Raw genomic sequence first — 55,868 nt, forward strand, 5'->3', positions numbered from 1 at the left:
CCGGACATGCCATGCCGGCTGATCCGCATGCCGGACATGCCATGCCGGCTGATCCGCATGCCGGACATGCCATGCCGGCTGATCCGCATGCCGGACATGCCATGCCGGCTGATCCGCATGCCGGACATGCCATGCCGGCCAGCGGGGCGGGATCGGCGCTGGCCGCGCCGCGGACACCGGTGCCGGTGCCCACGGCCGCTGACCTGGCAGCGGCCTTCCCGCCGGTGCAGCACCACGCGATGGAACATGCCCCGACCATCAACCGCTACCTGCTGGTGGACCAGTTCGAGGGCTGGAACAACGCGCACGGCAGTGGCCAGGCCTGGGCCGTGAAGGGCTGGTGGGGCAGCGATACCCACCGCCTGTGGCTGCGTGCCGAGGGCCAACGCGAAAACAGCCGCAGCGAAGGCAGCATCGACCTGCTCTACGGCCAGGCCACCGGGCCCTGGTGGGAGGCGGTGGCCGGCATCCGCCATGAGCACGGCCCACAGCCGCGCAGTCGTGCCGCTTTCGGCCTGCAGGGGCTGAGCCCGTACAGGCTGGAAACCCGGCTCAACGCGCTGGTCGGCGGCACGCCAAGGCTGGCGCTGGAAGCGGAGGTTGAGTACAGCCTGCTGCTGAGCAACCGGCTGATCCTGCAACCCAGCCTGCACGCCACTGCGCTGCTGCGCGACGACACCGTCCACGGCCAGGGCCGTGGCCTGGCCAGCGTCGAGGGCGGGCTGCGCCTGCGCTACGAGATCAGCCGCCGCTTTGCCCCGTACCTGGGCGTGGTGCACGAACGCCAGTTCGGCCGCAGCGCCGACCTGGCCCGTGACGCCGGCCAGGCGCCGCAACACACCCGCTGGGTCGCCGGCCTGCGGTTCTGGTTCTGACCCTCACCGGCCGGCCCGTACAGGCCGGCCCTGCCAAGGAGACCCCCATGCGTCTTGCCTGTCTGGGCCTTGCCCTGATCTTCAGCGCCCCGCTGGCCATCCCGGCCGGCGCCAGTGACAACCGCCCTGTCGATACCCCGGCCAACGTCAACGCCGGCCTGCCGATGCTGACCGTGCACCGTCATCCATCCTGCGGCTGCTGCGGTGGCTGGGTGCAACACATGCGCCAGGCCGGTTTCCCGGTCAACGTGGTCAATGTCGATGATGTGATGACGCCGAAGCGGCGCCTGGGCGTACCCGATACCCAGGCCTCCTGCCACACCACCGAGGTCGCCGGCTATGTGGTGGAAGGCCATGTGCCGGCCGGGGACATCCAGCGCCTGCTGCGCGAACGCCCGGCCGCCCGCGGGCTGGTACTGCCGGGCATGCCGCTCGGCTCGCCGGGTATGGAAGTAGCCGATGGCCGCCGGCAGGCCTACACCGTGCAGCTGCTCGGCCACGATGGCCGGCTGTCCACCTTCCAGCACCACCCGGCCAGCGCCGGCAAGCGCAGCCCGGCGCGATAAACTGCGCGCACGCCTGTTGGCCCCCATTCCACGCAATCAGGATTTCCCATGAACCACCCGATCCCCGCCGGCGTTGCCGCGCAGGTGCCGGCCGAAACCGCCGGCTTTGTCTTCAACCACACCATGCTGCGGGTCAAGGACCCAACCGCCTCGCTGGATTTCTACACCCGCGTGCTCGGCTTTTCGCTGGTCGACCAGCGTCATTTCGACGAGGCGCAGTTCAGCCTGTACTTCCTGGCCTACCTGCCGGCCGGTACGCAGATCCCGGAAGATGCGGCCGAGCGCGCAGTGTGGATGGCCAAACTGCCGGCCCTGCTCGAACTGACCCATAACCATGGCAGCGAAACCCAGGACGGCCCGGTCTACCACAACGGCAACAGCGAACCGCGCGGCTTTGGCCATATCTGCGTTTCGGTGCCGGACATCGAGGCCGCCTGTGCCCGTTTTGAAGACCTGGGCGTGGCCTTCCAGAAGCGGCTGAGCGATGGCCGGATGAAGAACATCGCCTTCATCCGTGACCCGGACGACTACTGGGTGGAAATCATCTCCAACACCCCGTACCAGCCGTGATTACTGCCGGCGCCAGCCGCTTCGGCCGCTGGCGCCGGCGTAGCTTCAGGCCGGCGCCGATGCGTTGGCCGCTTCCGCCAGCATCGCATCGACGGCGCGGAAGACATGCTGCATCTCCAATGGCTTGCGCAGGCAGTGCAGCGGGCCACTGTCTGCAAGCGCGGCCGGGTCCACCGGCTGCGCCGGATCTTCCAGTAGCAACGCCGGCCCGCTGAAGCCCAGGGCACGCAGCTCACGCAGCAACTGGCTGGCCGGCATCAGCGGCAGCGCGGTATCGATCACCACCGCTTCGGGCAGGCCGTGCTGCTGCACGTGATGCAGTGCGCCGGCACCGTCGCTGGCCATCGACAGCCGGTAGCCCTGGCTGGACAGTGCGTTGCCGAGCAACGACAGGCGGGTGGCAATATTGTCCACCACCAGCACCGCCTGGCCGTTGCCCACCGGCAGATCGCCGATCGACTCGCTGCGTACCGCGCCGCCACCGCTGATTGGCAGAAGCAGGTCAAACTGGCTGCCCTCGCCCACCTGGCTGGTGACCTGGATCGAGCCCTGCAGGCCTTCGATGATGCGCTTGCACGACATCAGGCCCAGCCCGGTGCCGGTGGCCTTCGTGGTGAAGAACGGGCTGAACAGCCGCTCCATCACGTCACTGGGCATGCCGATGCCGGTATCGATCACGCGGATGCACAGCTGGGCGCAGCCATCGACATCGGTCACCGGTTCGGCCAGCAACTGCAGCCGCCCGCCCTCGGGCATGGCCTGGATGGCATTGAGCGCCAGGTTGAGCAGCACCTGCTGCAGTTCGGTGAAGTTGCCGTCCAGCGCCAGGCCGCTGCCCTTGAGTTCGGTATGCAGCTCCACCTTTGACGGCAGGCTGCCGCGCAGCAGCAGGTCCACCGCATTGAACAGGCGTTCGACCTCGATCCGCTCACTGCTGCGGCGCGAGCCGCGCACGAAGGACAGCATCGACTCGGCCATCTCGCTGCCACGCAGCCCACATTCACTGATCACATCGGCCAGTTGATGGATGCGCGGGTCATCGCTGCGGGTCTTCAACAGGTCCGGCACGATCAGCAACGGCTGCAGGATGTTGCGCAGGTCATGGCTCAGGCCGGCGGCAATCAGCGACATGCTTTCCAGCCGCTGCGCACGCATCAGCTCGGCCTCGACCCGCGCCCGCTCGGCCTCGCTGCGGGCCTCACGCACCGCCCGCGCCACCGCCGAGGGCAGGCGACCGGGCGAGTGTTTCAGGATGTAGTCGGCAGCGCCCTGCTGCAGCGCCTGCACCGCCATCTCCTCGCCGATGGTGCCGGAGACGAACACGAACGGCATGCGCGGATGCAGCTCGCGCACCAGTTCCAGCGCACGCATGCCGCAAAAACCGGGCATCGACAGGTCCGACAGCACGATGTCGCAGCGGCCACTGCTCAACACCTCCACCAGGCCATCTTCGTCGTCGACACGCTGGAAGCTGGCGGCCACCCCCGCCTGCTCCAGCATGTCGCAGATCAGCTCGGCATCCTCGGCCGAGTCTTCAACCAGCAGGATCTGCAGGTGCCCCAGGGCTGGTCCGTTGAGCGGCATGTCAGTCCTCGGCAGGAGGCTGGTTGATCACGGCCCAGAACGTCCCCAGGGTCTTGATCGCGTTGAAGAACTGGTCCACGTCGACCGGTTTGACCACATAGGCGTTCACGCCCAGGTCCCAGCTGCGGGCCAGGTCACTTTCCTCGCGCGAGGAGGACAGGATCACGATCGGCAGGCGCTGGAACTGCTCATCGGCACGGATTTTCTGCAGCACTTCCAGGCCATCCATGCGCGGCATCTTGATGTCCAGCAGCAGCACCGAGGGCATGCCGTCCCGGCGACCGGCCCATGGCCCGCGCGCGTACAGGTAATCGAGCACCTCCACGCCGTCTTCCACATGCACGATCGGGTTGGCCAGGTGCGCCTCGCGCAGGGCATCGATGGCCATCTCGGCATCGGCCGGGCTGTCTTCTGCCAGAAGGATGGTACGGATCGCACTCATGGGTTGTGTTCCTGGTGGGTGGCGTCTAGAGCCTGGGGAAGAATGAAATGGAACTGGGCACCGCGATCGACCTCGGCATGGGCCCAGACCCGGCCGCCGTGCCGGCTGAGCACGCGGCGCACACTGGCCAGGCCGATGCCGGTGCCGCTGTACTGGCTGGGCTTGTGCAGCCGCTGGAACACCCCGAACAGCTTGCCGGCGTAGGCCATGTCGAAACCGGCGCCATTGTCGACCACGCTGAACTGGTGTGAGCCATCATCCAGCCGCTGCACGCTGACCTCGATCACCGCCGGATCGCGACCGGCACTGTACTTGAGTGCGTTGCCGAGCAGGTTGAGCCAGACCTGGCGCATCATGTTTTCATCGGCCAGCACGATCGGCAGCGGCGCAATATTCCAGACCACATTGCGCGGCGCCTCGCCAGCCGCCTCGGCATCACTGCGCAGGCCGGCATCGAGGATGGCCCGGGTCTCGGCCACCAGCGACTGCATGTCCACTGCCTGCAGCCGCAGCGCGCCACGTCCCAGCCGCGAATAGACCAGCAGGTCGTCGATCAGGGTCGACATCCGCCGGGCCGAATTGCCGATCACCTGCAGGTAGTGCTGGCTCTTTTCATCGGCCTGCTCGCCCAGATGCTGGCCAAGCTTGTCGGCGAAGCCGGCGATATGCCGCAGCGGCGCGCGCAGGTCATGCGAGACCGAATAACTGAAGGCCTCCAGCTCATGATTGACCTCGGTCACCTGGTTGACCTTGCCTTCCAGCTGGCGGTTGAGCTCCTCGACCTGCTTGAGCGCGGTGCGCTGCACGGTGACATCGGACAGGGTCATCAGCACCGAGGCACGCTGGCTGTCGGGCATCTGCAGACGACGCGCATTGAGCAGCAGGATGCGCTGCTTGCCATCGGCATCGGTCTGCTCCAGCTCGTAATCCCACAGTTCACGGCCACGGCTGAGCACGTCCTGCAGGCGCTGCAGCACGACCGGATCGTTCCAGGCCTGGCCATCGCCCAGTGCCGTCAATGGCATCGGTACCAGCGCCGCAGCCGCATCACCCGCATCACCTTTTTCACCGGCTTCACTGCGGGCATACAGCTGGACAAAGGCCGGGTTGCACAGGGTCAGGACCAGCTCGCGGTCCAGCACCGCAATCGGTTCGCGCACACTGTTGAAGACCGCCGTGGTGTGGCTGGCGGCAGTGGCCACCGCCTGCTCGGCACTCAGCTGCTGCTGCATCTGCCGGTACAGCCGCCACAACACCACCACCATCAGCGCGATCTGCAGTGCCAGCGCTACCCAGCTCACCAGTTCCTGCTGGGCATCACGCCGGCGCGCCTCGCCGATGCGCTCGGCCAGGAAGCGGCTTTCATCGGCCTGCAGGTCGCTGACCAGCCCGCGGATGGAAGCGCCGTAGACCAGCTCCTCGGCCAGCCCGACCTGGTCCTGCCCGCCTTCGACCTGGGCCAGGGCACGCGCCAGCTCCACCCGTCGCTGCAACCGGGCCTTGATCTGGCCAATGCGCACCAATTGCGCCGGCTTGTCGTGCAACTGCTCGGCCAGCAGCTCCAGGGTGGCTGGAAAGGTGTCGGCCAGAGCCATCCGCTGCAGCAGATCCGGGTTGCTCACGCCTTTGGACAGGGTCAGCGCCGCCGACTCGAAATCACGGATGTCAGCCTGCAGCCGGTACAGCAGCGTACCCACCGACTGGGTGTGCTCAACCCGTGCGGTAGCGTCCTGGGCGCGGTCCCACAAGCCGCGCATCAGCAGCCAGGGCAGCACGATGATCAACGCCGCTGTCAGCGCCAGCATCCACAACCGCGCCTGCCCGCTACGCAGGGTCGAAAGCCAGCTCATCGTCCACCACACATTCGCATCGTCCCCCTGGATGGAACTGCAAGTCGTTGTCCTGCCGACAATACCTGCTGACCGCGCAATCGTCACCGGGCAAGCACCAACCCAGTTCGCAATTCAGCCATGGACACGGTCCTGACACAGCAACGCCCGGCAGAACCGGGCGTTGCTGTGTCAGCGCACGGCGGTCAGTGCGACCAGCGGCCGGAACCGCCTGCCGCCCGCGGCAATACCCGGGCCGACAGCTGACGGTCATTCTGCAGCATGCCGATGGCATCGGACAAAATCGCGGCCGACTCGCGCAGCAAAGGGTCCGGGCGCTTCTCGGCGGCCTTCTCGCGCGCGGCATCGGCAACGATGTCACGCTCGTTGCCGGTCAGGCCGTCATCGCTTTCCTCGGCCAGCGGGTCCAGCTGCAGGCCCAGCTCACGGCGCATTTCCTGGCGCTGCTTGCGCTGCGCTTCCAGGCGCTCACGCTCGGCCTGGCGCTCGGCCTCGTTGAGCGAGATGCTCTTGCGCTCGGCCTCGCTGCGGTAGTGCTCGACATCCTCCTTCCACCAGCCAAATTCCAGATCCTGGCTGACGCGCTGCTGGTGGCGCTGGCCCAACTGCGCCAGCAACGGCTGGAAGTCGCCGTACTGCTCATGCGGTACCTCGGCAATGCGGGTCCACGGCAGCGCGTTCTTGTAGGTGCTCTCGCCAAACTCGCTGGCATCGACACTGGCCGGGAAAGCGATATCAGGTACCACGCCCTTGTGCTGGGTCGAGGAGCCGCTGATACGGAAGAACTGGGCGATGGTCAGCTTGAGCTGGCCATACTGCACCGCTTCCTCACGCTGCCAGCGGTCCAGGTCGATGATGTTCTGCACCGTGCCCTTGCCGAAGGTGGTTTCGCCGATCACCAGGCCGCGGCCATAGTCCTGCATTGCGCCGGCAAAAATTTCCGAGGCCGAGGCCGAGCCACGGTTGATCAGCACCGCCAACGGCCCGTCCCAGGCCACGCCGGACTTGCGGTCGCTGTTGACCACCACGCGGCCACCGGACTCACGTACCTGCACCACCGGCCCCTGGTCGATGAACAGGCCGGTCAGCTCAATGGCTTCATCCAGCGAGCCGCCGCCGTTGTTGCGCAGGTCCAGCACCACCCCGTCGATGCCCTCGCTCTTGAACTGGGTCAACAGCCGGGCCACATCGCGGGTGGCCGAGGCGTAGTCTGCCGCGTTGCGACGACGGCCTTCGAAGTCCTGGTAGAAGGCCGGCAGCTTGATCACGCCGATGCGGCGCTCGGCCTCACCGTCAGCGCCAGGAATCAGCAGGGTTTCGCTCTTGGCCCCCTGCTCGGACAGACGCACCTTGGCACGGTCCAGCACCACCGTACGGTGCTTGCCATTGATGCCATCGGCAGCGGGAATGTATTCCAGCTTGACCTGGGTATCGGGCTTGCCACGGATCTTGGCCACCACATCGTCGATGCGCCAGCCGATCACATCCTCGACCGCGCCACCGCGCCCCTGGCCGACGCCGACGATGCGGTCGCCCGGCTGCAGGGTGCCATCCAGCGCGGCCGGGCCACCGGGGATGATCTCGCGGATCACCACCACATCGTCCTGACGCTGCAGCTGGGCACCGATGCCTTCCAGCGACAGCGACATGGCCTGGTTGAAGTTCTCCGCACTGCGCGGTGTCATGTATTCGGTATGCGGGTCGATCGAGTCGGTATAGGCATTGAGAAACAACGCGAACACGTCATCGCCCTTGAGCTCGTTGATCGACTTGAGCAAGGTGGCGTAGCGCTTGTCCAGGGTGCTGCGGATGTCCTCGGCCGGCTTGCCGGCCAGACGCAGCCGCAGCCAGTCGTTTTTCACCGACTTGCGCCAGATTTCATCCAGATCGGCGCGGTCGGCCGCCCAGGCCGCCTCCTCGCGGTCGTAGTCATAACGCTCGGCCAGGGTGAAGTCCGGCTCGCCCTTGAGCAGCTCGCGGGCATGGGCAATGCGTTCGGCGGCACGCTGCTTGTACAGCGTGAACATCTGCTCGGCCATGTCGGTACGGCCGGCACGGATGGCGTTGGCCACGTCAGCGCGCAGCGGCGCAAACGAATCAATATCGGCCTGCAGGAAGAACTGACGGTTGCCGTCCAGCGTCTTGAGATATTTATCAAACACCTGGTTGGCCGCCTCGACATCCAGCGCGCGCGGACGATAGGCATAACGGCTGTCCGAGAGCAGGCCGTAGACCAGGCGCGAAGCGGTGGTGCGGTCCAGGCTGCTGGCCGTCGGCACTGCCGGGGCATCAGCCTGTGCGATCAGGGCAACCGGCGCGGTCAGCGCCAATGCCAGCAACAAGGGGATCGCTTTGGTCTTCATTGAAACTCGCTCTGCTCTGAAGTGCGGTAGGAAGGACACTGCGCCCAGTGTCTACAGGCAGGACAGTGCCGTAAGTTGCACACGCTGTCACCTGGCAAGCCTAGCCGTTAACGGCAGCGCCCAAGTGAACTGCAGATAGCCATTATCAAAATGTAAAAGGCCCGGCATCTGCCGGGCCTCACCGGGTCAAGCAACGCCAGCGCCGGCGGCTTGAATATCGGCATGGTAGGACGAGCGCACCATCGGCCCGGAGGCGACGTGGGCAAAGCCCAGCTCGTAGCCGTACAGCTCCAGCTGCTTGTATTCCTCCGGCGTCCAGTAACGCAGCACCGGATGGTGGTGGGCCGACGGCTGCAGGTACTGGCCGATGGTGATCATGTCCACATCATGCGCGCGCAGGTCACGCAGGGTGGCCTTGATCTGTTCGAAATCCTCGCCAAGGCCGAGCATGATGCCGCTCTTGGTGGATACATCCGGATGCTGGGCCTTGAACTTCTTCAACAAGGTCAGCGACCACTGGTAATCGGCACCCGGGCGGACGTTGCGGTACAGATCGGGAACGGTCTCGATGTTGTGGTTGAACACGTCCGGCGGGCTGTTGGCCAGGATTTCCAGCGCACGTTCCATCCGCCCCTTGCCGCGGAAGTCCGGGGTCAGCACCTCGATCCGGGTCGCCGGCGACTTTTCGCGGATGGCGCGGATGCAGTCGACAAAGTGCTGGGCACCGCCATCGCGCAGGTCATCGCGGTCGACGCTGGTCACCACCACATACTTCAGGCCCATGTCGGCCACGGTGTTGGCCAGGTTGGTCGGCTCGTTGGCATCGGGCGGCTTGGGCCGGCCGTGGGCGACATCGCAGAACGAGCAACGGCGGGTGCAGACCTCGCCCAGGATCATGAAGGTGGCCGTGCCGTGACCGAAGCATTCGTGGATGTTCGGGCAGCTGGCTTCCTCGCAGACCGTCACCAGGCGGTTCTCACGCAGCTTGGCCTTCAGGTTGGCCACCGCGTTGCCCGAAGGGATGCGCACGCGGATCCACGACGGCTTGCGCAGCACCGGGGCATCGGCGAACTGCACCGGCGAGCGGGCGATCTTGTCGCCGGCAACCTGCTTGACACCTTCCTGCAGCGTGGGCGTGGCCGGCGCAGCGGAGGCGACAACCTGCAGCGGAATGGAACGCGTGGTGGTTTCAGACATGGTCAAGTCTCAGACAGCCGAAGCGAGATCGGGAAGGGTGGCGGTGGGCTGCAGTGCCAAACCGAACTGCCGGGCCAGATGCTCCAGCAGCACGGCGGTGACATCGGCCATCGACGACGGCCCGCCCAGGTCCATCACCGTAGTGACCTGCAGGCCGGCATAACCGCAGGGGTTGATGCGGTGGAACGGCTCCAGGTCCATCGCCACATTGAAGGACAGGCCATGGAAAGTGCAGCCACGGCGGACGCGGATGCCGAGGGCGGCGATCTTGGCACCGGCCACATAGACGCCCGGCGCGCCCTCCTGGCGCTGGGCCTGGATGTTCCACACATCCAGCGTATCGATGATCGCCTGCTCGATACGGCAGACGTAGTCACGCACGCCGATGCCGAGCCGGCGCAGGTCCAGCAGCGGATAGACCACCAGCTGGCCGGGACCGTGGTAGGTCACCTGGCCGCCGCGATCGACCTGTACCACCGGGATGTCCCCGGGAGCGAGCAGGTGCTCGGGCTTGCCGGCCTGACCGAGGGTGAACACCGACTCGTGCTCGACCACCCACAGTTCATCGCTGCTGGCCTCGTTGCGTGCGTCGGTGAAGGCTGACATCGCCTTCCAGACCGGCACATAGGACTGGCGGCCGAGCTGGCGCACCAGCGCCGGCTGCCGCACCGTCGTGGGTGCTGGCGTCACAGGGTCCACTTGACGTGCGGATGGCGGCGCAGCGCTGCGTGCACGGTGTCGTAATGCTCGCGGCTTTCGGACTGGAAACTGATCCGCACCGACACATACTTGCCGTTGGACGAATGCTTCCAGCTTACTTTTTCACGGTGCACGACCACACCACCACGTTCGAGCAGGATGGGAAGTTCGCTTTCCAGGCCGATGCCGGCGGTGCCCATGACGCTGAGCTCGAACACACCGGGGAACTGGAAGCCGTGATCAGGGTTGTCAGACTTGATTTCCATGGCCCCATTATCGGGGCAGTAGCCATCAAACCCAAGGGAGCGACGCCGTGACCAATGGCACACGGCGTGCTGCCAGTCAGATTACTGCGCGTTGATCACATCGGCGATCGTATCGGCAGCGATCCAGCCGATGCTGCCCCGCGAGTCACGCACCTGCAGCATGTCACCGCCGGCCGAAAAAGCCAGCCGCGCCAGGGTTTCGCCCGGCTGCAGCACACGCAGGACGTTGCCACCGCCAGCCTCGGCCATGAAGTTGGCCGGCACCTTCAGGATCAACACCCCACTGGCCAGCTGGGCCACATTGCCCCCCTGCGGTACCAGTGCCTGGGCGGCCAGCTGGGTGGCCATCTGGCCCAGATTGCCCTGCTGCAGACCATCGGCCACCGCGCCGACCAGCTGTGCGCTGCCGGTTGGCAGGACCTGACCGGCGACCTGCTGGGCCAGCATCTGGGTCATATTGCCCTGCTGCAGACCGTTGGCAGCCGCTGCAATCAGCTGGGCGCTGCCGGCCGGCAGGACCTGACCGGCGACCTGCTGGGCCAGCACCTGGGTCATATTGCCCTGCTGCAGGCCATTGACCACTGCCCCCACCAGCTGTGCGCCCCCTTCCGACAGCATCTGCCCGGCGGGCTGTTGCGGCATGGCCTGGGCAAAATTGATGGGGGCAGCCGTGTTGGGGATCATCCCGACGCCCGGCTGCTGCATCTGCGGTTGTTGCTGCATTTGCATCTGTTGCATCTGGATCTGCTGCTGCATCTGCTGCAGTTGCTGCAACTGCAGCTGGATCTGCTGTTGCGAGACCGGCTGCTGCATTGGATGAGGCTGTGGGCCATGCGACGGCTGACGCATCTGCTGCAACTGCTGCAACTGCTGCAGCTGGATCTGTGCATGAGCAGCATGCTGGTCAATTTCCATCTGCGCCGGAGCCGCCGAAGTGGTCATCGTGGCCGTGCCACCCGTGCTATAGGCGGTCACCTGGGCCGGCTGCTCCTGCACGGTTGCACGCGGAGCCGCCTGTACCCGGGCCAGCAGGTCAACCGGTTCCAGATCGAACAGCATCTGGTGGAAAGCCTGGTGATAGGCCGCACGGATGACGGTGCCGATCTCGGTGTTCTCGTAGGCACCTGCCGAAATACTGCCCTGACCGGAGGCCAGGCCATTTTGACCGGAACCGGCCGCCATCAGTTGCCACTGTTTGTCACTGACCTCGGCCGCACCGGTCGAGGTCGCCAGCACCTCGGACGTGCGCGAATCGACCAGCGTCAGCATCACCGATACGGTTTTCTGCCGGCTCTGGCCACCACCGCCAAACATCAAGCGCCCCAGGCCACCAGCAGAGCCACCGCCGCGGGCGCCGAAGTTGCGGCCACCGGCATCGGTGTTCTGGGAGAGGATGTCCGGGATCAGGATGAAGTCGGCCGCCAGCATCTGGCCACCACCCAAGTTGGCGCCACGCTGCAAATGACCGCCGGCAGCCAGTTCACGCTCTGCCTGGGCTGCGGCAAAACCCACCCCACGGTCGAGCACCGTCCAGCAGCTGGATTCGGTCACGAACGATCGCAGCATCCGGGTCGGCATGGGCAAACCATAGCTGGCCCACAGCGCCTGGCCATCATCGGGCTCGACGATGCGCATGCTGCCTTCGGCGCGGGTACATTTGGGCAACTCGACCCGACCTTTATTGATCGCCTCAACCTGCTTTTCACTCAAGGTCTTGGGTTCTGGCCGCTCTTGCGCCCGGCTCGTTACCCCTTGGGGCAACGAGGGCAACAGGTAGGACATCGCTCCGGCACCAAGCCGGTCCTTGCGTACAAATTCCAGCGCGTACGCTGGCGATGCCAGCAAGGTGGCCATGACGCTGCAAAGCAGCGTCGCAGTCATGTGCTTGTTCATTCCGATCCCCTGTCTGAATGGCTGACACTGTCAATCCGGCAAGCGCCCGCCAACCCGCGAAGCGACTTCACATACCTGCATTTTATGTGAATGCGTATTGATTTATCGACATCCATCACAAATTATTGACGGCAGAGGTGTTGCAGGAATCCGCCATGCCTTGCCTCGGACACCCCGAACCACCGGAAAAACAGCCGCATCGAGCCCACGCTGAAGAAGCCGCCGGGTGCTGCCTGGCAGAACCCGGACAGGGGACCGGACTGGCGCAGGTTGGCCGGACCAGGCCAGAAGCTGCCAGCTTTGCCGGCCCAGGCAGCACGCGGCCAAGGACACCGTCTGGACAGGCTCAGCGCGCGAGCTCGACCGATTCGCTGCTGATCCAGCCACGGTTGCCCAGCTCGTCTTCCACTTCGATGAGCAGGCCTTCACGCCCCCCGAGCGGATACAACAGCATCCCCGCCTCCAGCGAGCGTACCTGGCCACTGCCGCGGGCATCGCTGAGCAGGCGGCCTGCACGCAGCATCCGCATCGCCTGCTGCGCATTGGCTGACGAGGCCTCTGCCGGCAGGCCACCGAGCTGGGCAACAATGCCGCTGTAGGCATTGAGGTAGGCCATTGCGATCACCTGGCCCATCTCGGTATTGGCATAGCCGCCGACACCGGCACTGCTCCAGTTGCTGCCCCAACTGCTGCCGCGGCCACTGAAGCTGATGTCGTTCTTGCGTGCCGAGCCCTCGGCGATGGCTACCTGCTCGGAGGAACGCACATCGGTGACCGACAACAGGACATCGGCTGTCTTGCTGCGCAGGTTCATGCCAGCGACGAGCTGCCCGGCGCGGCCGCCGACCAGCCCACTGAGCAGGCCGCCAATGGCATTGCCACCGGCATCGGCGTTCTGCGAAACCAGATCCGGCACCATCACGTAATCGGCTGCGCGCACCTGGCCCTGGCCGATATTGGAGCGGTTGCGCAGCTGGCCCTGCGCACCCAGCTCACGCTCGTACTGGCTGGCCGCCATGCCACTGCCCCGATCGACCAGGGTGAAACAGCGGGAACGGCTGACGTAGGCCTTGATCAAGCGCGAGGGCTCGGGCAGCTGATAGCCCGTCCACCAATGTGTGCCGTTGGCCGGCTCCACCACCGACAGGGTACCCAGTGGTTTTTCGCAGACGGGTAATTGCGCGGTGGCTGCCTGGCGCTGCTGCTGCGCGCGACTGCCCTTGTTGGAAAACGAGGCCTGCGCCGGCTGCCAACTGCTGATTGCCAGCATGCCCAAAACGCCAGCCATGACCACTGCCCTGTGCATCGTGCCCATCCACCCACCTCCTGAAAGCCCCGGTGGTCACACCGGGGGCGACATTGAGTGCGCACAGCCGCAGCCGGCAAGGTGCGGAGCCGGGCTGTGTGCAGACAAGGCAAGGGCGGCCAATGCGCCGCTGCCACACGCAGCACCACTGCGTGCAGCACAAGGCTAGAAGCGGAGCCTGCCGGGCGGCAGTCCGGAAGCTGCGTACGTCGGTGTCAGTGAGCACGCAAGCGGCGGATCGGTAGCGGCACGCCGTCCCGCCGCCAATCCCTGACCGCCGGCCAGAAAAATCAGGGGTGGTCCAGCGGCAGCTTCTGACGGGCCCGCTGGATCCGTTCGCGATGCAGCAGATACAGGCCACTGGCAACGATGATTGCCGCACCAGCCCAGGTCCAGCGGTCAGGCAGCTTGTCCCACAGCAGCAGATCCCAGCCAATCACCCAGACCAGGCCGGTGTATTCCAGTGGTGCGATCATCGAGGCCTGGCCCAGCTGGAAGGCGCGGGTCAGGGCAATCTGGCCGAGCGCGCCGGCCAGCCCCATGCCGGCAATCAGCCCGGCGTGCTGCCATTGCAATGGCTGCCATTGCGGCCAGGCCAGCACGCCGGCGCCCAGGGCCATCAGCAGCAGAAACCACACCACCATGGATTGTGGGGTGTCGGTGCGGGTCAACAGGCTGACGGTGATGGCTGCCACTGCATAGGCGGTTGCGGCCAGCAGCACCATCAGCCCGGGAAACGAAATCAGCCCGTTGACCCCGGGCCGCAGCACCACCAGCACGCCGACCAGGCCGATGCCGATGGCGACCCAGCGGCGTGGCCCGACATGCTCGCCGAGCAACGGCACCGACAATGCCGCCACCAGCAGCGGCGCAACGAAGTAGATGGTGTAGGCGGTGGACAACGGCAACGTGCGCAGGGCGTAGACGAAGCAGCCGATCATCACCATGCCCAGCGCACCACGCAGCAGGTGCAGGCCCCAGCGCACCGGGATGATCGAACGCGGCCCGGCGCTGGCCAGCACCCAGACCAGCACAAACGGCAACGAGGCCGCGCCACGCAGCATGGTGACCTGCAAGGTGGGGTAGCTGGCCGACAGCAATTTCATGCCGGCATCCATCAACGAAAAGAACGCGACGGCGGCCAGCATCCAGAGGATGGCGCGCGCAGGGGACTGGGTCGGAGACATCGGCCGATTATCCGCCCTCCTCCGGCTTGCCGGTATCCCCGGGGGTTGTGCGCGGTTCAGCGCGGATCGCACCGCCACTGCCGGCATGCTCCGGAGCAGCCGGCCCGCCCTCGCCTGCCGCAGTGACTGAGTCCATCCAGCCAATCCCCTAGAATGAAGGCCATTTTCAATTGACCGGAGCAGGCCCATGCCTTCCTTTGACGTCGTGTCCGAAGTGGACAAGCACGAACTGACCAACGCCGTGGACCAGGCCAACCGCGAGCTGACCACCCGCTTCGACTTCAAGGGCGTGGATGCCAAGTTCGTGCTGGAAGAAGAGAAGCTGATCAAGCTCAGCGCGCCGTCGGACTTCCAGATCACCCAGATGGCCGACATCCTCAAGCAGCGCCTGGGCGCCCGCAAGATCGACTTCCGCTGCCTGGAGTTTGGCGATATCGAGACCAACCTCGGTGGTGCGCGCCAGTCGGTGACGGTCAAGCAGGGCATCGAGCAGAAGCTGGCCAAGCAGATTGCCGCCAAGATCAAGGAGTCCAAGATCAAGGTCGACACCCAGATCAACGGCGACAAGCTGCGCGTGACTGGCAAGAAGCGTGATGACCTGCAGGAGGTCATGGCCCTGCTGCGCAAGAACGAGTTCGAACAGCCGCTGCAGTTTGAAAACTTCCGCGACTGAGCCGCCCAGTCTGCTGGCAGACAAAGGCCCGCCATTGGCGGGCCTTTGTCGTTTGACGCTGCTGGCCAGGGATGACCGGGATCAGACCGGATAGGCCGTCGGCTGCGGCTTGATCGTCAACCACTGCCACTGGGTGAACGCTTCCCAGTTGGCTGGCCCGCCGATACTGCTGCCATTGCCCGAGGCGCGCGCGCCACCGAACGGCTGGACCACGTCATCGGCCACGGTCTGGTCGTTGATGTGCAGCAGGCCGGCCTGCAGCCGGTCGGCAAACGCCAGCACCCGGCCGATGTTGCCGGTGATCACGCCCAGCGACAGCCCATACTCGTTGTCATTGGCCAGTGCGATGCCCTGCTCGTCGGTATCGAACGGGGTCACCACCGCCACCGGGCCGAAGATCTCCTCGCCGAAGGCCGGGTTGTCGGCCGCCACACCAGCCAGCACGGTGGGCTGGTAGACCAGGCCCTGGTACTGCCCGCCGGCGGCCAGGGTGGCCCCGGCGCTGACCGCAGCCTGGACGATGCGGTGGCAGTGGTCGCGCTGGGCGGCATTGATCAATGGCCCGACCAGCACCTGGGGATCGGCCCATGGGTCGCCGGCGCGGATCTGCGCCACCTTGGCCACCAGCCTGTCCACGAACGCGTCATACAGGCCCCGCTGCACCAGGATGCGGCCGGTGGCCATGCAGATCTGCCCCTGGTGCAGGAAACTGCCCCAGGCCGCGTTGTTCACTGCCAGCTCCAGGTCGGCGTCGTCCAGCACCAGCAGCGGATTCTTGCCGCCCAGTTCCAGCGACACCTTCTTCAGGTGCCGGCCACAGGCCTCACCGACCTTGCGGCCGGCAGCGGTGGAACCGGTGAACTGGATCGCCGCCACCTGCGGGTCGGCGGTCAGCGCCGCACCGGCGGCGCCATCGCCGGGCAGCACCTGCAACAGGCCCGCCGGCAGGCCGGCCTGCTCGAACAGCCGGGCAATCACGGCGCCGCCGCAGACCGCGGTGCGCGGGTCGGGCTTGAGCACCACCGCGTTGCCCAGTGCCAGCGCCGGTGCCACCGCACGCACCGCCAGGTAGAGCGGGAAATTGAACGGCGGAATCACCCCGACCACGCCGACCGGGCGCCGCCGGGCCAGGCTCATCCGCCCACCGCTGCTGGGCAGCACCTCGCCCTGGCTGCCGCTGGGCAACTGGCTGGCCTCCAGCAGCGCGGTGGCGGTGATGGCAGCCTCCACCGCGGCCTTGGCCCGGCTGGAACCGGCCTCGCGGGTCAGCCACATCGCGATCTCCGCGGCATGGGCGCGGGCCAGCTCGCCGGCGCGGCGCAGCACATCGGCCCGCTGCCCGCCGGGCAACGCCGCCCAGGCCGGCTGCGCGGCCGCCGCCGCGGCACAGGCCCGGCCGACGGCCGCCGCATCGGCCAGTCCGATCTGCCCGAGCCGCTGGCCGGTGGCCGGTTCGACCACATCGGCCACATCGCTCCCGGCCACCCACCGGCCATCGAACACCTTTGCATGCCACAGCGTCGGTGGCAGCCAATCACCCTGGATTTCCATCACATCCTCCATACCAACGGGGTCCCAGCCTGCCTGCGGCAAGGCCAGCACCGGGTGAACCGGTGCCAGCGCCTACAATGGCGCCCCCTGCCAGGAACACAACCATGACCGACACCGCCATCGACCCCATCGCCGCCACCCGCAACTGGCTGGAAAAGGCCGTGATCGGCCTGAACCTGTGTCCGTTCGCCAAGGCGGTGTACGTCAAGAACCAGGTGCGCTTCGTGCTCTCCGATGCCACCACCCCGGAAGCACTGGTCGAGCAGCTGGCCGAGGAACTGCTGCTGCTGCGCGATACCCCGGCCGAGCAGATCGACACCACGCTGATCATCCACCCGGACGTGCTGACCGATTTTCTGGACTACAACGACTTCCTGGACAACGCCGATGCCGCGGTGGAGGCGCTGGACCTGGGCGGCATCCTGCAGGTGGCCAGCTTCCACCCGGACTACCAGTTCGACGGCACCCACCCCGATGACCCGTCCAACTGCACCAACCGTTCCCCGTTCCCGACCCTGCACCTGCTGCGCGAGGACAGCGTGGAGCGGGCCGTGGCCGCCTTCCCGGACCCGGACGTGATCGTGGAGCGCAACATCGCCACCCTGGACAAGCTCGGCGCCGAGGGTTTCAAGCGCCTGCTGGCCGGGGAGTGAGCCGGTGAGCGTCAGCGTTCCGGCCATTACGCCGTGGCCGGCAAGGCCGCTGGAGGGCCATGTGGTGCTGGTCACCGGTGGCGGCGCCGGGGTCGGCCGCGGCATCGCCCAGGCCGTGCTCGGCGCCGGTGGATCGGTGGCCATTGCCGACCGTGACCCCGATGCACTGGCCGCGTGTCTGGCCGAGTGGCAGCTCGGCGAACGCGCACTGGCGGTGAGGATGGATGTCAGCGACGGCGACAGCGTGGCCGCCGGGATGGCGCAGGTGCTGGCGCATTTCGGCCGGCTTGATGGTCTGGTCAACAATGCCGGCATTGCCGACCCGCACCTGCCGCCGCTGGATGCGGCCAGCTGGGAAGACTGGCAGCGCGGGCTGTCCAGCCTGCACGGCGCCTTCTGGTGCAGCCGCGCCGCGCTGCCGGCGCTGCGCGCCAGTGGCCATGGCGCGGTGGTCAACATCGCCTCCACCCGCGCCCACCAGTCCGAGCCGCACAGCGAGGGCTATGCCGCGGCCAAAGGCGGCCTGCTGGCCTTCAGCCATGCGCTGGCGCTCAGTGAAGGCCCGACGGTGCGGGTCAATGCGATCACCCCGGGCTGGATCGAGACCGCCAACTGGCAGGCACCCTCGCGTCGCGCCACACCCGCGCACCGTGCCATCGACCATGCCCAGCATCCGGCCGGGCGGGTCGGCGTGCCGCAGGACATCGGTGCACTGGCGGTGTTCCTGCTCAGCCCGCTGTCCGGGTTCATCACCGGCCAGGAATTCATTGCCGACGGCGGGATGAGCCGGAAGATGCACTACGCCGACTGAGTCCGGTTCCCCGCACCCGGAAGCGACAAGGCCCGCGCTTGCGGGCCTTGTCCTGTGTGCATCCAGCCGAACGTCAGCCGCGGCCGAACAGGCGGTCGATGTCGGCCGCGTCCAGGTAACGCCACTGGCCCGGTGCCAGGCCGTCCAGTTCCAGTCCACCGACGCGGGCACGGTGCAGGCTCTCGACGTGGTTGCCGACGGCGGCAAACATCCGCCGCACCTGGTGGTAGCGGCCCTCGTGCAGGGTCAGGCGGGCACTGCGCGGGCCGGTGACCTCCAGCTCGGCCGGCAGCAGCGGCTTGTGCTCGCCCTCCAGCAGCAGCGTGCCGCTGGCAAAGGTCGCTGCCTCGTCACCGCGCAGGTCCTGGGCCAGGGTGGCCTCGTAGACCTTGTCCAGCCCGCTCTTGGGCGAGGTGATCCGGTGCAGCAGCTGGCCGTCATCGGTCATCAGCAGCAGGCCGGAGGTGTCACGGTCCAGCCGGCCAACGGTGGAGACCACCGGGTCACGCAGGGCAAAGCGCTCGGGCAGCAGGTCATACACCAGCTGGCCGTGGTCCTTGGTCGAACAGGTCACCCCGGTCGGCTTGTTGAGCATCAGCACCAGGCCCGGGGGCGGATCCAGCGGCTGGCCGTCGAGGCGGATCACCGCGTGCGGCACCTTGTCATCGCCGTACAGCACTTCCCCATCGGCATCGGTGACGCGGCCCTCGCGCAGCATCCATTCCACATCGCGGCGGGTGCCGTAGCCGAGGTTGGCCAGGTAGCGCAGCAGCTTGACCTTCATCTTCAGCGCCCTGCCTTGATCGCACTGATCAGCTTGAAGCCGTCGCGCTCGGCCAGCACGTCGATCTGGCAGAAGCTGGCGCCGAGCACCTCCTCGTACGGCAGGTGGCGGTTGGCCACCAGCAGCAGCCGGCCGCCCTGGCGCAGGCCATCGGCAGCGGCCTTGATGAACGACTGCCCCAGTTCCGGGCGGCCGGTGCGGTTGGTGGTGTGGAACGGCGGGTTGCTGACGATGAAGTCGTACTTGCCGTCCAGCCCGGCACTGACATCGGCCCAGTGGAAGCCGGCACGCTCACCGAAACCGGCCAGGTTGGTACGCGCCAGCGCCAGCGCACGGCCTTCGGCCTCGTACAGGTCGATCCGGGTCACCTTCTCGCAGCGGCTCAGCACCTCGGCCGACAGGTAGCCCCAGCCGGCGCCCAGATCGGCACCGACCCCGGCCAGCTTGCCCGGCAGGTGCTCCACCAGCAGCGCACTGGCCGGATCGATGCGGTCCCAGGCAAACACGCCCGGGCGCGAGATAAACCGGCCACCGGCAATGGCACGTGGCGCATCGGCCGCGGCCCAGCGCGCGGCCAGGGCCGCATCGTGCTGGCCATGCAGCGGTGCGGTCCAGAACACCCGGCAGTGGTTCTTGGTCAGGCTGCCACCGAGGCCGGCCAGCGCCTTCAGGTCGGCCTCACCGGAACGTGCGCCCTCGTCATTGTGCTGGCAGGCCACGACCCGGCCTCCCGGCGCGCACAGGGCCACGGCGCGGGCGAAGGTGGCGCGCGCCTCTTCCTTCTGCCGCGGCGGCAGCACCAGCACCAGGTCGAAGGTACCGCCCAGTTCCGCGCCCTGCCCGTCCACCTGCCAGCCGCCACGGCGCAGCGCATGGACATGCGGCAGGTAGCTCTGCTCGGCCACGATGTCCTGCGCCGACACGCCATCGGGCAGCAGCAGCCCGGCACGCGCGCGCAGGCAGGCCACCTTGCCACCGGCCGGCCATGCCAGCTCACCACGGGTGAAGGGCAGGGTCAGGGTTTTCAGCGGGGCATCATCGGACATCGGCGGCAGGCACGGCAGGCAACAGGGGCCGGCATTCTACCCGGTATGCCGCCACCAGCCGTGTTCGAGGGCCGATGCGCCGAGGCCATTCAGGCTCACTGGCCGCGGCCAGCGCCGGTGCCTGCAGCCGCCATCCGGCCCGCTCAGGCCCGCAGCACGGTGCGGATCTCGGCCAGCAGCACCGCCAGGTTGCAGGGCTTGGTGACATGGGCCTGGAAGCCATTTTCCAGCGCCCGCTGGCGGTCATCGCTGCGTGCCAGCGCGGTCACCGCAATGATCGGCAACACGCTGGCCGGCAGGCCGAGGTCTTCGCGGATCGTGCGCACCATCGCATAGCCGTCCATGCCCGGCATGCCGATATCACTGAGCACCACGTCATAGCGGGCGTGGTCACTGCCACCGATCATGCGCAGTGCTTCGGCCGCACTGCTGGCGGTATGTACCTGCGCGCCATGGCGCTCCAGTGACTGGCGCAGCATCTCGATGATTTCCTTCTGGTCATCCACCAGCAGCAGGCGCAGGTTGGCCAGGGTGTCCGAATCGGTGCCCACCGCCTGTATCCGCGTGCGCTGGCTGCCAGGGCGCGCATGTACCGGCGGGCCACTGCGCGGCAGCACCGGCAGCAGCACGGTGAAGGTCGCCCCGCCGCCGATCCCGGGGCTGGAGGCGGTGACGGTACCGCCGTGCAGGTCGACCAGCTGCTGCACGATCGACAGGCCCAGGCCCAGCCCGCCATAGCGCCGGGTCGTGGTGCCGTCGGCCTGACGGAAGCGCGAGAAAATGTGTGGCAGGAACTCCTCGGCAATGCCCACCCCGCTGTCAGTGATGCGCAGGCGGTAGTTGTTGCCCAGTTTGTCCAGCACGATGTCGATCACCCCGCCCTCGTCGGTGAACTTGGCCGCGTTGGAGAGCAGGTTCCACAGGATCTGCTGCACCCGGGTCTGGTCGCCCAGCACCGGACAATCACCACTGGGCAGGGACAGGCGCACATCCAGCTGCCGTTCGGCAGCGGCAAGGTCCAGCGAGCGCACCGCATCGCCGACCTCGCGGGCCAGGTCCAGAACCTCCATGTCCAGCTTCAGCTTGCCCAGCAACATGCCGCTGAGGTCGAGCATGTCACCGATCAGGCGCTTCAACGCCAGGCCACTGGTGGCGATGACCCGGATGCCCTTGTAATTGGGGTCATCGACCGGGATCCGCTGCAGCAGCACCTCGCTCCAGCCCAGCACCGTGGTCAGCGGCGTACGCAATTCATGCGAGATGGTGGCCATGAATTCATCCTTCAGCCGCGCGGTGGATTCGGCCGCAGTACGTGCCACGCGCTCGGCACGCAGCAGCTGCTCGTTGGCCAGTTCCAGTTCGTGGCGGTCGGTGATGTCACGGCTGTTGCCGGCCATGCCGAGAAAGCGCCCGCTGCGCGAGTAGCGCGGAACCACACTGATTTCCAGCCAGCGCCAGGCACCGTCAGCGCGCCGCCCGCGCACCACGCTGGTCAGCTCGCTGCGCTCGGCCAGGGCCTGCTGCATCTTGTACTCAAAACCTTCCAGCTCTTCCGGATGCAGCAGCTGCGACCACATCAGGCCCAATTCGCTGACCGCCGGATGGCCGAAGAAGGTTTCGAACACGCTGTTGACGAACTGCACCTGGCCATCGGCCCCGATGACCCAGACCGGCAACGGCAGGCCATCCACCAGTGCACGGTAACGCTGCTTCTTCTCGTGGGTTTCCTGCTCACGCCGCTTGCGGCGGGTGATGTTGTGCAGCATCACCCCGAGCAGCGGGCTGCCCGGGCCCTCCAGCGCGGACACCTCGACGGCGAACCAGCGCGTGCGCCCACCCAGGCGTGATTCGAACAGGCCGGTTCCCCCCTGGCGGGCGATCCGGTTCAGCCGGTCATACCATTCCTGCTCCAACCACGGCGCCAGCTGGCGCAGCGAACTGCCGCGGCGTACCGGCAACCGGGTCAGGCGGGCAAGCCGCGGGGTTGCATGGACAAATTCGAAGGCATCATCGGACAGGCGGCGCAGGACACCGGCGCCGGCCCTGCCATGGGCCAGAATGCGCGCGCTCCAGCCACTGTCCGCCTCGTCGGCGGACATCGCTTCGGCTTGCTTGCTATCCAGTGACAACGGCATGCGCGCACTCTCCGAAGCAGATCCGCCCGGCTAGGATGAACGCAAGTTAAGCGATAAATCAACCAGAGCCCTGCCGGCAGGCTTGTCCTGGTGCGGCGGGCAGCGCGACACTGGCCGCAGGAATGATTGAGGAGACCACCGATGCGCGCCTTGCTGCCCGGTTTACTGGTTTGCCTGCTCTACCCGGCGCTGGGTCAGGCCGCGCCGGTACGCAATGTCACCGCTGCCGATGCGCCGCGTGCGCTGGAGGGCGACGGCCCGGTCCAGGTGCGCTGGGGCGACCCGGCAAAATTCACCGAGATTGCCTACAGCGGCAACCGCTGGGAGGCCGCGCGCGGCAACTGGGTCCAGGAGCTGGCCCAGCACCTGGCCGAGCAGGCCGGCCCGCGTCTCCAGCCCGGGCAACGGCTGCAGGTCACCTTCACCGATATTGACCTGGCCGGTGATTACGAACCGTGGCGCGGCCCGCGCATGAGTGACGTCCGCCTGCTGCGTGAACTGTATCCACCGAAGATCAGCCTGAGCTACCAGCTCACCGACGCCGATGGCCAGCTGCTGCACAGCGCCGAGCAGGTGCTCAGTGACCCGGGGTTCCTGCATTCGGGTGGCAGCCTGCGCTACCGCAATGACAGCCTGCGCTACGAAAAACGCCTGCTCGACCGCTGGCTGCAGCAGCTCCTGCCAGCCACGCCGGCGGCAGCGCGCCGCTGAGGGCGCTGCCGGCCCCGGCTCAACCCTGGTACTGCCGCGGCACCCGCTTCAGGCCGCATGGCAGGCGGTAGGCGCTGGTGGCGCACAGCGGCGCCAGCTCGGCCAGGCGGATGTCACTGCCCCACAGCTCGACCGCGCTGCCGACACCGGCCTGCGGGTGAGAGGTCAGGTCCACGGTGAGCATGTCCATCGACACCCGGCCGATCAGCTGGCCACGCACACCGTCAATCAGCACCGGGGTTCCATTGGGGGCGAACTGCGGGTAGCCATCGGCATAGCCCATCGCGACCACCCCGACCCGGGTCGGGGCCTGGGCAACAAACCGCGCGCCGTACCCCAGCGGCTCTCCGGCCGCCAGCTCGCGCACGGCGATGATCTTCGAACGCAGCGTCATCACTGGGCGCAGGCCGGCACTGGTCGCGGTGGCCTGGGCGAACGGATCGGCCCCGTAGAGCATCAGACCCGGGCGTGCCCAGTCGCTGCGTACCTGCGGCCAGCCCAGCAGCGCCGGCGAGTTGCACAGGCTGGTCTGCCCGGCCAGACCGGCGGTGGCGGCGGCAAACACCGCCAGCTGCTCGGCGGTGCGCGGGCTGTCCAGCTCATCGGCACGGGCGAAGTGGCTCATCATCACGATCTGCGCCACCTGCGGCAGTGCCGACAGCCGCGCATGTGCGGCGCGGAACTGCACCGGGTCCAGCCCGAGCCGGTGCATGCCCGAATCCAGCTTGAGCCAGACCGTCAGCGCGGCCTCGCCACGCCATTCACACAATGCCTGCACCTGCTCCGGGGTCGAGACCACCGGCCACAGGTCATGGGCGACCACCAGGGCCAGCTCGTCGGCCTCGAAGCAGCCTTCCAGCAGCACGATCGGGGCGGTGATCCCGGCCTGGCGCAGCTCCAGCGCCTCCTCGATGCAGGCCACGCCGAAGCCGTCGGCCTCGGCAGCCAGCGCCTGCGCACAGCGCACCGCGCCGTGGCCATAGGCATCGGCCTTGACGATGGCCAACGCCTTGCCGCCGCCAAGCTCCCGGGCCAGGCGGTAGTTGTGACGCAGCGCGTCCAGATCAATGACAGCGTGGGCCGGACGCATCGCTCAGCCCTCCCCACGGGCGTGGCTGCCCATGTAGCGGTGGACACTCAACCCTTCGGTGCTGATTTCCGGGGCACGCCCGCTGATGATGTCGGCCAGGTACTTGCCCGAGCCACAGGCCATGGTCCAGCCCAGGGTGCCGTGGCCGGTATTCAGGAACAGGTTGCGGTACGGGGTGGCGCCGACCACCGGCGTGCCATCCGGGGTGGCCGGACGCAGCCCGGTCCAGAAACTGGCCGCCGACAGGTCGCCACCGTGCGGGTAGAGATCACGCACTACCAGTTCCAGGGTGGCACGACGGCGCGGCGACAGTGACAGGTCAAACCCGGCCACTTCGGCCATGCCACCGACACGGATACGGTCGTTGAAACGGGTCACCGCAATCTTGTAGCTCTCGTCCAGGATGGTCGAGGCCGGCGCCATGTCCGGGTTGGTCACCGGCAGGGTCAGCGAATAGCCCTTCAGCGGATACACCGGCAGCGGCAGGCCCAGCGGCCGCACCAGCAGCGGGCTGTAGCTGCCCAGCGCGACCACATAATGATCGGCGCTCAGCCGTTGGCCGCCGACACGCACGCCGGTCACCTGGTGGTCGTCGTGCTCGATGGCCTGGATGTCCTGGTTGTAGCGGAACTCCACCCCGGCCGCGGCGGCCAGTTCGGCCAGGCGCTGGGTGAACAGCTGGCAGTCACCGGTCTGGTCCTCGGGCAGGCGCAGGGCACCGACCAGCTTGTCGGCCACGGCGGCCAGCGCCGGCTCGGCGGCGATGATACCGGCGCGGTCCAGCACCTGGTAGGGCACGCCGTACTGTTCCAGCACCGCGATGTCGGCGGCGGCCGCATCCAGCTGCTGCTGGGTACGGAACAGCTGGGTGGTGCCCTGGGTACGGCCTTCATAATCGATGCCGGTCTGCGCGCGCAGCGCGTTGATGCAGTCGCGGCTGTAATCGGACATCCGCACCATGCGCGCCTTGTTGATCGCATAGCGCTGCGCGGTGCAGTTGCGCAGCATCTGCAGCAGCCAGCGGTACTGGGCAACACTGCCGGTGGGGCGGATGGCCAGCGGCGCGTGCTCTTCAAAAAGCCATTTCATCGCCTTCAGCGGAATGCCCGGCGCTGCCCACGGCGAGGTGTAGCCAAAGGACAGCTGGCCGGCGTTGGCAAAACTGGTTTCCAGTGCCGGGCCGGGCTGGCGGTCGACCACGGTGACCTGGTAGCCGGCCTGCGCCAGGTACCACGCGGTGGTAGTGCCGATCACACCGGCACCGAGAACGAGAACACGCATCGGATGACTCCACCAGAACAAGACGATCCACTGCTTCAAAGCCAGCCAGACCAGTAGGCGCGCAGTATATGATCGCTTTCACAGGGTAAACCCCTGTATTTGGCTCGCTGTTCAGGCATTCTTTCCAAAAAAAGCTGGAGCTTCAGATGGCCACTGCGGCCCGCCGTCGCGAACTGGACAAGATCGACCGCAAGATCCTGCGCATCCTGCAGGCGGAGGGGCGGATTTCCTTCACCGAACTGGGCGAACGCGTCGGCCTGTCAACCACCCCGTGCACCGAGCGGGTGCGCCGGCTGGAGCGCGACGGGGTGATCACCGGCTACTACGCCCGGCTGGATCCGCAGCTGATGAAGCACTCGCTGCTGGTGTTTGTGGAGATCTCGCTGGCCTACAAGTCCGGCGACATCTTCGAGGAGTTCCGCCGCGCCGCGCTGCGTCTGCCCAATGTGCTGGAATGCCATCTGGTCTCCGGTGACTTTGATTACCTGATCAAGGCGCGGATCAACGAGATGGCCTCCTACCGCAAGCTGCTCGGCTCGACCCTGCTGACCCTGCCGCACGTGCGCGAATCCAAGAGCTACATCGTGATGGAGGAGGTCAAGGAAACCCTGGCCCTGCCGATTGCCGACTGAGCGACAAGCCAGCAGCGGCCCAGGCTGGCACACTGCAACCCTGCCCCTTCCTTCCCGGCCGGAACCCGGCCCCGCACCGCGGAGATCCTGCAATGGAGCTTGACCTGACCCCGCCCACCTCCGACCAGCGCCAGGTGCTGGAAGCCGGCCTGAGCGCCGAGGAGCGCCGGGTGCTGCTGGCCCACGGCACCGAGGCCCCGTTCTGCGGCATCTTCCTGGACAACAAGCGTTCCGGCACCTACTGCTGCAGGCTCTGCGGGCTGCCGTTGTATGACGCGGCCACCAAGTTTGATTCCGGTACCGGCTGGCCCTCGTTCTTTGCCGCAGTCAATCCGCGCCACGTCGGCCGGTTGCGCGATGACAGCCACGGCATGCTGCGCACCGAGCTCACCTGTGCCCGCTGCGGCTCGCACCTGGGCCATGTCTTCCCGGACGGCCCGCCGCCCAGCCATGAGCGCCACTGCCTGAATTCGGTCTGCCTGCAGTTTGTCGATGCCGGCCAGCCGTTACCCGACCCGCTGGCACGTGGCGACCGCCTGCCGGCCTGAACACAAGCCACTTGCGGCGCCACCGGCGGCGCTGGCAACTGCCGTTACAATGGCCGTTTTCACGAACATCAGGCACCTTTCATGTCCAAGAATTCCAAGGCCAAGCGCGATACCCGCAAGAAGCAGGCCGGCAAGCGCCCGTTCCTGCGCCTGAACCAGCGCGAGCAGGTGCAGAACCATGCCGTGCTGGTGGATGAGCAGAACCAGGTCGTGGCCGCGATCGGCCTGCAGAACCGCCAGTGGCTGCTGGCCATCGGTGGCCAGACCATGGGCAGCGCCGAAAACCCGGTGCCGATGCTGGCCATGCTGCAGCACCTGGCCAATGTGCAGAAGGCCGAAGGCCGCACCGTGACCCTGGAAACCTCGCCGGCGCTGCAGCAGATCGTCGCTTCGCTGGCCGAAGCCGATGGCGTGAGCGCGGAAGACTACATCGGCAAGCTGGTGGCCGAATTCGACCAGGCCAAGGAAGCAGCCGAAGCTGAAGAGGCCGAGGAGGGCGAAGCCAGCGAAGCGGACGAGGCGATCGCCGTGGCCGAGGAAGTGGACGAAACCGCTCCGGCCGCCGGCAAGGCCGACCAGGCCTGATCCGGCACTGCGCCATGGCGGTGTACGTCGATGATGCCGTGCACCGCTGGCGCGGCCTGCGCTGGGCCCACCTGATGGCCGACACGGTGGACGAACTGCATGCGATGGCCCGCCGCCTGGGCATCCCCGGGCAGGCGTTCCAGAACAAGGCCAGCGGGGTGCATTACGACATTCCCGCCGACCTGCGCCCGGTTGCGATCGGCCTGGGCGCCGTGCCGCTGTCGCGGCATACCGACAAGGCGCAGCTGCGGGCGGTGATCGCCACTGCCCGCGGCCAGTACCAGCCCGCCAGCAGCGACCCGGCCGCCGACAGCCCGCCCTAGGCGCGGTCAGAACGCATCGCTGCCCGGTCGCACTTCCACGTTCAGCAACGAGCACAGCGCCAGCATCGCCTCGTCGTCACGGCTCAGCGCCATCCAGCCGGCGTGGCCGTCACCGTCGGTGTTCCAGCTCCACAGGGTGTAGCCATGCTCACGCAGGCTGTCGTGAGCGATGGCCATCAGCGCATGCACGTCCAGATCGGCGGTGAAGTCCTCATCGTCGAAGTCGCCGCCCCACTCCACCCGCAGGTTCCAGCGCGCGGCCAGTTCATCGATGGCGGTGATCAGGGCATCGATGTCATTGCGGCCGACATGGAAACCGGCGCGCCAGTCGATCACCTCGCGCAGCAGCGGCTGCCAGTCGTCATTTTCCGGATCGACCTCGCCACCGAGCTGCTCGCGCAGGGTGTCGAACTGCTGCAGGGCACTGTCCTCGTCACCGGGGTTGATCAGCCACAGCAGGTTCCAGACCCGGGCCGCACCATCGTCCTCGTCAAAATCGGCGAGCAGGCCTTCGTCATTTTCGTAATCGGCACTGTTGTCGGGCATGGCGGGGTCCTTCAGATGGCGCGCAAACGGGTGTCGATTCTGCCCCTGCGCCAAGGCCAGCGGAAGGGCCTGCCACTGCGCCGGCCCACCAGCGTTTATCCTTGGCAGATTGGACAGCGGCGCAGTTGTCGCTGGTAGAACGAAAGACATCACCATGAGCCTGACTCCTCCTGACCGCCTGGCGGTCGATCCCCGCAGCCCGCACCACGACGCTGCAGCACTTGAACGCGGCGTCGGCGTGCGCTTCAACGGCAACGAACGCATGGACGTGGAGGAATACTCCGTCTCCGAAGGCTGGGTCCGGGTCCAGGCCGGCAAGGCGCGTGACCGCCGCGGCAACCCGATGACACTGAAACTGCGTGGCAGCGTCGAGCCGTACTGGCTGCAGCCGGCGGCCGATCCGGCCGGCTGAGTCCTGCCCGCCAGGTTTGCCAGCACCGGGCCGCGATCGCGGCCCGGTGTGTTGTGGCCGCTCAATCGCGCTGGCGCGATTCGAGCAGGTCCAGGTTGCGGATCAACTTGCGCGAAAGCTCATCGGAAATCCGCCCGCGCCGGGCCAGCCGGAACAACTCCTCACGCTCGGCATTGAGCCCGGCATTGCGCAGCTGGCGGTAATCACGCTCGATCCTGGCGACCTGCTCTGGATCGGCGTCCACGTTCTGCCCACGCGACAGGTTGCGCTGGTACAGCAGGCTGACCTGCGCGGCGGCATCATTGACCAATTGCACCGAGCCGGTGGCCTGCCCCTGGACCATCTCCTGGCGCCGCCGCTCCACCGCCGCCAGCGCTGCCTTGGAGGACATCCGCCGGGCCAGGTCCTCTTCATGCCGCTGGCTGTCATCGGCCGGCAATTCCAGCCCCTTGAGCACCACCGGCAGCAACAGGCTTGCGGCCAGCAGCGAGCACAGGATCACCGCCGCGGCGATGAAGATCACCAGGTCACGCGCCGGGAACGCACTGCCATCGGGCAACAGCAGCGGCAGGGTCAGCACACCGGCCAGGGTCACCGCGCCGCGCACGCCGGCCACCGAGGTGGCCAGCACGATCCGCCACGGCGTCACCGGCCGTTGCTGGCCACGCAGCCGGGCCTTGAGCAGGCTCCAGCGCATCGACAGCCAGACCCACAGCAGACGCAGCAGCACCAGGCTCAGGTTGATCACCGCCACATACACCAGCAGCCACCACGGGCTGTGCACGCTGTGGGCGTGCATGTAGTCCACCGCACGCTCGACGATGCCCGGCAGCTGCTCGCCCAGCAGCACGAAGATGATGCCGTTGAAGGCGAACTGGACCGTATCCCAGACCGCCGTGCGCTGCACCCGCATCGAACCACTGACCCGGCCGGTCAGCTCGACATAACTCATGGTGATGCCGGCGGCCACCGCGGCCAGGATGCCCGAGGCATGCACATGCTCGGCCAGCAGATAGGCGGCAAACGGGGTCAGCAGGTTCACCAGCAGCGCCGCGCCGGGTTCCTCGCCGAAACTGCGCCACAGCCAGCGCTGCGCGGTGGCAATGCCCCAGGTCACGCCGACCCCGATCGCCAGCCCGGCCAGCGCCACCCAGACAAAGGTCAACGCCGCATCGGCCAGCGAGAACACACCGGTCATCACCGCCGCCACCGCAAAACGGAAACAGACCAGGCCGGAGGCATCGTTGAGCAGCGATTCGCCTTCCAGGATGTGCATCAGGCGCTTGGGCACCGGCGCACGCTTGGCAATGGCCGAGACCGCGACCGGATCAGTCGGCGACAGGATCGCGGCCAGGGCGAAGGCCACGCCCATCGGCATCGACGGAATCAGCCAGTGGATCAGCAGGCCGGCACCGATCACCGTGAACAACACCAGCCCCAGGGCCAGCTCGATCACCGTGCCCTTGTCGCGGAACAGCCCCTGCTTGGGAATCCGCCAGCCATCCAGAAACAGCAGCGGCGGCAGGAACAGCAGGAAGAAAAGCTGCGGGTCCAGGGTATGCCCCCTGCCGAAAAACCCGGCAATGGCCGCGCCCAGGCCGATCTGCACCAGCGGCAGCGGCAAGCCGACCGGCAGGATGCGCACCAGGTAACCACTGGCCACCACGGCCAGCAGCATTGCAAGCACCACTTCAATGGAATGCATGGGTCAGTCAAGTCGCCGCAGCGCGGCGCAGGCGGCCAGAGTCAGCCGGAAAACGACGTCAACGCTACCACGAGCGCTGCCGCTGCCAAACGCCCGCAACGGTTTTTTTTGCTGCTGCACCCCGATCGCGCAGGCTCTGGCGGCAGCCGCTGCGTGGCAGTTCGGCGGCGCCTGGCATTGGCAACGAAACAGGCGATAATCGGCCGCTCCGGTTGCCTGTCGATGCTGTCGAGCCGCTTGTAGATGCCCAATCCGATCCCCTTGCGTATTGCCGGCAGTGGCATCGCCCTGCCCCGCCTGCGGCGTGACAACGACTGGTTTGACCAACGCTTTGCACGACCGGCGGGATGGACGGCCCGGCATGTGGGCATCGGCTCGCGCCCGATTGCCAGTGAGGGGGAAACCTCGGCCAGCCTGGCCGCAGACGCGGTGCGCCAGGCGCTGGCCGCCGCCGGCTGGCAGGACGATGACTTCGAGGTACTGATCAGTGCCTGCGGGGTCGGCCAGCAGGCCCTGCCCTGTACCGCAGCGTTGATCCATCGCCAGCTGGGGCTGGATCACAGCGGCATCGGCGCCTTCGACATCAATGCCAGCTGCCTGAGTTTTCCGGTCGCGCTGGACATGGCGGCCAGCGCGCTGGCCTGCGGCCGCTACCGGCGCGCGGTGATTGTCTCCAGCGAGATCGCCAGTGCCGGCCTGAACTGGGATGACCCGGACACCGCACCGCTGTTCGGTGACGGCGCGGCGGCGGTGGCGATCGAGGCCGGCGATGGCCGCTCGCAGCTGCTGGCCGCGCACCTGCAGACCTGGTCGGCCGGGGTGGAACATTGCCGGGTGCGTGCCGGCGGCACCGCGGTGCGGATCGACGATGGCATCGAGGCCTACCGCGCAGCGGCGCGCTTCGAGATGGATGGCGCGGCAGTCTACCGGCTGGCGGCGCAGAAGCTGCCCGGCTTCATCGCCGAACTGTCCACCCGTGCCGGCATCGAGCCGGCCCGGCTCGGTGCGCTGGTGCCACACCAGGCCAGTGCCAAGGCGCTGAAGCATATCCAGCGCGTGTTGCGGCTGCCGCCCGGGTTGCTGGTCAACATCATCGAGCACTACGGCAACCAGATGTCGGCCTCGATCCCCACCGCGCTGCACCTGGCCATCAGCGATGGCCGCATCCGGCGGGGCGACACCATCGCCCTGGTCGGCACCGGTGCCGGGCTGTCGGCCGGTGGCGTGGTGCTGCGTTACTGATGGCGCGCATCCTGGTCACCGGCGCGTCCGGCTTCATCGGCAGCCACATCGCACGGGCGCTGGCCGCCGACGGCCACCGCGTGCGTGCCAGCGGCCGCAACCGTGCGGCGCTGGCCACGCTGGGCCCGGGCATCGACACCCACGCCGCCGACCTGGCCAGTGATGATCTGCAGCCACTGCTGGCCGGGGTGGATGCGGCGGTGCACAGCGCCGCGCGCTCCAGTCCGTGGGGCACCCCGGCGCAGTTCCAGCGCGACAACGTGCTGGCCACCGAGCGCCTGCTCGCCGCCAGCGTGCAGGCCGGGGTCGGCCGTTTTGTCCACTTCGGCTCGCCGAGCATCTATTTCCGCTTTGCCGACCAGTACGCGGTGGGCGAGGCGTTCGAGCCACCGCCGCGCTGGATCACCCCGTATGCGCGCAGCAAGTGGGAAAGCGAGCTGCGCGTGCGCGCCCATGCCGCCCACCTGCCCAGCGTGGTGCTGCGCCCGCGCGCAGTGTTCGGCCCGGGCGATACCGCGATCTTCCCACGCCTGCTCGCCGTGGCCGCCTCGGGCCGTTTCCCGCTGGTGCATGGTGGCCGCGCGGTGATCGACATCACCCATGTCGACAATGTCGTGGCCGCCACCCGCGCCGCGCTGGCCGACAGCGCGCCCGGCGACGGCCGCGCCTACAACATCAGCAATGGCGAGCCGACCGCGGTGGGCGAGCTGCTGGCGCAGACCTTCGCGCTGTGCGGGCTGCAGGTGCGCCTGCGCCCGGTGCCCCGGCAGCTGGCGCTGGCCGCTGCCGGGATCGCCGAGACCCTGGCCCGGCTGCGCCCCGGCCAGCCCGAGCCACGCCTGACCCGCTACGGGGTCGGGGTGATCGGCTGGTCACAGACGCTGGATATCGGCTGTGCCCGCGACGAGCTGGGCTATCAGCCGCAGGTCACGCTGGAGCAGGGCCTGGCCGACTTTGCGCGGAGCTGGCGGCAATGATCGACCGCTGGCAGTTGTTTGAAGCCGGCCACTGCCGGCACCCGGAAATTGCCGCCCGCCGCGATGGCGCGCTGCGGCCGTGCCAGTTTCCGTCGCTGGCCGCCACGCTGCACCACCGCCAGCACGGCTGGCTGCTGTTTGATACCGGCTATGCCCGCCATTTCCTGCAGGCCACCGAACCCTTCCCCGAACGCCTGTACCGCTGGACCACCCCGGTGCACGGCGCCAGCGAACAGGCGCTGGCCGGACAGTTGCAAGCGCAGGGCATCGCGCCGGCACAGATTGCCCACATCGTGCTGTCCCACCTGCATGGCGACCACGTCGCCGGGGTGGCCGATTTTCCGCAGGCACGGGTGTACTGCGCCGAGGCGGCCTGGGCGCACCTGCAGCAGTGCAACCGGGTCCAGGCCACTGCCAACGGCTACCTGCCGGCACTGCTGGCCGATGTTCCGGCCCGGCTCACCGGCCTGCAGGCGCTGCCGCTGGCAGCCACGGTACCGGCGCCGCTGCATGGCTTCGCGCCGCCACGCGACCTGTTCGGCGATGGCAGCGTGCTGCTGGTCGACCTGCCCGGGCATGCCCCGGGCCATACCGGGCTGTGGTTCGCCGATGCCGACGGCCCGGTGTTCCTGGTCGCCGATGCAGTCTGGTCCAGTGACGCGCTGGAAAAAGCCGTGCTGCCGCCGGCCCTGGTCACCGCCTGGCTCGGCGATGGCCCGCGCTACCGCGACACCTTCGCCCGCCTGCATGCACTGGGCCGCCAGTACCCGGGCGTGCGCCTGATCCCGTCCCACTGCCGGCGCTGGCGCCCGGCCCGGGGAAGCGCATGAACGCCACGCCCGCACGACGGGTGTTGCTCACCGGTGCCCGCGCCCCGATCGCGCTGGACCTGGCCCGCCAGTTCGCCGCCGCCGGCTGGCAGGTGCACACCGCCGACAGCCAGCCGGCCCATGCCACCAGCGCCAGCGGCGCGGTGCATTGTCACCACCGGGTGCCACCGCCGCGGCAGCAGCCGGCCGGCTTCGTGCAGGCACTGGCCCGGCTGTGTGGGCAGCAGGCCATCGACCTGCTGGTACCGACCTGCGAGGAGGTGTTCTACCTGGCCCACGGTCGCACCCAGATACCCGCCAGCACCCGGGTCGCCTGCATGGAGCTGCCGCTGCTGCGCCAGCTGCACAGCAAATGGGCCTTCCTCGGCCTGGCCGCAAGTACCGGCATGCGGGTACCGGCCAGCCAGCGCGTACACGACATCGATCAGGCCCGGCAGTGGGCCGGTTCACGCCCGCTGGTGCTCAAGCCGGAGTTCTCGCGCTTCGGGGTGCAGGTGCGGCTGTACCGGAACGGCCTGCCGGCCAACGCGCCGGCCCTGGATGGCCGCCCCTGGGTGGCCCAGGCCCTGCTGACGGGTCAGGAAATCTGCAGCTACGCGGTGGCCGAGCGCGGCCGCCTGCTCGCCCACGCCGCCTACCGCCCGGGCTGGCGGATGGCACGCAGTGCCAGCTATTACTTCGATGCGGTGGACAACGCCGACATCCTCACCCAGACCCGGGCGCTGGTGGCCGCGCTGGACTACAGCGGGCAGATCGCCTTTGACTGGATCGTCGATGCCGACGGCCGGGCCACGGTGATCGAATGCAACCCGCGCGGCACCAGCGCCATCCACCTGTTTGCCGGCAGCGATGCGCTGGTGCAGGCGCTGTGCGGCCAGGGCGAACACTGCCGCACCCCGACCAGCGCGGCGGCGATGCTGGCGCCGATGATGTGGCTGCATGGCGCGCCGCTGGCGCTGCTGCGTGGGCAGTGGCGGCGCTGGCAGCACGACCACGCCCGCGCCGAGGATGTACTGGCACGCGGCCAGGACCGCCGCCCGCGTACAGGGGTGCTGCGCGACCTGGCCCATTACGCGGCCAGCGCTCTGCGCGGCAACGGCGACCTGCGCGCCGCCTCCACCGCCGACATCGAATGGGACGGACAGCCGCTGCCATGAGCCTGCCGGTCCCGCTGGACAACTTTGCCGACAACGCCGCGGCCTACCTGCAGCGCTACCGCCACACCGATGCCAACCGGCTGGCCTGCAACCTGACGGCACAGATCGATGCGGTCGATGCCGGCGCGCTGGAACTGCCGGTCACCATCAACCACGCCGAGCCGGGCAATGCCTGGGTGTGCTCGCCACGCAGCACCTATATCGACTATGCCGCCGAGGAAGCGCGACGCCTGTTGCCGCGCCCGCTCGGGGCGACGGTGGCCGGCCTGTGTGCGCAGCTGGCGCGGCTGGCCGATGCCTGCGCGCTGGACCGCACGGTAACGCTCAACAACTGGTGCCTGTCCACCAACCTGTACCCGGCGCTGGCCGCAGTGGACCTGGACCAGGCCCTTGCCCAGGCGCGCCGGCGCTGGCCCGGCCATGCACTGTGGTGGCGCTCGTTGAACCGCCAGGACAACGCCGACTGGCTGCAGGCGCTGCAGGCGCGCGGGTTTGCGCTGATCGCCAGCCGCCAGGTCTGGCTCTACCCGGACCTGGAGGCTGCCGCCAGGCGGGCGAACATGCGCGCCGATGCCCGCCTGCTGCAGCGGCGCGACCTGCACTGGTGCGACAACCACGCCATCAGCGCCGCCGATGCGCCGCGCATTGCCGAGCTTTACGGCCAGCTGTACCTGGGCAAGTACTCGCGCTGGAACCCGGCCTACCGGCCACAGATGATTGCCGACTGGCAGCGTGACGGCCTGCTGCGGCTGGAAGGCTGGCGTGATGACCACGGCCGGCTGCAGTGCATCACCGGGATGTTCGGCACCGAGCAGGTGGTCTCCACCCCGATCGTCGGCTACGACACCGGCGCGGCGCAGAAACTGGCGCTGTACCGCACCCTGACCGCCACCAGCTACCGGCACGCCCGGCAATCGCAGCGCCGGCTCAACCTCAGTGCCGGTGCCGCCGGCTTCAAACGCCTGCGCGGCGGCGTGGCGGCCATCGAATACAGCGCAGTCTGGGCGCCGCCGGCCGCGCGCGCCACCCGTGCCCTGCTGTGGACGCTGAGCCAGCTGACCCGCCGCGTGGGCGAACCCCTGATGCGCCATTACCAGCTATGAATCCATCCACTGCACCGGCCTGGCCAGCGGCGCTGTACCAGCACTGGTACGCCATTGCCCGGCTGGACCGGCTGCGCCGCAAGCCGCTGGCGATCACCCTGCTGGACCGGCACTTCGTGATTGCGCCGGATCAACACGGCGGCTGGTTCGCACTGGAAGACCGCTGCCCGCACCGCCAGCTGGCGCTGTCGGCCGGTTGCCTGCGCGATGGCCAGCTGCAGTGCCCCTACCACGGCTGGCGGTTTGATTCGGAAGGCCGGCTCAGCGCGCTGCCCGGGCATGACCCGCAGCAACCGCTGCCGCCGATCCGGGTGCCGGCCTTCCCGCTGCAGGCCCACGATGGCCTGCTCTGGCTGCGCCCCGCCAGCAGTGGCGCGCCGCTGCCACCGGCGCTGGCGCTGGAACTGGAGCCGGCGCAACGGCGCTTCCTGTGGCAGGCGCAGTGGCGCGGCCATGTGCTGGAGGTGATGGAAAACTTCCTCGATGCGCTGCACACCCACTACGTGCATGCCGGCTGGCTGCGCCGCGATGGCCAGCGCCGTCCCACCGAAGTCGAGCTGCAGGTGGCCGGGGACCGGGTACGGGTCGACTACCGTGGCCAGCCCGCGCAGAGCGGGCTGGTCTGGCGCCTGTTCGAGTCAGCGCGCAGTGGCGAGAGCGCGCACTTCCAGCTGCCCGGCAGCACCCGCCTGCAGTACGACTACCGCAACGGCGCGCGTGCCTGCGTCAGCCTGCATTTTTCCCCGGTCGATGCCCGCAACACCCGCATCCTGGCCACCTTCCACATCCACGGCCGCTGGGCGCCGCGCTGGGCGGTGCGCGCCCTGCTGTGGCCGCTGCTGGCCCATGTCGGCCGCCAGGACGCGGCGATCCTGGCCGCGCAGCAGGACAACATGGACCGCTTTCCCGGCCGCCGCCCGGCACGCATGCACAGCGATGTGCTGCGCCCGCTGCTGGAGGACTGGTGGCTGCACGGGCGCGCACCCGATCCTGCCCACGCGCGTGAACTCACCCTCTGGCTGTGAGTGTGGCCAGCCACTGCAGGACATCGTCCAAGCTCATCGGCCGGCTGAGCAGGTAGCCCTGCAGCTGGTCACAGTCGTGGGCCTGCAACCACTGGCGCTGGCCTTCGGTTTCCACCCCTTCGGCGATCACCTCCAGCTCCAGGCTGTGGCCCAGCGACAGCAAGGCGCGGCAGATGGCCGCATTGCGCGGGTTGGTCTCGACATCGGCGACAAAGCTGCGGTCGATCTTCAGCGCATCCAGCGGCAGGTGCTGCAGGTAGGACATCGAGGAGAAACCGGTACCGAAATCATCCAGCGCGATCTTGATCCCGCGCTCGTGCAGCCGCTGCATGGTCTGCAGGCCACGCTCCGGGTCCCGCATCAGGCCGCTTTCGGTCAACTCCACCTGCAGCGCCTGGGTCGGAATGCCGGCGTCCTCGCAGGCACGGCTGAACTCACCGACCAGGTCGTCGTTGAAGAACTGCACCGCCGAGACATTGACCGCGACACTGACCTCGCGCCAGCCGGCGTTGGCCAGCACACGCTGCGCCCGTGCCGCGGCACGGATCACCCAGCGCCCGAGCGCGATCATCTGCCCGGTGTCTTCGGCCAGGCTGATGAACTCGCCAGGCATGATCGAGCTGCCATCGGCCTGCGGCCAGCGCAGCAGGGCCTCCAGCATCACCGGCCGGGTGTCACTGGCACGGCAGATCGGCTGGAAATACAGCTCGAACTCGCCCTGCTCGATCGCGCTGTGGATGCGCGCGGCCATGTGCAGGCGGGCGGTCAGGCGCTGCGCCACCGCCTCGTCGTAATACTTGATCAACACACCATCGGCGCGCGCGGCGTGGGCGGCCTGCGCGGCCCGTGCCATCACCGTATCGGCCGGCAGGCGGTTGTCGGTGCAGCTGTCCACACCGATATGCGCCTGCAGCTGATGGAACGATTCCGGCCCTCGGATCGGCTCGCTGACCACCTCGGCCAGATGCTCCAGCACATGTTCCAGGTCGTAACGGCCCTTGATGGCGAGGATGAAGTCCTCGCCGGGCTGGTAGGCCAGCAGCCCATAGCGCCCGGCCAGCCCGCCCAGGCGGGCCGCAACCGTGCGCAGCACCTGCTCGCCGATGTCCTGGCCCAGGGTGTCACCCACCAGCTGCAGGCCGCGCAGCTGGACATGGGCGATCGCATACGGACGGTCACGCATGTCCAGGGTATCGGCCAGCGCACGCCGGGTCAGCAGCCCGGTTTCCGGATGGTGGCTGGCGCGGTAGGCCAGGTCACGCTCGTAGGCCAGCCGCTCGGTGACATCCACCGCCAGCACCAGGCAGGCATCGTGGCCGGCAAATTCCAGCCGCGCGGTCTGCTCCTGCACCGACAGCAGGCTGCCATCCTTGCGTTGGTGGGTACGTACCCGCGATTCGCGCAGCACGCCGCGCTGGATCAGGCTGATGGTTTCGCGCAGCTCGGCCCAGTCCTCCGGCGGCCGGATGTCGAGCACGGTCATCGCCAGCAGCTCATCGCGCGAATAGCCGTAGCGCTCCACCGCGGCCTGGTTGATCTCCAGAAAGCGCAGGGTATCCAGGTCAAACAGCCAGAACGGCACCGGGTTGCGTTCAAACAGGATGCGGAACTGGCGTTCGGCCTCGCGCGCGCGCTCCTGCGCCTGTACCCGCTCGGTCACATCCACCGCTGCCCCGGTCATGTAGCCACTGCCATCGGCCACCCGCTCACCACGCACCGACAGCCAGCGGATCACGCCGCCGGGAAACACCAGCCGGAACATCAGGTCCAGCGGCTGCTCACCGGCCCAGGCCAGCTGCCAGCTGCGCCGTACAATGCTTACATCCAGGTGATGGACGCGCTCGAAGACCTCGCTCAACGGCGCCGAGTTGCGGTCCAGGCCGAACACCTGTGCGGCGCTGTGGCCCCAGTGCAGGGTCTGCGCATTGGCCGTCCAGGTGCTGACCCGGCCGATCTTGTTGGCCAGCGCCAGCTCGGCCGAGCCGGCGCGGATCTCCTTGGCCAGGCGCTGCTGCTGCAGGTGGGCATTGCGGATGGCGTACAGCAGGTAAGCCACGCCGATCAGGTAGATCAGATAGATCAACAACGCCCCGGCCACATAGCGCCACCAGCCGACCAGGGCCTCGTCGCGGGCACGTGCGGTGACCACGGTCAGTGGCAGCTGCGGGGTGTGCATCACCGCGACGATGCGCACCACCTCGTCGGCAAACACCTGCTGGCCGTGCAGCGCCTGCGGGTATTGCGCCCGCGGCTGGGACCAATAGCCAAGCTCACGGCCCAGCAAGCGCGGACCGCGGCTGTCGGCCAGCACCAGGCCGGCACGATCCAGCAGCAGCTGCACGCCACCGGCGCCGAGCAGATCATCGGCCACCAGCGCCTGCATCTGGCTGCCACGCAGCCGGGCCAGCAGCCAGCGGCCGGCATCGATGCGCAGGGCCAGCGGCAATTGCCAGCTGTTGTCGCTGCGGGCCTGCAACGGGCCGATATACAGCGCCGAATCGCCCATCAGGTTGGCCGGGATGGCCCAGTCATAAAAATCCGGATCGCCGCGGCTGCCGGCCAGCAGCTGCCCGCTGTCGTCCACCACCGACCAATCCACCATCTCCGGGTTGCGCCCGGCCGTCTGCTCCAGGATCTGCTCCAGCAGCGGCCGCTGCAGCGCGGTGCTGCCCAGCACCTGCTGTAGCTGCAGCATCTGGTTGTGCACGCTGGTCATCGCCCGCTGGGTGGAATCCAGCCGCTGCCGCAACAGCTGATGGGTGGATTGCGCCTGCAGGCTGGCCTGGCGCTGCATCGAGGACAGACGTACCTGGCGGTCAACCCCAAGCATCAGCGCAAACGCCGCCGCCAGCACCACGGCGACCACCGCCCCTGCGCTGGCCACTACCCGCATCTGTTGTTTGTAGGCTTGCTGCCCGGGCATTCAGACTTCCCCTGGATGCAGCATGCAGCTGCGACGGATTTCAATGGCCAACGGGGCCTAGCATGCACGAGGGCCGCTACAACCGGAACCCCGCCCGGGGCTGGCAAACCCGGTGAGCCGTCCTTCCCCGGTGCTGCGCGGTTTCACAAGGCCTTAGCAATTGCAGCGCTTGCCGCGCCTTGTGTGCAGCTGCACAACAAATTGTCCTTTTTTACCGATTTTCCCGGCAGTAACCGCTGTCGCGCCGCAGCACGCAAGGCCGGCAACCGCCAACCGGATCAAGGCACCGTTGCGTCCGTGCCGCGACAGGCGCACAACCTTGTCCATGCCGTCGCTGGAGCCACCGCGGCGGCCCTTGAGCCAGTTGCAGAAGGAGTAAGCCATGATTGCCTTGTTCAAAGGTCTGGGGTTGCTGCTGCAGGACAACGAGCTGTACCGCGCCCCGTTCGAAAAACAGCTCGCCCACTGGAAAGCCAAAAGCGAGGCGCAGCTGCATGAGGAAGTCGAGCTGCTGGCCCGGGCCAAATGCCAATGGCTGATCGCCTCGATCGTGCTCTGGCAGGCCTCGGCGCTGCTGATCCTGGGCCTGATCACCAACTACCTGTGGCGCGATGATTTCCACATCACCTTTACCCGGGTGGTGATCGTGTTCGGTTCCTGGGTCTCGATCCTGTTCGTGATCTGGTTCATGGCCAACATGTTCGACCATACCGCCGGTTTCGAGCGCTGGATGAAGGCCTTCAACAGCCGCGCGCGGGTCAGCCGCGATGCCGACAGTGTCGAGGAAGTGGCCCAGGCACTGGAAATGGCGCGCCAGTACCCGGAAGTGATGGACTACAAGCAGGAAGTGATGTCCAAGCGCGAGCTGCGCCATGAGGACATCCGGATCATGCGCGAGCTGGGCCGGATCCGGCAGCACTCGGCGCTGGTGGTGCAGCTCAACCAGATGGGCGACCGCAACCTGCGCCTGCAGCCGGCGTTCTAGCCCCGCCGCAGGCGTGGCCCAACAACAACGGGGCGCCACTGGCGCCCCGTTGTGTGTTGACCGCTCAACCGCGCTTACTTGCGCTGCGCATCGCTGGCCCGGCGCAGCGGGCCGAACTCCGAGCTGGCGCCCCAGGCCGGCCACTGCCGCGAATTGGCCAGCTCGCTGCCCAGGGTGTAGAGGATTTCCAGGTCACGTGCCGCACCGGTGAAGGTCCAGGCCGGGTCCCACTCGTCGGCCTGCTGGTGGTAGCGCTGGGTGTTGTACGCGGCCGAGGCGGCGCGACCGGCCTCCAGCCCACCTTCCACCCAGTCCTGGCCGGCGCCGAAGGACACCGCCGGCACCCCGCGCTTGGCAAACGGGAAGTGGTCGGAACGGAAGAACAGCCCGGCCTCGGGCTTGCTGTCCGGGGTGTAACGCACGCCCCAGCGGCCAGCCACCGCGACCAGCTGGTCCAGCAGCTGCACATCGGCCTTGCCGTAGATGCCGAAATCGCGTGACGGGCCCATCGTCGCGGCGCCATCCATGTTGATCACCGCCACCGTGGTTTCCAGCGGATACAGCGGGTTGTTGGCGTAGTACTCCGAGCCCAGCAGCCCCTTTTCCTCGGCGGTCACCGCCAGGAACACCACCGAGCGCTGCGGCCGCTGCCCGGCCATCCAGCCGCGGGCCAGTTCCAGCATCGCCGCGGTGCCACTGGCATTGTCGACCGCGCCGTTGAAGATCCGGTCACCACGCGCGTCCGGCTCACCGACCCCGATGTGGTCCCAGTGTGCCGAATACACCACGGTTTCCTCCGGGTGGGTGCTGCCTTCGATCCGGCCGACCACGTTGTGGGAGACGATCTGCTTGCGGTTGACCGCGTAATCGGCCGAGAAGGTCTGCCCGCCCAGCTCGACCGGGCGGAACTGGCGGGTCTGCGCGGCGGCCTTGAGCTGCTCGAAATCCAGCCCGGCATCGGCAAACAGCTGCACCGCCAGCTCGCGCTGGATCCAGCCTTCCAGCGGCACATGTGCCTGCGCCGGATCGGCTCGCACCACATCGAACATGGTGTTGCCGTTGGAGCCGGCCACCGTCGCCCACCCGTAGGAGGCCGGCGCGGTTTCGTGCACGATCAGCACCCCGGCCGCGCCCTGGCGGGCGGCTTCCTCGAACTTGTAGGTCCAGCGCCCGTAGTAGGTCATGCCCTTGCCGTCGAAGTCGCCCTGGCCGCTTTCAAAGTCGGCGTCGTTGATCAGCACGACCATGACCTTGCCCTTCAGGTCCACGCCCTTGAAGTCGTCCCAGTCGCGTTCCGGGGCGTGCTGGCCGTAGCCGACGAACACCAGCGGAGCATCAACCAGGCGCACATGACTGCTGCCGTCCTGGGCCGCACGCACGGTGATCTGCTCGCGCTGGGTCAGCGCGCGGTGGGCACCGGGCTTGCCGATGGACAGCACCGGGGTGCCGACGATGTCGCTCATCATCAACGGCACCGCCTGGGTCCACAGCCGCTTGCCGTCGACCAGGTCGCCGCCGGGCTGGACACCCGCCTCGGCCAGCGCCGCCGACAGGTAGGCGATGGTGCGGCGCTCGCCCTCGGTGGCCGGCGAACGGCCCTCGTAGGCATCGGAGGACAGTTCGCGCACGTCGGCACTGATGCGCGCCGGGTCAAACACCGGGGTGGCGGCCAGCACGGCCGTGGAAAGGGACAGCGCCACGGCGCCGGCAAGCAGTCGTTTCACACAGACCTCGTCTTCATCAGGCAACACCGGCCAGTGTAGTGCAGGCCGGCGCCGCCCCACCCCTGCCCATGGTCAGGGGCTACTCCAGGCGCAGCAGCAGCTCTCGCCCCTCGCGGGCCTGGTTGCCATGCCAGTCGCGGGCACTGATGCGCACCCGGTAATCGCCGGCCGGCAGCGCCGAGACATCCCAGCCGCCACGCGCCAGCCGGCCATCACGCACGGTGTTGGTGACCAGGTACTGGAAACGGGTCACCGCGCTGCCATGCACGGTGATGCCGCTGTCCGGGCCGTAGGCATGCAGCACCGCATCGCCCTGCGGCGGCATGCGGTTGAACTCCAGGTTCATCTGCGGCTGCTCGAACCCCGGTAACGGCGTGCCGGCGGCATCGAGCAGCTGCCAGCCCAGCGCATACAGCCCAAGCCGGCGCCGCGCCAGGTTGCCGTCGACCTGGTCACGCGCCTGCACCGCCAGCTGCACCACCCCGGCGCTGCGCGGCAGGTGCCAGCGGCCATCGCGCCGCTGACCTGCCACCTGCTCGTTGTCATCCAGTACCCGGATGTCCTCGATCACCGGCGCCAGCGTATCGGTGAAGCCGGCAAACCCCAGCGCAATCGCATTGCGCTCGTAACCGCCGGGCCCGACTTGCAGGTGCACATGGGCCTGGGCATTGATCGTGCCCAGCACCTCGCCGGCCGCGAAACGGGTGCCGCGGCGCACCCGCACCCGCTCCACCCGCCCGCGCGGATCGCGCAGCAGTTCAAAGCGCGGGTCCAGCGCCTGGCCATCGGCCGTGCGCCCGACCCGGATGTGGATGTAATCCAGCTCGCCCACGTTGAGCCCTTCGGCCTGGCCGTTCGGGCTCCAGGCCGCCAGCGGGCTGGACACCTTGCCATCGGCAATGGCCAGCACGCGCTGGCCGACATCGCCGCGGATATCGAAACCGGCATGCAGGTGGTTGCGGTTCTTGCCGGCAAAGGTGCCGCGCACCTCGCCCAGGGTACCGACCACTTCATGCCAGCCACGCTGCGGGGCCAATGGCCAGCGGCCTTCGGTGGCCGGCAGCGGGCGCTCCGCTGCCGGGCCGATCATCCCGCTCACGCTCGCCTCGCCGGCCGGCTGGGCGCGCAGCCAGTGCAGGCGCATACCGCCGGCATCGCTGACCAGCAGCCCGCCTTCCGGGGTCAGCGCCAGGGCGGCCGGGCGCGACAGCCGGCTGGCAGGATCGGTGCCGAACACCGTGCTCAGATGGCCCTGGACGCTGCGCTGGACGACCCGGCCGGTCAGGCGTTCGCCGATGTAGAGCACGCCATCGTCGGTGATGGCCACGGCCTGCGGCTGCCACAGCTGGCGCTCGCCCGGGCCACCGACCACGGTGTCCACCCGGCCATCGGGATGCACCCGGCGGATTGCATCGTTGCCCAGGTCGGCCACCCACAGCACGCCCTGCGCATCCAGTGCCAGCCCGGTAGGGGTATCAAAGCGCGCGGCCGCTCCCGGGCCATCGGCCAGACCCGGGCCCTGCCCACCGGCCAGGGTACGCAGCTGGCCATCGGGGTGGATCACCGCGATGCGGTCGTTGAAGGTATCGGCCACGTAGACCCGGCCATCGGCGGCCACCGCCACCGCCATCGGCGCATCCAGCCGCGCCTGCCTGGCAGCACCGTCGCCCTGGCCGGGCTGGCCGTTGCCGGCCAGGGTGCTGACCACCCCGTCGCGCAGCACGCGCACGGCATGGTTGCCGGTATCGGCGATGACCAGCGCGCCATCGGCGGTGAGCGCGATCCCGGACGGGGTGTGGAAACGGGCCTGTGCGGCCGGGCCGTCGGCCAGGCCCTCGTCACTGCCGGCCACGGTGCGCAGCTGGCCATGCCGGTCGAGGTAGCGGATGCGGTTGTTGTCACCGGCATCACTGAGGTAGACCCCGCGCAGGCCATCACGCGCCAGACCCCACGGTTCGGCAAGGCGGGCCTGGCGGGCCGGGCCGTCCTGCAGGCCGGGGTGGCCATCACCGGCCAGCCACCAGGCCTGTGCCTGCCAGCCCAGTACGGTGGCCGCTGGCGGCGGCAACGGCTGCGGCCGGGTCAGCCACCAGCCAGCGGCCATCGCCAGCACCACCACGGCCATCGCCGGCCACCGCCATTGTTTGTTTTCCGCCACTACCGCCCCCACTGCTCGACACCGCCGTCCACGATAACCCGGCGCCGCCGGCCATCGGCACAGTCACACGGGTTTTCGGCCCGGCCTACAGCGGTACCTCGCCGCGCAGCACGCGGCGCATCAGGTTGCGGCTGCCCGCATCCATGCCCACCACCCGCACCTGCTTGCCGTGCTGGCGCAGACGCTTGACCACCGTGTCCAGCGCCCCCACGGCGGTGATGTCCCACAGCCGCGCCTGGCCCAGGTCGATCAGGACCTGTTCGGCCGCCATCTGCTGCGGGTCGAAGGCCTCGATGAAGGCATCGGCATTGGCAAAGAACACCTGGCCGGCCACCTGCACCTGGTGGCTGTCGCTGCCGGCCTCGTGATGGACCTCCAGCACCCCGGAAACCTTGATCGCGAAGAACACCCCCGACAGCAGCACACCGATACCGACCCCGGCGGCCAGGTTGTGGGTGGCCAGGGTCACCACCACGGTGGCCAGCATCACCAGCGAGGACAGCCGCGGCTGGTGCAGCAGCGCGCGCAGCGAGCCCCAGTCGAAGGTGACCACCGCCACCACCAGCATGATCGCCACCAGCGCCACCACCGGCACCTGGGCCACCCAGGGCTTGAGCAGCACCATCAGCACCAGCAGGAAGATCCCGGCGAACGCGGTGGAAAGCCGGCCGCGGCCGCCGTAGGTCACATTGCCCACCGCCTGGCCGATCATGCCGCAGCCGGCAATGCCGCCGAACAGGCTCGAGCCGATGTTGGCCAGGCCCAGTCCGGTGCACTCGCGGTTCTTGTTGGACGGGGTGGCGGTCATTTCATCGACCACCCGCGCGGTCATCAGTGATTCGAGCAGGCCGACCATCGCAATGGCCAGCGCCGGCATCGCGATGATGCGCAGGGTTTCCGCGTTCCAGGGCACCTCGGGCAGGCCGGCAAAGACCGGCAGGCTGGAGGGCAGCTGGCCCAGGTCGGCCACGGTTTTCAGCGGCAGCCCCAGGCCCACGCTCAGCGCACTGAGCACCAGGATGCAGATCAACGGCGAGGGAATCGCCTTGACCCCGGGCAGCGGCAGCCGCGGCAGGCCCCAGATGATTGCCAGCCCCAGCACCAGCATCGCCCAGCTGGCGGTATTGGCCCCGGCCAGCTGCGGCAGCTGGGCGGCGAAGATCAGGATCGCCAGCGCGTTGACGAAGCCGGTGCGGACCGAAGAAGAGACAAAGCGCAGCAGCACCCCCATCCGCAGCAGGCCGAACAGCAGCTGCACCAGGCCGGCGAGCAGGCCGGCGGCGAACAGGTAAGGCAGGCCGTGGCTGGCGATCAGCGGCGCGGCGACCAGCGCCACCGAGCCGGCCGCGGCGGTGATCATCGCCGGGCGGCCACCGAACACCGCCACCACGATGCTCAGCACGAAGGAGGCAAACAGGCCCACCTGCGGGTCGATGCCGGCGACGAAGGAAAACGCGATGACCTCGGGAATCAGGGCGAAGGTGGCCACCGCGCCGGCCAGCAGTTCACGCACGGGGTTGGCGCGCCATTGCGCCAGTTCGGTCTTGAGCAGGGACATGCCAGGCAGGGGCCGCCGTCGCCAGCGGCCCGGGATCATGGAGAAGGCGCGCATTATGCGCCGCCCACGCCGTCCTCAGCTGTACAGCGCGGCATACCCGGCGGCATCGACACGGGCATGGCCGAGCGCGTCGAACTGCGCCCACATGCCCTGCCAGCGCGCCGGATCACGCACCACCGGGGCCACCAGGCGCGGGCAGGTGTCGGCGATGATCGCGTCCATCAACGGATCGGGCGTGGTGCCGCTGTGCTGGTACCACAGTGCCGCGGCCTGGGCCGGGTTGTCGCGGCACAGCGCCGCACCGCGGCCGACCAGCTCGACCACGGTGGCCACCAGCTGCGGGTGCTGCTCAAGGAAGGCCTGGCCGGTGAACAGCTCCAGCGCCGAAAAGTTGTGCAGGCCGACCTGCGCGGTGGTGATGAAATCGGCGGCGATGCCCTGCTCGCGCACGGCCACGCCCTCGAAGTTGGCAAAGCACAGCCAGGCACCATCAAAGCCGGCGGCCAGGTTGTCCAGGTGCTCGAAACCGGCGCTTTCAATCACCACCTGCGACGGACTGAATGCCGCACCGCGGCCCGCGCACCAGCGCGCCAGGATCTCCACCGCGATCGCATCGGTAACTCCGCCGGCCACCGGCGAGGCCAGCCGCACCTGGCCACCGGCGAGCAGGCGCTGCCCGGCCGCGTGCATCAGCACGATGCCGCCATCGGTTTCGAAGAAACAGCCCAGCGCCTTCAGCCCGAGACGGTGCTCATCGATCATGTGCAACGGCTCGTTGCAGGAAAACGCGACCTGGCCAGTGACCGTGGCCTGCAGGCCGTCGTAATGGTCGTCCGGGGCGATCAATTCCAGCTCCAGCCCGGCCTGGGCAAACCAGCCCAGCTCGATGCCGGCAATCAGCGGCAAGTGATCGGGGTTGAGGAACCACTCCAACGCAAGCTGCAACTTCATTATCGCCATCCACACCTGTGCACACGGCCGGCCAGTGTGGCGATCACGCCGGCAAAGCGGAAGGCCCCGCTCCCGCGCGTACCGGGGGCGGCCGACAGGACTGCCACGCAAACCGCCGTCTGGCACCTGCCCCACGCGCGCGGCAGGGCCAGCGCCCAGACCCGCGCACCCTGGCGGCAACGGGTCGCTGCCGGCCTGGCTGGCTCAGGGTTCCACCTGTGCCAGCGCCTGGGCAATGTCCTGGATCCCCAGCCGGGTCCAGTCCTTGGTGATTTCGGCCTGGGTACGCGCGCTGACCTGCGGATGCAGCTGCGGCCGCAGCTCCCCCATCGAGGCCGGGTCGGCCACCAGCACCAGATGCTCGAAGCGCTGGTTCAGTGCCTGCTGGTTCAGCCACAGCGCCAGCCGCCGGTTGAACGCCGCCTCGGCCAGGTTGGCATCCTGCGGCTGGCTGCCGGATGGCCCGACATCCGCATCATCCAGTACGGGCGCTGCCTCTTCGGCCAGCTTCACGGCGGTGGCGTTACCGGCATTGCGCAGCAGGCGCACCCGGGCGCCATTGGCAATCACGATCCAGGTATGGGGTTGGAGCAGCATGGTGGTTTCTCCTCACGGCAAGCACTGGATCGTCCACAGCGGCACGTTAATTCGGTGTCCTCCCGCCACCCGCAGCCGGCGCGCGGTCGGTTACGATCGGCGCCCCACCCTGCCCTGACGCGCGGTCTGCCTGCGCCTGCCCTGCCTGTGTCCCACTATTCCGGTCCGCTGCTCACCCGCCCTGTTTTCGATGCGATGACCCGCGCCCTGCGCAAGAGCCAGCCGTGCATCACCGCCAGCTTCGACCTGGGGCAGAGCCAGGCCGAGGCGGCACTGGCCACCGATGGCTGGTCGCTGCACGGGCAACACTTTGCCTACCCGGAGAAAATCCGCGACCGCACGGTGTATTACTTCGATGGCGAGGATTTCACCCCGCTGTCGCGCTTTGGCCAGTACGGCCTGATCAAGCTGGTGCCCACCGACTGGGGGGTACCGACCTTCGAGATCGACGGCATCAAGATGCTGCCCAGCGCCAGGGTCAGCCCGCTGGAGGATGCGCGCGCCAAGGTGGCGCTGGTGCAGCCGGCCGGCAAGGTCATTCTCGATACCTGCGGCGGCATGGGCTATTTCGCCCGCTGCTGCCTGGAGGCCGGGGTGGCGCGGATCACCAGTGTCGAGCGCAACCCCGAGGTGCTCTGGCTGCGCCGGCACAACCCGTGGTCGCCGGACCCGGACAGCGCCGCGGCCGGTGGCCGGCTGCAGCTGCAGCACGGCGATGTGACCGCGCATATCACCCAGCTGGCCGATGCCAGCGTCGATGCGGTGCTGCATGACCCGCCGCGCTTCGGCATTGCCGGCGAGCTGTATTCGCTGGACTTCTACCGCCAGCTGGCGCGGGTGATCCGCCCCGGTGGCCGGCTGTTCCACTACACCGGCAGCCCGAACCGGCTGACCAGCGGCCGCGATGTGCCCGCCGAGGTCATCACCCGTCTGGCGCAGGCCGGGTTCAAGGCCGAACGCGCTCTGGACGGGGTGTTCGGCATCCGCCGCTGAGTCCGGACAACGGCCAGGGCCATTACTCCAGAGCGATGGCGGTCCCGGGCAGCGGAGCTGCGCCATCAAACCAGGCCTGGCCACGTGCGGTGGTCAGGCTCAGTGCGCCCTGCGCCTGGCCCGGGTGATCCAACGCATTGAGCTGGACCACCGCATCCGGGCACTGCCAGCTCATCGAGCGCAGATGGCCACCGCCCTCCAGCTCCATCCGGCTGTCAAAACCGGCCGGCCCGCACTGCTGCTCGAGCAGCTGCGGCAGCGCCTGCAGCGCGTCGGCGCCTTCAAACTGCACACTGACACTTTCCAGGCCATCGGCCAGCTGCAAGGCCACCGCATCGGCATGCAGGCCGCCGACCGCTCTGCCGGGCAGCTGTTGCAGCGTGTACAGGCCCGCATCGGCAGGGCTGTCTTCAGCGCGCAGCAGACAGGGCCGCGCTGGACCGTCTGCGGTACAGAAAGGCAAGGCCTTGCCCGCTCCCAGTTCCAGCCCGAGCAGGGCCGGCGCCACCGGGCCGGGAACGCGCGCCGGCACCGGCGCGCGCGCCAACGTTTCCGGCCTGCAGCCTGCAATCAACCCCAGCGCGATGCCGGCCGCGCCCCACCTTGCCATCCAACGTGTCATCACATCCCCCCTGGATGTGCCTGCGTCGAAAAAGTGTATACACCATCACACTTTCAACAACCACGCCTTCTTGTCTGGCCAGCGCCAGCGCGCCGTGCATGGCGCCGATACCCGCACCGGGCTCAGCGCTGCGCGCAGGCATCCGTTGTGCTTGTCCCGCGTGGCCAGCGCGCAACCGCAGGTCGCATGCCGCAGAGCCCAGCCAGCACCCGGCAGCCGGCCTGCTCTGGCGCCGGGCCGCCGATTACGCATCAAACGCTTGAAAAACAAGGGTCAGCGTGGCGTTTGCCACCCACGCCGACCCCGGGTTCCCGAACCGCTGCAGCGCGGCGCGGATTACTGCTGGGCCAGCGCGGTCACGGCCGGATTGACCACCGACGCACGCTCGAACACGATCGGCGCGTCCATTCCATTGCCATGCCGACGCAGGCGCACCATCTCATCACGTTGCAGGCACTGCCCGTCCAGCGAATCGGGCGACATGCTGTCGCTGACGGTCAGCTGGCCAAACGGCACCCGCAGCACATGGCGTTGATCCAGCTCGATCAGGTTCAGCGTCAGCGATCCATCGCGGTGCATGCACAGCTGCTCCCAGCGGGCATCCACCAGTTGTGAGACCGGCACTTCGCGCTGCGTCTGCTCGCCCAGCACACTGCGTACCTGCTGCACGAAGCCGTTGCTGTCGGGGCCTCGTTCACTCATTGCACAACCGGCCAGACCAGCACTGGCAACTGCCAGGGCCAGCAACCGCGCCAGCCCGGACGAACTTCGCATTGCATTACGGCCCATCACCCACCTCCTACGCTTGGAAGTCTGGCCCCTTGTACTCCCTCCACCGCCGCAATGCGAGGTGCACTGCAGCGAAATCGGGCCGGTTACTGGACATTTCCTTGACAATGGGCGAACACTAGAGCCTGCCCGCTGTACTTTGCCGGTTGTGGCGGCAAGAGCACAGCACGCTGTTGGGCCCCGCCTTTCCGCATAGAGGAACGCCCGGATGCCGGTGTTGAGCGCGTACGTCCATTCGCTGTTTGCTGGTGGCCATGTGGCCAACCGTCAAGCCGCACAGCCTGATGATTGGCAGGCTGCCCTGGAGGCAGCCTACGCCGAAGGGGCGCGTCATGTGCTGCTGGATGCGGGCTTTGATGCTTTGGCCGACGACGCCGTGCAAGCCTTGCTTCACGGCCTGCCGCCAGGCATCTACCTGACCGCCGCGGCCCTGCATGTGCGCCCGAGCGGCTGGTGGCCGCAGGTCGGCCTGGTGGACGGCGCCCCGCATCTGTTCCGCGCCGACCTGCCCCACCCGGTGGGCAGCGGCAGCGGGCCGGCCCCGCTGCCGGTACAAAGACGCCGCGGCCGCCCGCGCAAGCACCCGCTGCCCACCGGCCTGGCTCCGGCCGCGGCCGAAGCGCAGCCGGCCGATCTGAACCATTACCTGGAGCAGGCCTGGGCACGCCTGGGCGAGCATGATCGCGACATCCTGCATGCACGGCTGGGCATTGATGGCCAACCGCGGACACTGGAACAGATTGCCCAGCTGCGGGTGCCCGAAGTCAGCCGCGAGCGCATCCGCCAGCTCGAACAGCGCGCGCTGAAGACCCTGCGGGAGTTACCCGCCAGCGCCCACCTGCTGCGCCGCCTGCGCGCGCTGATCCGCTCGGACCAGCCGCTGCTGGCGTTGCCGCAGCTGCACCAGCGCGACCCCTGGTTTGACCAGCACAACACCCAGCAGCCCTGGTTTGAAAAGCTGCTGCGGGCGCTGGCCGAGGGGGAGATCGACACCATCGAGCACGAAGGCCAGTCGATCCTGGTGCCGTTCCCGCTGGCCCATTGGCAGCATTGCGTGCAGCAGGCGCGCAGCCTGCTGCTCAAGCTCAGCCACGAAGACTGCCTGCTCAACCAGGCCCAGGAACAGGTCGGCCACCTGCTGGAAGAACGCCATGCCGCGTTCCGGCCACTGCTGTGGCAGGCGGCCGGCGGCGACCAGGCGCAGACCGCGACCGGGCCCGATGGCCAGTTGCGGATCGTGGCGATGGGCCAGGGGGCCAAGGAACTGGTCAAGGTGGTGCTGTTCGAGGCCAACGAGCCGCTGCACCGCGACCAGGTGGTGCAGCTGGTGCGTGCGCTGACCCAGCGCGAGATCTCGGACATGTCCATCACCAATGCCCTGCCCGATGTCGGGGTGCTGATGGCGCGCGGCCATTACGGCCTGCGCCGCCACCTGCCCTACAGCGACGAGCAGATCGAGGCACTGGTCGAAGCGGCCGAATCACTGGTGCTCAGTGCCCCGGTGGCCCGGCAGTGGAGTACCGAGGAAATCTGCCGCGCGGTACGCGATGAAGGCCTGTTCGAGGGCGAACTGGACCCCTACCTGCTCGGCGCCTGCCTGCGCCTGCACGGCACCCGCCTGATCGACCTGAAGAAAGGCGTCTGGGAACCAGCCGACGGCGCCCTGGGCGGGCGGATCATGATCCGCGACTTCATCGTCGAGCTGCTGCAGGAAATGGGCCGGCCGTTGAGCACCGAAGAACTCAAGAATGCCCTGCGCGAGCGCCGTGGGCTGGCCGCCACCTTCCAGATCCAGCCGCGTGATCCGCTGGTGCGGCTGGGCAAGGCGGTGTGGGGGCTGATCGACCGCGACCTGCCGGTACCGGTGGGCTCGCTCGGCCCGTATGTCGACGCGCTGCAGGCCCAGCTCAAACGCAGCGGCGAAGGGCTGCATGTCAGCGAGGTGATCCGGGTACTGGGCCAGGCCGGGCTGGATGTGGGCTGGGTGGAAGACCCGGAACTGTTCTTTGCGCTGGCCCAGCGCCGCAACCAGATGCGGGTCACTCCGGCCCGTTACCTGGTACTGAGCGAGTGGCCTGACGAGCGCCGGCTCACGCCGACCGCGGCGATCCGCCAAGCGGTGGCCGACGACCCGATGCGCCCGGCCGCGGCGATTGCCGCCGACGCTTCGGCGCGCGCCCGCCGCGAGATCGGTGTCGATGCGGTGCGTTACATCCTCAACAACTGCGACTACACCTACGACCGCAACAGCGGCGGCTGGAGCCAGGTGGCCATCAGCTGAAGCGCACTGCCCGCTGGCCTGTCCACACCGACGGCCAGGCCACTGGCCCTGCAGCCGGCGCTGGCAGCCACCGGCCACACCCGCGCGAACAATAGGGCAGCGACAGTCAGCCCCGCGGGCTGAGCAGGCCGATGCGGCGGAACCAGATTTCCAGCGGCACCGTCACCAGCGGCGGCACCGCTGCCAGCACGCCGAGCAGCAACGCCCACAGCGGCCAGCGCTGGCGCACCCCGGTCATCACCGTGACCACGACATAGACCAGGAAGGCCAGCCCGTGCGCGCGGCCGAACAGCGACACCAGGCTCAGGCCCAGGTCCACCGACGCGGTCTGGTACTTGAAGAACATCCCGACCAGCAGCCCGGCCCAGGTGATCGCCTCCAGAAAAGCGGCGACAACAAAGGCTTTGCCAATCGGGGATAACGCAGGTGCAGACATCGGCCGGACTCCTTGGGGAGCCGCATTGTAGGGGCTGTACCGGCATGGCTGCATTGCCTGCCCGGGCGATCGGCGCGACCATGCGCACCTGCGCAGTGAAGGAGTGGACCGATGCACGGTGAATACAAGGTGCCTGGCGGCAAGCTGGTGGTGGTCGATCTGGCCGTCAACGAGGGCCGGCTTGCCCAGGTGCAGGTCAGTGGTGATTTCTTCATCGAGCCGGACACGGCCCTGGAGCAGATCAACCAGGCACTGGAAGGCCTGGCGGCCAACAGCAGCGAGCAGGCGATCAGCGCGGCCATCACCGCCGCCTTGCCGCCCCGGGTGCAGCTGTATGGCATCACCGCCGAAGGCGTGGCGGTGGCCGTACGGCGGGCGCTGGCCAGCACGGAGCCGGCGGCATGAACGGCGAGCGCTTTGCCGGGCACGCCTGGCAGCTGATCCATCTGCCGGCGCAATCGCCGGCGCTGCACATGGCCCTGGACGAGGTCCTGACCGACGAGGTGGCCGCCGGCCGCCGCGGGCCGACCCTGCGGGTCTGGGAATGGGCCAGCCCGGCGGTGGTGATGGGCCGCTTCCAGTCACTGCGCAACGAGGTGGACATGGCCGCGGCGCAACGCCACGGGATCGAGGTGGTGCGGCGGATCAGCGGCGGCGGCGCGATGTTCATCGAGCCGGGCAACACCATCACCTATTCGATCTACGCCCCGGAGGCGATGGTGGCCGGGCTGGATTTCCAGCAGTCCTACGCCTTGATGGACAGCTGGGTGATCCAGGCGCTGGGCGAGCTGGGCATCGCCGCCAGCTACCAGCCCCTGAACGACATCACCTCGCCGGCCGGCAAGATTGCCGGTGCCGCCCAGGCCCGCCGCGGCAAGGCAGTGCTGCACCATGTGACCATGGCCTACGACATCGATGCCGACAAGATGCTCGATGTGCTGCGCATCGGCCGCGAGAAGCTCTCCGACAAGGGCACCACCAGTGCCGGCAAGCGGGTGGACCCGCTGCGCAGCCAGACCGGGCTGAGCCGGGCGCAGGTGATCGAACGGATGATCGCCACCTTCGCCGGCCAATACCGGCTGCAACCCGGGCAGCTGCTGGCGCACGAACTGGACAGGGCGCAGGCGCTGGTCGAGCAGAAATTCGCCACGCCGCAATGGACGGCCATCGTGCCCTGAGCCGACGGCCGTTGTCGGCCCAGCGGCAGCAACGCCGCGCCGCCACCCAGGGAAAAACCATGGTTGCCACCGATGCCAACGCCAGCGCGCTACCGATACTGGGCTTTGCCGAGCCGGTGTTTGCTGCCGGCCGCAATACCAGCGTGCGCCGCGGCACCCGCTGGCTCGGGGTGATGCGGGTGCGCCTGCAGCTGGCCGATGGCCAGCTCTCGGCCGCGCTGCCGCTGCAGACCCGGCTGTGCCGGTTTGACCAGCTCAGTGATGCCGAGCTGGCCTTCGAGCATGACCCGGCCTGCCGCACGCGCGCCGGCCTGCTGGCCACGCTGCAGCGCCACTACCCCGGCTTTGCTCCCGGGGAGTGGGTCACCGTCTGTGATTTCTGGCTGGACTGACGCGCCGGGCTTATTGCCCGGCGGCCTGCGCCGCACGCAGCCGGTCCTTCTTGCTGGGACGCTTGCCCTTGATGCCACCGTTGTCAGCGCCGGCCGCTGGCGTGCCGGCGGCGGTGGGCGCTGTGGCCTGCGGCTCGAAACCGGCCACCACCTCGCGCGGCAGCTGCAGCCGGTGGCGCTTTTCGATCAGGCGCAGGTGCGCCTGGTTGGCCTCGGTGAGCAGGCTGATCGCCATCCCCTGGGTACCGGCGCGGCCGCTGCGGCCAATCCGGTGCAGGTAATCGTCGGTGCTGCGCGGCAGGTCGTAATTGATCACCAGCGGCAGGCCGGCAATGTCGATGCCGCGCGCGGCGACATCGGTGGCCACCAGCCACTTCACCCGGCCCTCGGCAAACCCCTGCAGCACCCGCGCGCGCCGGCCCTGCCCCAGGTCCCCGTGCAGGGCCTCGGCCTGGAAGCCGGCCTTGGCCAGTTTCTGCGCCAGGTTCTCGCTGCTGCGCTGGCTGGCGACAAACACCAGCACCTGTTCCCAGCCCTCCTGGCGGGTCAGGTGCTGCAACAGCGGGTTGCGCCGGTGCTCGTCCACGCAGATCACCCGCTGCACGATCGCCGGCGCCTGGCCCGGGGCATCGAGCTGGACCTGCAACGGCTCGCGCAGGCTGGCACGGGCCAGCGCACTGGTGTCCTCGGGGAAGGTGGCCGAGAACAGCAGGGTCTGGCGGCTGCGCGGCAACAGCCGCAGCAGCTGCTGCATCTGCTCGCCGAAGCCCAGGTCAAGCAGACGGTCGGCCTCGTCCAGCACCAGCGCATGCACCCCGTCGAGCAGCAAGGCGTTGTGGTCGAGCAGGTCGAGCAGACGGCCGGGCGTGGCCACCAGTACATCGGCACCGCCGCGCAGGGCCAGCATCTGCGGGTTGATCGACACCCCGCCGATGGCCACCACCACCTTCGGTGGACGCGGCAGGCCACGGCCGTACTCGGTGAACACTCCGGCGACCTGCTCGGCCAGCTCGCGCGTGGGCACCAGCACCAGCTGGCGCACGGTGCGCGAGCCGCGCTGGCCATCGCCGATCAGCTGCTGCAGCAGCGGCAGCACATAGGCCAGGGTCTTGCCCGAACCGGTCGGTGCCTGCGCCTGGATATCGCGCCCGGCCAGCCCGGCCGGCAGCACCTGCGCCTGCACCGGGGTGGGTTCGGTAATGCCGGCAGCGTGGAGGGCGGCAAGCAACGGCGGGCACAGGCCCAGGGATTCAAAAGACATGGCAATAGGCAAAAGCGCCGCAACCGGCGGCATCACGCCGCACAGTGTAAGCGCCGGCTGCCAGCCCGGGCGGCCTGGGCGGTCCTGCGAGGCGGGAACCCGGCCGCGGCCTGGCTGCCGACGCCTGATGGCCAGTGCCCCGGCAGCGCCGGCGGCCGGCTCAGTGCAGCACCTGCCCCAGCGGCTGCAGGTCCGGATCGCGCGCCATGTCGTTGGGGTTGCTGCCGGGCACATCCTGCGGCACGTCCATGCCGTGGCCGGCGTAGAACTGCACCCACCAGTCAGCTATCACGCCGGTGCGCGGGTTGCGGAAGTTCATCGGCTGCAGCGCAAAAATGCCGTGTGCACGGAAGGCACGCTCGATGAAATCCGAGCAGTACAGGCTGTCCTCGTCCGGCACAT

General features: G+C 68.2%; 54 protein-coding genes (1 of these 54 running past the window's edge). 24 read left to right on the top strand and 30 right to left on the bottom strand.

The window, feature by feature from the left end; all coding sequences use genetic code 11:
- From ABB25_RS00005 to gloA, 3 genes are all read left to right on the top strand, one after another.
- Positions 1-875 (top strand): copper resistance protein B (locus ABB25_RS00005; RefSeq protein WP_152980830.1); only part of this gene is annotated, 875 nt, incomplete at its 5' end.
- A gap of 47 nt (positions 876-922) precedes the next feature.
- Positions 923-1,441 carry a DUF411 domain-containing protein gene (locus tag ABB25_RS00010; RefSeq protein WP_211259267.1) on the top strand — a complete coding sequence of 173 codons (519 nt, stop codon included), beginning with the start codon at positions 923-925 and terminating at the stop codon, positions 1,439-1,441.
- A 48-nt stretch (positions 1,442-1,489) separates the two neighbouring features.
- Positions 1,490-2,011, top strand: coding sequence for a lactoylglutathione lyase (gloA, locus tag ABB25_RS00015; RefSeq protein ID WP_057661864.1), 522 nt, complete (start codon positions 1,490-1,492; stop codon positions 2,009-2,011).
- A 45-nt stretch (positions 2,012-2,056) separates the two neighbouring features.
- Here the strand turns inward: gloA and ABB25_RS00020 are convergent, their stop codons facing one another.
- The 10 genes from ABB25_RS00020 to ABB25_RS00065 form a co-directional block, all read right to left on the bottom strand.
- Positions 2,057-3,595 carry a hybrid sensor histidine kinase/response regulator gene (locus ABB25_RS00020; RefSeq protein ID WP_057661867.1) on the bottom strand — a complete coding sequence of 513 codons (1,539 nt, stop codon included), beginning with the start codon at positions 3,593-3,595 and terminating at the stop codon, positions 2,057-2,059.
- 1 nt (position 3,596) lies between these two features.
- Positions 3,597-4,037: a response regulator gene (locus ABB25_RS00025; RefSeq protein ID WP_057661870.1), complete on the bottom strand. Its 441-nt coding sequence runs from the start codon at positions 4,035-4,037 to the stop codon at positions 3,597-3,599.
- On the bottom strand, positions 4,034-5,887 hold the full coding sequence (locus ABB25_RS00030; RefSeq protein WP_057661872.1) for a sensor histidine kinase: 1,854 nt from the start codon (positions 5,885-5,887) through the stop codon (positions 4,034-4,036). Before ABB25_RS00030 ends, ABB25_RS00025 begins: the two co-directional genes overlap by 4 nt.
- A 185-nt stretch (positions 5,888-6,072) precedes the next feature.
- Positions 6,073-8,250: a carboxy terminal-processing peptidase gene (locus ABB25_RS00035; protein ID WP_057661875.1), complete on the bottom strand. Its 2,178-nt coding sequence runs from the start codon at positions 8,248-8,250 to the stop codon at positions 6,073-6,075.
- Between the two features lie 186 nt (positions 8,251-8,436).
- Entirely contained in the window at positions 8,437-9,447 is a 1,011-nt protein-coding gene (lipA, locus tag ABB25_RS00040) for a lipoyl synthase (protein WP_057661877.1), read from the bottom strand.
- 9 nt (positions 9,448-9,456) lie between these two features.
- Complete coding sequence (gene lipB, locus ABB25_RS00045) at positions 9,457-10,137, bottom strand: lipoyl(octanoyl) transferase LipB (protein WP_244477711.1); 681 nt, start codon at positions 10,135-10,137, stop codon at positions 9,457-9,459.
- A complete protein-coding gene (locus ABB25_RS00050) occupies positions 10,134-10,412 on the bottom strand; it encodes a DUF493 family protein (RefSeq protein ID WP_057661882.1) in 279 nt (92 codons plus the stop codon). Before ABB25_RS00050 ends, lipB begins: the two co-directional genes overlap by 4 nt.
- 81 nt (positions 10,413-10,493) lie before the next feature.
- The gene (locus ABB25_RS00055) at positions 10,494-12,293 is read right to left on the bottom strand and encodes a CsgG/HfaB family protein (RefSeq protein WP_160319378.1); all 1,800 of its coding nucleotides are present in this window, start codon (positions 12,291-12,293) and stop codon (positions 10,494-10,496) included.
- A gap of 358 nt (positions 12,294-12,651) precedes the next feature.
- A complete protein-coding gene (locus ABB25_RS00060; RefSeq protein ID WP_244477712.1) occupies positions 12,652-13,593 on the bottom strand; it encodes a CsgG/HfaB family protein in 942 nt (313 codons plus the stop codon).
- A 308-nt stretch (positions 13,594-13,901) separates the two neighbouring features.
- Positions 13,902-14,798, bottom strand: coding sequence for a DMT family transporter (locus ABB25_RS00065; RefSeq protein WP_057661888.1), 897 nt, complete (start codon positions 14,796-14,798; stop codon positions 13,902-13,904).
- 187 nt (positions 14,799-14,985) lie between these two features.
- Between ABB25_RS00065 and ABB25_RS00070 the strand changes: the two genes are divergently transcribed.
- Positions 14,986-15,471, top strand: a complete 486-nt coding sequence (locus tag ABB25_RS00070) for a YajQ family cyclic di-GMP-binding protein (protein ID WP_057661891.1) — start codon at positions 14,986-14,988, stop codon at positions 15,469-15,471.
- 81 nt (positions 15,472-15,552) lie between these two features.
- Here the strand turns inward: ABB25_RS00070 and ABB25_RS00075 are convergent, their stop codons facing one another.
- Complete coding sequence (locus ABB25_RS00075) at positions 15,553-17,022, bottom strand: benzaldehyde dehydrogenase (protein WP_057662032.1); 1,470 nt, start codon at positions 17,020-17,022, stop codon at positions 15,553-15,555.
- Between the two features lie 77 nt (positions 17,023-17,099).
- On the opposite strand from ABB25_RS00075, the gene ABB25_RS00080 reads away from it, so the two are divergent.
- Positions 17,100-17,675 carry a DUF1415 domain-containing protein gene (locus ABB25_RS00080; protein ID WP_057661894.1) on the top strand — a complete coding sequence of 192 codons (576 nt, stop codon included), beginning with the start codon at positions 17,100-17,102 and terminating at the stop codon, positions 17,673-17,675.
- A gap of 4 nt (positions 17,676-17,679) precedes the next feature.
- Complete coding sequence (locus tag ABB25_RS00085; RefSeq protein WP_057661897.1) at positions 17,680-18,486, top strand: SDR family oxidoreductase; 807 nt, start codon at positions 17,680-17,682, stop codon at positions 18,484-18,486.
- Positions 18,487-18,559: 73 nt separating this feature from the next.
- Here the strand turns inward: ABB25_RS00085 and ABB25_RS00090 are convergent, their stop codons facing one another.
- The 3 genes from ABB25_RS00090 to ABB25_RS00100 form a co-directional block, all read right to left on the bottom strand.
- A complete protein-coding gene (locus tag ABB25_RS00090; RefSeq protein WP_057661901.1) occupies positions 18,560-19,270 on the bottom strand; it encodes a pseudouridine synthase in 711 nt (236 codons plus the stop codon).
- 2 nt (positions 19,271-19,272) lie between these two features.
- Entirely contained in the window at positions 19,273-20,316 is a 1,044-nt protein-coding gene (locus ABB25_RS00095) for a class I SAM-dependent methyltransferase (RefSeq protein WP_057661903.1), read from the bottom strand.
- Between the two features lie 143 nt (positions 20,317-20,459).
- Entirely contained in the window at positions 20,460-22,451 is a 1,992-nt protein-coding gene (locus ABB25_RS00100; protein WP_083488016.1) for a hybrid sensor histidine kinase/response regulator, read from the bottom strand.
- 141 nt (positions 22,452-22,592) lie between these two features.
- Here ABB25_RS00100 and ABB25_RS00105 point away from each other — a divergent pair, with 141 nt between their 5' ends.
- On the top strand, positions 22,593-23,162 hold the full coding sequence (locus tag ABB25_RS00105) for a DUF3016 domain-containing protein (RefSeq protein WP_057661909.1): 570 nt from the start codon (positions 22,593-22,595) through the stop codon (positions 23,160-23,162).
- 19 nt (positions 23,163-23,181) lie between these two features.
- Here the strand turns inward: ABB25_RS00105 and alr are convergent, their stop codons facing one another.
- Together alr and ABB25_RS00115 are read right to left on the bottom strand one after the other, a co-directional pair.
- Positions 23,182-24,252 (bottom strand): alanine racemase, encoded by a 1,071-nt coding sequence (alr, locus tag ABB25_RS00110; RefSeq protein ID WP_057661912.1) that lies wholly within the window; start codon positions 24,250-24,252, stop codon positions 23,182-23,184.
- A gap of 3 nt (positions 24,253-24,255) precedes the next feature.
- Positions 24,256-25,533 carry a D-amino acid dehydrogenase gene (locus tag ABB25_RS00115; RefSeq protein ID WP_057661914.1) on the bottom strand — a complete coding sequence of 426 codons (1,278 nt, stop codon included), beginning with the start codon at positions 25,531-25,533 and terminating at the stop codon, positions 24,256-24,258.
- A 146-nt stretch (positions 25,534-25,679) separates the two neighbouring features.
- Between ABB25_RS00115 and ABB25_RS00120 the strand changes: the two genes are divergently transcribed.
- The 4 genes from ABB25_RS00120 to ABB25_RS00135 all read left to right on the top strand — a co-directional run bounded on the left by ABB25_RS00120 (position 25,680) and on the right by ABB25_RS00135 (position 27,621).
- The gene (locus tag ABB25_RS00120; protein WP_057661917.1) at positions 25,680-26,165 is read left to right on the top strand and encodes a winged helix-turn-helix transcriptional regulator; all 486 of its coding nucleotides are present in this window, start codon (positions 25,680-25,682) and stop codon (positions 26,163-26,165) included.
- Between the two features lie 92 nt (positions 26,166-26,257).
- A complete protein-coding gene (gene msrB / locus ABB25_RS00125; protein ID WP_057661920.1) occupies positions 26,258-26,713 on the top strand; it encodes a peptide-methionine (R)-S-oxide reductase MsrB in 456 nt (151 codons plus the stop codon).
- 81 nt (positions 26,714-26,794) lie between these two features.
- The gene (locus ABB25_RS00130) at positions 26,795-27,298 is read left to right on the top strand and encodes a hypothetical protein (protein ID WP_057661923.1); all 504 of its coding nucleotides are present in this window, start codon (positions 26,795-26,797) and stop codon (positions 27,296-27,298) included.
- A gap of 14 nt (positions 27,299-27,312) precedes the next feature.
- Positions 27,313-27,621, top strand: coding sequence for a DUF4031 domain-containing protein (locus tag ABB25_RS00135; protein ID WP_057661926.1), 309 nt, complete (start codon positions 27,313-27,315; stop codon positions 27,619-27,621).
- 6 nt (positions 27,622-27,627) lie between these two features.
- On the opposite strand, the gene ABB25_RS00140 is transcribed toward ABB25_RS00135, so the two are convergent.
- Positions 27,628-28,167, bottom strand: coding sequence for a DUF6630 family protein (locus ABB25_RS00140; protein ID WP_057661929.1), 540 nt, complete (start codon positions 28,165-28,167; stop codon positions 27,628-27,630).
- A 154-nt stretch (positions 28,168-28,321) separates the two neighbouring features.
- Here ABB25_RS00140 and ABB25_RS00145 point away from each other — a divergent pair, with 154 nt between their 5' ends.
- On the top strand, positions 28,322-28,579 hold the full coding sequence (locus ABB25_RS00145; protein ID WP_057661931.1) for a DUF3297 family protein: 258 nt from the start codon (positions 28,322-28,324) through the stop codon (positions 28,577-28,579).
- Positions 28,580-28,640: 61 nt separating this feature from the next.
- Here ABB25_RS00145 and ABB25_RS00150 read toward each other — a convergent pair whose 3' ends face one another.
- Entirely contained in the window at positions 28,641-30,284 is a 1,644-nt protein-coding gene (locus ABB25_RS00150; RefSeq protein ID WP_057661933.1) for a Na+/H+ antiporter, read from the bottom strand.
- Between the two features lie 243 nt (positions 30,285-30,527).
- Between ABB25_RS00150 and ABB25_RS00155 the strand changes: the two genes are divergently transcribed.
- From ABB25_RS00155 to ABB25_RS00180, 6 genes are read left to right on the top strand one after another with little or no spacing between them, the layout of a single operon-like run.
- Positions 30,528-31,526, top strand: a complete 999-nt coding sequence (locus ABB25_RS00155) for a 3-oxoacyl-[acyl-carrier-protein] synthase III C-terminal domain-containing protein (RefSeq protein ID WP_057661936.1) — start codon at positions 30,528-30,530, stop codon at positions 31,524-31,526.
- Complete coding sequence (locus ABB25_RS00160) at positions 31,526-32,503, top strand: NAD-dependent epimerase/dehydratase family protein (RefSeq protein WP_057661939.1); 978 nt, start codon at positions 31,526-31,528, stop codon at positions 32,501-32,503. Before ABB25_RS00155 ends, ABB25_RS00160 begins: the two co-directional genes overlap by 1 nt.
- Positions 32,500-33,333 (top strand): MBL fold metallo-hydrolase, encoded by an 834-nt coding sequence (locus ABB25_RS00165; protein ID WP_244477713.1) that lies wholly within the window; start codon positions 32,500-32,502, stop codon positions 33,331-33,333. Before ABB25_RS00160 ends, ABB25_RS00165 begins: the two co-directional genes overlap by 4 nt.
- Positions 33,330-34,490 (top strand): ATP-grasp domain-containing protein, encoded by a 1,161-nt coding sequence (locus tag ABB25_RS00170; RefSeq protein ID WP_057661942.1) that lies wholly within the window; start codon positions 33,330-33,332, stop codon positions 34,488-34,490. Before ABB25_RS00165 ends, ABB25_RS00170 begins: the two co-directional genes overlap by 4 nt.
- Complete coding sequence (locus ABB25_RS00175; RefSeq protein ID WP_057661944.1) at positions 34,487-35,593, top strand: hypothetical protein; 1,107 nt, start codon at positions 34,487-34,489, stop codon at positions 35,591-35,593. Before ABB25_RS00170 ends, ABB25_RS00175 begins: the two co-directional genes overlap by 4 nt.
- Positions 35,590-36,618, top strand: a complete 1,029-nt coding sequence (locus ABB25_RS00180) for a Rieske 2Fe-2S domain-containing protein (protein ID WP_057661948.1) — start codon at positions 35,590-35,592, stop codon at positions 36,616-36,618. The genes ABB25_RS00175 and ABB25_RS00180 overlap by 4 nt, the downstream gene beginning before the upstream one ends.
- Here ABB25_RS00180 and ABB25_RS00185 read toward each other — a convergent pair.
- Positions 36,602-39,541, bottom strand: coding sequence for a bifunctional diguanylate cyclase/phosphodiesterase (locus ABB25_RS00185; RefSeq protein WP_057661951.1), 2,940 nt, complete (start codon positions 39,539-39,541; stop codon positions 36,602-36,604). The genes ABB25_RS00180 and ABB25_RS00185 overlap by 17 nt on opposite strands.
- Before the next feature lie 153 nt (positions 39,542-39,694).
- Positions 39,695-39,925, bottom strand: a complete 231-nt coding sequence (locus ABB25_RS14430; RefSeq protein ID WP_152980834.1) for a hypothetical protein — start codon at positions 39,923-39,925, stop codon at positions 39,695-39,697.
- On the opposite strand from ABB25_RS14430, the gene ABB25_RS00190 reads away from it, so the two are divergent.
- Positions 39,924-40,526 carry a hypothetical protein gene (locus tag ABB25_RS00190; protein WP_057661954.1) on the top strand — a complete coding sequence of 201 codons (603 nt, stop codon included), beginning with the start codon at positions 39,924-39,926 and terminating at the stop codon, positions 40,524-40,526. The genes ABB25_RS14430 and ABB25_RS00190 overlap by 2 nt on opposite strands.
- Before the next feature lie 74 nt (positions 40,527-40,600).
- Here the strand turns inward: ABB25_RS00190 and ABB25_RS00195 are convergent, their stop codons facing one another.
- The 5 genes from ABB25_RS00195 to ABB25_RS00215 form a co-directional block, all read right to left on the bottom strand.
- Positions 40,601-42,250, bottom strand: coding sequence for a M28 family metallopeptidase (locus tag ABB25_RS00195; protein WP_057661956.1), 1,650 nt, complete (start codon positions 42,248-42,250; stop codon positions 40,601-40,603).
- 79 nt (positions 42,251-42,329) lie between these two features.
- On the bottom strand, positions 42,330-44,375 hold the full coding sequence (locus ABB25_RS00200) for an SMP-30/gluconolactonase/LRE family protein (protein WP_057661959.1): 2,046 nt from the start codon (positions 44,373-44,375) through the stop codon (positions 42,330-42,332).
- 118 nt (positions 44,376-44,493) lie between these two features.
- Positions 44,494-45,966 carry a SulP family inorganic anion transporter gene (locus tag ABB25_RS00205; protein WP_057661962.1) on the bottom strand — a complete coding sequence of 491 codons (1,473 nt, stop codon included), beginning with the start codon at positions 45,964-45,966 and terminating at the stop codon, positions 44,494-44,496.
- 75 nt (positions 45,967-46,041) lie between these two features.
- The gene (locus ABB25_RS00210; protein ID WP_057661965.1) at positions 46,042-46,917 is read right to left on the bottom strand and encodes an ABC transporter substrate-binding protein; all 876 of its coding nucleotides are present in this window, start codon (positions 46,915-46,917) and stop codon (positions 46,042-46,044) included.
- Between the two features lie 204 nt (positions 46,918-47,121).
- Positions 47,122-47,514 (bottom strand): baeRF12 domain-containing protein, encoded by a 393-nt coding sequence (locus ABB25_RS00215; RefSeq protein WP_057661968.1) that lies wholly within the window; start codon positions 47,512-47,514, stop codon positions 47,122-47,124.
- A gap of 147 nt (positions 47,515-47,661) precedes the next feature.
- On the opposite strand from ABB25_RS00215, the gene ABB25_RS00220 reads away from it, so the two are divergent.
- Positions 47,662-48,507 (top strand): class I SAM-dependent methyltransferase, encoded by an 846-nt coding sequence (locus ABB25_RS00220; protein ID WP_057661974.1) that lies wholly within the window; start codon positions 47,662-47,664, stop codon positions 48,505-48,507.
- A gap of 22 nt (positions 48,508-48,529) precedes the next feature.
- Here ABB25_RS00220 and ABB25_RS00225 read toward each other — a convergent pair whose 3' ends face one another.
- Both ABB25_RS00225 and ABB25_RS00230 read right to left on the bottom strand, forming a co-directional pair.
- Positions 48,530-49,129 carry a hypothetical protein gene (locus tag ABB25_RS00225; protein ID WP_152980839.1) on the bottom strand — a complete coding sequence of 200 codons (600 nt, stop codon included), beginning with the start codon at positions 49,127-49,129 and terminating at the stop codon, positions 48,530-48,532.
- A gap of 336 nt (positions 49,130-49,465) precedes the next feature.
- Positions 49,466-49,831 (bottom strand): hypothetical protein, encoded by a 366-nt coding sequence (locus ABB25_RS00230; RefSeq protein WP_057661981.1) that lies wholly within the window; start codon positions 49,829-49,831, stop codon positions 49,466-49,468.
- Between the two features lie 304 nt (positions 49,832-50,135).
- Between ABB25_RS00230 and ABB25_RS00235 the strand changes: the two genes are divergently transcribed.
- The gene (locus ABB25_RS00235; RefSeq protein ID WP_160319379.1) at positions 50,136-52,199 is read left to right on the top strand and encodes a sigma factor-like helix-turn-helix DNA-binding protein; all 2,064 of its coding nucleotides are present in this window, start codon (positions 50,136-50,138) and stop codon (positions 52,197-52,199) included.
- Between the two features lie 106 nt (positions 52,200-52,305).
- On the opposite strand, the gene ABB25_RS00240 is transcribed toward ABB25_RS00235, so the two are convergent.
- Positions 52,306-52,635, bottom strand: coding sequence for a DUF3817 domain-containing protein (locus tag ABB25_RS00240; protein ID WP_057661987.1), 330 nt, complete (start codon positions 52,633-52,635; stop codon positions 52,306-52,308).
- 111 nt (positions 52,636-52,746) lie between these two features.
- On the opposite strand from ABB25_RS00240, the gene lplB reads away from it, so the two are divergent.
- Genes lplB through ABB25_RS00255 form a run of 3 tightly spaced genes read left to right on the top strand, consistent with a single transcriptional unit; the run spans position 52,747 to position 54,205 of the window.
- The gene (gene lplB, locus ABB25_RS00245; protein WP_057661989.1) at positions 52,747-53,040 is read left to right on the top strand and encodes a lipoate-protein ligase small subunit; all 294 of its coding nucleotides are present in this window, start codon (positions 52,747-52,749) and stop codon (positions 53,038-53,040) included.
- Complete coding sequence (locus ABB25_RS00250) at positions 53,037-53,813, top strand: lipoate--protein ligase family protein (RefSeq protein WP_057661992.1); 777 nt, start codon at positions 53,037-53,039, stop codon at positions 53,811-53,813. Before lplB ends, ABB25_RS00250 begins: the two co-directional genes overlap by 4 nt.
- A gap of 59 nt (positions 53,814-53,872) precedes the next feature.
- Positions 53,873-54,205: an ASCH domain-containing protein gene (locus tag ABB25_RS00255; protein WP_152980840.1), complete on the top strand. Its 333-nt coding sequence runs from the start codon at positions 53,873-53,875 to the stop codon at positions 54,203-54,205.
- 10 nt (positions 54,206-54,215) lie between these two features.
- On the opposite strand, the gene ABB25_RS00260 is transcribed toward ABB25_RS00255, so the two are convergent.
- Together ABB25_RS00260 and ABB25_RS00265 are read right to left on the bottom strand one after the other, a co-directional pair.
- Positions 54,216-55,466 (bottom strand): DEAD/DEAH box helicase, encoded by a 1,251-nt coding sequence (locus ABB25_RS00260; protein ID WP_057661999.1) that lies wholly within the window; start codon positions 55,464-55,466, stop codon positions 54,216-54,218.
- A gap of 160 nt (positions 55,467-55,626) precedes the next feature.
- A protein-coding gene (locus tag ABB25_RS00265; protein WP_083488018.1) for a YiiX/YebB-like N1pC/P60 family cysteine hydrolase crosses the window boundary here: on the bottom strand, positions 55,627-55,868 show its end. It continues 391 nt past the right edge of the window; only the last 242 of its 633 coding nucleotides appear in the window; its start codon lies off the right edge, out of view — the gene reads right to left on this strand; it ends in the stop codon at positions 55,627-55,629.

It is taken from the genome of Stenotrophomonas koreensis, from assembly GCF_001431525.1.
Taxonomy (GTDB): Bacteria; Pseudomonadota; Gammaproteobacteria; order Xanthomonadales; family Xanthomonadaceae; genus Stenotrophomonas; species Stenotrophomonas koreensis.

Excerpts from the sequence above, each read along its gene's own strand:
- ABB25_RS00230 (WP_057661981.1), bottom strand. The coding sequence starts at position 49,831 with ATGAGTGAACGAGGCCCCGACAGCAACGGCTTCGTGCAGCAGGTACGC.
- ABB25_RS00010 (WP_211259267.1), top strand. The coding sequence starts at position 923 with ATGCGTCTTGCCTGTCTGGGCCTTGCCCTGATCTTCAGCGCCCCGCTG.
- ABB25_RS00240 (WP_057661987.1), bottom strand. The coding sequence starts at position 52,635 with ATGTCTGCACCTGCGTTATCCCCGATTGGCAAAGCCTTTGTTGTCGCC.
- ABB25_RS00165 (WP_244477713.1), top strand. The coding sequence starts at position 32,500 with ATGATCGACCGCTGGCAGTTGTTTGAAGCCGGCCACTGCCGGCACCCG.
- ABB25_RS00075 (WP_057662032.1), bottom strand. The coding sequence starts at position 17,022 with ATGGAAATCCAGGGTGATTGGCTGCCACCGACGCTGTGGCATGCAAAG.
- ABB25_RS00035 (WP_057661875.1), bottom strand. The coding sequence starts at position 8,250 with ATGAAGACCAAAGCGATCCCCTTGTTGCTGGCATTGGCGCTGACCGCG.
- ABB25_RS00055 (WP_160319378.1), bottom strand. The coding sequence starts at position 12,293 with ATGACTGCGACGCTGCTTTGCAGCGTCATGGCCACCTTGCTGGCATCG.
- ABB25_RS00150 (WP_057661933.1), bottom strand. The coding sequence starts at position 30,284 with ATGCATTCCATTGAAGTGGTGCTTGCAATGCTGCTGGCCGTGGTGGCC.
- ABB25_RS00025 (WP_057661870.1), bottom strand. The coding sequence starts at position 4,037 with ATGAGTGCGATCCGTACCATCCTTCTGGCAGAAGACAGCCCGGCCGAT.
- ABB25_RS00130 (WP_057661923.1), top strand. The coding sequence starts at position 26,795 with ATGTCCAAGAATTCCAAGGCCAAGCGCGATACCCGCAAGAAGCAGGCC.
- ABB25_RS00250 (WP_057661992.1), top strand. The coding sequence starts at position 53,037 with ATGAACGGCGAGCGCTTTGCCGGGCACGCCTGGCAGCTGATCCATCTG.
- ABB25_RS00080 (WP_057661894.1), top strand. The coding sequence starts at position 17,100 with ATGGCGCCCCCTGCCAGGAACACAACCATGACCGACACCGCCATCGAC.
- lplB (WP_057661989.1), top strand. The coding sequence starts at position 52,747 with ATGCACGGTGAATACAAGGTGCCTGGCGGCAAGCTGGTGGTGGTCGAT.
- ABB25_RS00105 (WP_057661909.1), top strand. The coding sequence starts at position 22,593 with ATGCGCGCCTTGCTGCCCGGTTTACTGGTTTGCCTGCTCTACCCGGCG.
- ABB25_RS00260 (WP_057661999.1), bottom strand. The coding sequence starts at position 55,466 with ATGTCTTTTGAATCCCTGGGCCTGTGCCCGCCGTTGCTTGCCGCCCTC.
- ABB25_RS00210 (WP_057661965.1), bottom strand. The coding sequence starts at position 46,917 with ATGAAGTTGCAGCTTGCGTTGGAGTGGTTCCTCAACCCCGATCACTTG.
- ABB25_RS00160 (WP_057661939.1), top strand. The coding sequence starts at position 31,526 with ATGGCGCGCATCCTGGTCACCGGCGCGTCCGGCTTCATCGGCAGCCAC.
- ABB25_RS00255 (WP_152980840.1), top strand. The coding sequence starts at position 53,873 with ATGGTTGCCACCGATGCCAACGCCAGCGCGCTACCGATACTGGGCTTT.
- alr (WP_057661912.1), bottom strand. The coding sequence starts at position 24,252 with ATGCGTCCGGCCCACGCTGTCATTGATCTGGACGCGCTGCGTCACAAC.
- ABB25_RS00215 (WP_057661968.1), bottom strand. The coding sequence starts at position 47,514 with ATGCTGCTCCAACCCCATACCTGGATCGTGATTGCCAATGGCGCCCGG.
- ABB25_RS00100 (WP_083488016.1), bottom strand. The coding sequence starts at position 22,451 with ATGCCGTTGTCACTGGATAGCAAGCAAGCCGAAGCGATGTCCGCCGAC.
- ABB25_RS00070 (WP_057661891.1), top strand. The coding sequence starts at position 14,986 with ATGCCTTCCTTTGACGTCGTGTCCGAAGTGGACAAGCACGAACTGACC.
- ABB25_RS00170 (WP_057661942.1), top strand. The coding sequence starts at position 33,330 with ATGAACGCCACGCCCGCACGACGGGTGTTGCTCACCGGTGCCCGCGCC.
- ABB25_RS00175 (WP_057661944.1), top strand. The coding sequence starts at position 34,487 with ATGAGCCTGCCGGTCCCGCTGGACAACTTTGCCGACAACGCCGCGGCC.
- ABB25_RS00140 (WP_057661929.1), bottom strand. The coding sequence starts at position 28,167 with ATGCCCGACAACAGTGCCGATTACGAAAATGACGAAGGCCTGCTCGCC.
- msrB (WP_057661920.1), top strand. The coding sequence starts at position 26,258 with ATGGAGCTTGACCTGACCCCGCCCACCTCCGACCAGCGCCAGGTGCTG.
- ABB25_RS00225 (WP_152980839.1), bottom strand. The coding sequence starts at position 49,129 with ATGACACGTTGGATGGCAAGGTGGGGCGCGGCCGGCATCGCGCTGGGG.
- ABB25_RS00050 (WP_057661882.1), bottom strand. The coding sequence starts at position 10,412 with ATGGAAATCAAGTCTGACAACCCTGATCACGGCTTCCAGTTCCCCGGT.
- ABB25_RS00030 (WP_057661872.1), bottom strand. The coding sequence starts at position 5,887 with ATGAGCTGGCTTTCGACCCTGCGTAGCGGGCAGGCGCGGTTGTGGATG.
- ABB25_RS14430 (WP_152980834.1), bottom strand. The coding sequence starts at position 39,925 with ATGGCTTACTCCTTCTGCAACTGGCTCAAGGGCCGCCGCGGTGGCTCC.
- gloA (WP_057661864.1), top strand. The coding sequence starts at position 1,490 with ATGAACCACCCGATCCCCGCCGGCGTTGCCGCGCAGGTGCCGGCCGAA.
- ABB25_RS00065 (WP_057661888.1), bottom strand. The coding sequence starts at position 14,798 with ATGTCTCCGACCCAGTCCCCTGCGCGCGCCATCCTCTGGATGCTGGCC.
- ABB25_RS00200 (WP_057661959.1), bottom strand. The coding sequence starts at position 44,375 with ATGGCCGTGGTGGTGCTGGCGATGGCCGCTGGCTGGTGGCTGACCCGG.
- ABB25_RS00060 (WP_244477712.1), bottom strand. The coding sequence starts at position 13,593 with ATGGCTGGCGTTTTGGGCATGCTGGCAATCAGCAGTTGGCAGCCGGCG.
- ABB25_RS00115 (WP_057661914.1), bottom strand. The coding sequence starts at position 25,533 with ATGCGTGTTCTCGTTCTCGGTGCCGGTGTGATCGGCACTACCACCGCG.
- ABB25_RS00145 (WP_057661931.1), top strand. The coding sequence starts at position 28,322 with ATGAGCCTGACTCCTCCTGACCGCCTGGCGGTCGATCCCCGCAGCCCG.
- ABB25_RS00205 (WP_057661962.1), bottom strand. The coding sequence starts at position 45,966 with ATGTCCCTGCTCAAGACCGAACTGGCGCAATGGCGCGCCAACCCCGTG.
- ABB25_RS00155 (WP_057661936.1), top strand. The coding sequence starts at position 30,528 with ATGCCCAATCCGATCCCCTTGCGTATTGCCGGCAGTGGCATCGCCCTG.
- ABB25_RS00090 (WP_057661901.1), bottom strand. The coding sequence starts at position 19,270 with ATGAAGGTCAAGCTGCTGCGCTACCTGGCCAACCTCGGCTACGGCACC.
- ABB25_RS00095 (WP_057661903.1), bottom strand. The coding sequence starts at position 20,316 with ATGTCCGATGATGCCCCGCTGAAAACCCTGACCCTGCCCTTCACCCGT.
- ABB25_RS00190 (WP_057661954.1), top strand. The coding sequence starts at position 39,924 with ATGATTGCCTTGTTCAAAGGTCTGGGGTTGCTGCTGCAGGACAACGAG.
- ABB25_RS00185 (WP_057661951.1), bottom strand. The coding sequence starts at position 39,541 with ATGCCCGGGCAGCAAGCCTACAAACAACAGATGCGGGTAGTGGCCAGC.
- ABB25_RS00020 (WP_057661867.1), bottom strand. The coding sequence starts at position 3,595 with ATGCCGCTCAACGGACCAGCCCTGGGGCACCTGCAGATCCTGCTGGTT.
- ABB25_RS00135 (WP_057661926.1), top strand. The coding sequence starts at position 27,313 with ATGGCGGTGTACGTCGATGATGCCGTGCACCGCTGGCGCGGCCTGCGC.
- ABB25_RS00180 (WP_057661948.1), top strand. The coding sequence starts at position 35,590 with ATGAATCCATCCACTGCACCGGCCTGGCCAGCGGCGCTGTACCAGCAC.
- ABB25_RS00120 (WP_057661917.1), top strand. The coding sequence starts at position 25,680 with ATGGCCACTGCGGCCCGCCGTCGCGAACTGGACAAGATCGACCGCAAG.
- lipA (WP_057661877.1), bottom strand. The coding sequence starts at position 9,447 with ATGTCTGAAACCACCACGCGTTCCATTCCGCTGCAGGTTGTCGCCTCC.